The sequence below is a fragment of the Cryobacterium sp. M25 genome, assembly GCF_002929635.1.
Taxonomy (GTDB): Bacteria; Actinomycetota; Actinomycetes; order Actinomycetales; family Microbacteriaceae; genus Cryobacterium; species Cryobacterium sandaracinum.
Genome location: NZ_PJJU01000058.1, coordinates 168729 through 226399, shown reverse-complemented (window position 1 = coordinate 226399; position 57671 = coordinate 168729). Strand labels below are relative to the sequence as shown.

General features: G+C 69.3%; 50 protein-coding genes and 1 pseudogene (2 of these 51 cut by a window edge). 29 read left to right on the top strand and 22 right to left on the bottom strand.

Translation table 11 applies throughout. From position 1 onward, the window contains the following. Positions 1-671, bottom strand: the 5' portion of a protein-coding gene (gene dapD / locus CXY81_RS15455) for a 2,3,4,5-tetrahydropyridine-2,6-dicarboxylate N-succinyltransferase (protein ID WP_104170882.1). The gene continues 310 nt to the left of window position 1, outside the view; 671 of the gene's 981 nt are visible here — the first part of the coding sequence; the start codon lies at positions 669-671; the stop codon falls past the left edge of the window. 17 nt (positions 672-688) lie between these two features. Here dapD and dapE point away from each other — a divergent pair, with 17 nt between their 5' ends. The 5 genes from dapE to CXY81_RS17620 all read left to right on the top strand — a co-directional run bounded on the left by dapE (position 689) and on the right by CXY81_RS17620 (position 6002). After that, positions 689-1783 carry a succinyl-diaminopimelate desuccinylase gene (dapE, locus tag CXY81_RS15450; RefSeq protein ID WP_104195358.1) on the top strand — a complete coding sequence of 365 codons (1095 nt, stop codon included), beginning with the start codon at positions 689-691 and terminating at the stop codon, positions 1781-1783. Then, on the top strand, positions 1759-2976 hold the full coding sequence (locus tag CXY81_RS15445; protein WP_233194210.1) for a hypothetical protein: 1218 nt from the start codon (positions 1759-1761) through the stop codon (positions 2974-2976). The genes dapE and CXY81_RS15445 overlap by 25 nt, the downstream gene beginning before the upstream one ends. 63 nt (positions 2977-3039) lie before the next feature. Next, positions 3040-3216, top strand: a complete 177-nt coding sequence (locus tag CXY81_RS15440) for a DUF3117 domain-containing protein (RefSeq protein ID WP_104099180.1) — start codon at positions 3040-3042, stop codon at positions 3214-3216. Positions 3217-3826: 610 nt separating this feature from the next. Then, on the top strand, positions 3827-5509 hold the full coding sequence (locus CXY81_RS15435; protein ID WP_104195357.1) for an HNH endonuclease signature motif containing protein: 1683 nt from the start codon (positions 3827-3829) through the stop codon (positions 5507-5509). A gap of 46 nt (positions 5510-5555) precedes the next feature. Then, positions 5556-6002: an HNH endonuclease signature motif containing protein gene (locus tag CXY81_RS17620; RefSeq protein ID WP_369828408.1), complete on the top strand. Its 447-nt coding sequence runs from the start codon at positions 5556-5558 to the stop codon at positions 6000-6002. Positions 6003-6269: 267 nt separating this feature from the next. Here the strand turns inward: CXY81_RS17620 and CXY81_RS15425 are convergent, their stop codons facing one another. Then, a complete protein-coding gene (locus CXY81_RS15425; RefSeq protein ID WP_104101036.1) occupies positions 6270-6902 on the bottom strand; it encodes an O-methyltransferase in 633 nt (210 codons plus the stop codon). Between the two features lie 86 nt (positions 6903-6988). Between CXY81_RS15425 and CXY81_RS15420 the strand changes: the two genes are divergently transcribed. Both CXY81_RS15420 and ppk2 read left to right on the top strand, forming a co-directional pair. Continuing rightward, positions 6989-7369, top strand: a complete 381-nt coding sequence (locus CXY81_RS15420; RefSeq protein WP_104101037.1) for a Sec-independent protein translocase TatB — start codon at positions 6989-6991, stop codon at positions 7367-7369. A 655-nt stretch (positions 7370-8024) separates the two neighbouring features. Next, on the top strand, positions 8025-8894 hold the full coding sequence (gene ppk2 / locus CXY81_RS15415) for a polyphosphate kinase 2 (protein WP_369828412.1): 870 nt from the start codon (positions 8025-8027) through the stop codon (positions 8892-8894). A 41-nt stretch (positions 8895-8935) separates the two neighbouring features. On the opposite strand, the gene CXY81_RS15410 is transcribed toward ppk2, so the two are convergent. From CXY81_RS15410 to CXY81_RS15395, 4 genes are read right to left on the bottom strand one after another with little or no spacing between them, the layout of a single operon-like run. Further along, positions 8936-10486: a succinic semialdehyde dehydrogenase gene (locus CXY81_RS15410; RefSeq protein ID WP_104169981.1), complete on the bottom strand. Its 1551-nt coding sequence runs from the start codon at positions 10484-10486 to the stop codon at positions 8936-8938. Positions 10487-10544: 58 nt separating this feature from the next. After that, the gene (locus CXY81_RS15405; RefSeq protein ID WP_104169980.1) at positions 10545-11711 is read right to left on the bottom strand and encodes an Mrp/NBP35 family ATP-binding protein; all 1167 of its coding nucleotides are present in this window, start codon (positions 11709-11711) and stop codon (positions 10545-10547) included. Next, positions 11704-12300: a DUF1003 domain-containing protein gene (locus tag CXY81_RS15400; protein ID WP_104101041.1), complete on the bottom strand. Its 597-nt coding sequence runs from the start codon at positions 12298-12300 to the stop codon at positions 11704-11706. The genes CXY81_RS15405 and CXY81_RS15400 overlap by 8 nt, the downstream gene beginning before the upstream one ends. Further along, positions 12287-13618, bottom strand: coding sequence for a magnesium transporter MgtE N-terminal domain-containing protein (locus tag CXY81_RS15395; protein ID WP_104101042.1), 1332 nt, complete (start codon positions 13616-13618; stop codon positions 12287-12289). Before CXY81_RS15395 ends, CXY81_RS15400 begins: the two co-directional genes overlap by 14 nt. A 54-nt stretch (positions 13619-13672) precedes the next feature. Here CXY81_RS15395 and CXY81_RS15390 point away from each other — a divergent pair, with 54 nt between their 5' ends. Then, positions 13673-14254: a general stress protein gene (locus CXY81_RS15390; protein WP_104195355.1), complete on the top strand. Its 582-nt coding sequence runs from the start codon at positions 13673-13675 to the stop codon at positions 14252-14254. A gap of 16 nt (positions 14255-14270) precedes the next feature. Here the strand turns inward: CXY81_RS15390 and CXY81_RS15385 are convergent, their stop codons facing one another. Both CXY81_RS15385 and CXY81_RS15380 read right to left on the bottom strand, forming a co-directional pair. Beyond that, on the bottom strand, positions 14271-15812 hold the full coding sequence (locus tag CXY81_RS15385; protein WP_104195354.1) for an aminopeptidase P family protein: 1542 nt from the start codon (positions 15810-15812) through the stop codon (positions 14271-14273). A gap of 19 nt (positions 15813-15831) precedes the next feature. Next, entirely contained in the window at positions 15832-16314 is a 483-nt protein-coding gene (locus tag CXY81_RS15380) for an endonuclease/exonuclease/phosphatase family protein (protein WP_104195353.1), read from the bottom strand. 238 nt (positions 16315-16552) lie between these two features. On the opposite strand from CXY81_RS15380, the gene CXY81_RS15375 reads away from it, so the two are divergent. After that, positions 16553-17422 carry a PHP domain-containing protein gene (locus tag CXY81_RS15375; RefSeq protein ID WP_104195352.1) on the top strand — a complete coding sequence of 290 codons (870 nt, stop codon included), beginning with the start codon at positions 16553-16555 and terminating at the stop codon, positions 17420-17422. 165 nt (positions 17423-17587) lie between these two features. On the opposite strand, the gene CXY81_RS15370 is transcribed toward CXY81_RS15375, so the two are convergent. Next, positions 17588-19165, bottom strand: coding sequence for a DEAD/DEAH box helicase (locus CXY81_RS15370; RefSeq protein WP_104195351.1), 1578 nt, complete (start codon positions 19163-19165; stop codon positions 17588-17590). A 208-nt stretch (positions 19166-19373) separates the two neighbouring features. Here CXY81_RS15370 and CXY81_RS15365 point away from each other — a divergent pair, with 208 nt between their 5' ends. Further along, complete coding sequence (locus CXY81_RS15365) at positions 19374-20081, top strand: ferritin-like fold-containing protein (protein WP_233194223.1); 708 nt, start codon at positions 19374-19376, stop codon at positions 20079-20081. A gap of 26 nt (positions 20082-20107) precedes the next feature. Here CXY81_RS15365 and CXY81_RS15360 read toward each other — a convergent pair whose 3' ends face one another. Next, positions 20108-20416, bottom strand: coding sequence for a hypothetical protein (locus CXY81_RS15360; RefSeq protein WP_104195350.1), 309 nt, complete (start codon positions 20414-20416; stop codon positions 20108-20110). Positions 20417-20422: 6 nt separating this feature from the next. Further along, entirely contained in the window at positions 20423-20647 is a 225-nt protein-coding gene (locus CXY81_RS15355; RefSeq protein WP_104169971.1) for a DUF3107 domain-containing protein, read from the bottom strand. 98 nt (positions 20648-20745) lie between these two features. Here CXY81_RS15355 and CXY81_RS15350 point away from each other — a divergent pair, with 98 nt between their 5' ends. Together CXY81_RS15350 and CXY81_RS15345 are read left to right on the top strand one after the other, a co-directional pair. Beyond that, the gene (locus tag CXY81_RS15350) at positions 20746-24060 is read left to right on the top strand and encodes an ATP-dependent DNA helicase (RefSeq protein WP_104195349.1); all 3315 of its coding nucleotides are present in this window, start codon (positions 20746-20748) and stop codon (positions 24058-24060) included. Beyond that, on the top strand, positions 24057-27509 hold the full coding sequence (locus CXY81_RS15345) for an ATP-dependent DNA helicase (protein WP_104195348.1): 3453 nt from the start codon (positions 24057-24059) through the stop codon (positions 27507-27509). The genes CXY81_RS15350 and CXY81_RS15345 overlap by 4 nt, the downstream gene beginning before the upstream one ends. Positions 27510-27793: 284 nt before the next feature. Here CXY81_RS15345 and CXY81_RS17615 read toward each other — a convergent pair. Beyond that, a pseudogene (locus CXY81_RS17615) lies at positions 27794-28555 on the bottom strand (phosphotransferase); the annotation flags it as partial. 90 nt (positions 28556-28645) lie between these two features. Here CXY81_RS17615 and nudC point away from each other — a divergent pair. Genes nudC through CXY81_RS15325 form a run of 3 tightly spaced genes read left to right on the top strand, consistent with a single transcriptional unit; the run spans position 28646 to position 32086 of the window. After that, positions 28646-29614 carry an NAD(+) diphosphatase gene (gene nudC / locus CXY81_RS15335; protein ID WP_104195346.1) on the top strand — a complete coding sequence of 323 codons (969 nt, stop codon included), beginning with the start codon at positions 28646-28648 and terminating at the stop codon, positions 29612-29614. Then, positions 29605-31320, top strand: a complete 1716-nt coding sequence (locus CXY81_RS15330) for an ATP-dependent helicase (protein ID WP_104195345.1) — start codon at positions 29605-29607, stop codon at positions 31318-31320. The genes nudC and CXY81_RS15330 overlap by 10 nt, the downstream gene beginning before the upstream one ends. Before the next feature lie 25 nt (positions 31321-31345). Beyond that, a complete protein-coding gene (locus tag CXY81_RS15325) occupies positions 31346-32086 on the top strand; it encodes an SGNH/GDSL hydrolase family protein (protein ID WP_104195344.1) in 741 nt (246 codons plus the stop codon). 352 nt (positions 32087-32438) lie between these two features. On the opposite strand, the gene CXY81_RS15315 is transcribed toward CXY81_RS15325, so the two are convergent. Continuing rightward, a complete protein-coding gene (locus CXY81_RS15315) occupies positions 32439-33299 on the bottom strand; it encodes a TOMM precursor leader peptide-binding protein (RefSeq protein ID WP_104195343.1) in 861 nt (286 codons plus the stop codon). A 134-nt stretch (positions 33300-33433) separates the two neighbouring features. Here CXY81_RS15315 and CXY81_RS15310 point away from each other — a divergent pair, with 134 nt between their 5' ends. After that, positions 33434-34993: an SDR family oxidoreductase gene (locus tag CXY81_RS15310; RefSeq protein ID WP_104195342.1), complete on the top strand. Its 1560-nt coding sequence runs from the start codon at positions 33434-33436 to the stop codon at positions 34991-34993. A 656-nt stretch (positions 34994-35649) separates the two neighbouring features. On the opposite strand, the gene CXY81_RS16505 is transcribed toward CXY81_RS15310, so the two are convergent. Both CXY81_RS16505 and CXY81_RS15305 read right to left on the bottom strand, forming a co-directional pair. Continuing rightward, positions 35650-35817: a hypothetical protein gene (locus CXY81_RS16505; protein ID WP_158252085.1), complete on the bottom strand. Its 168-nt coding sequence runs from the start codon at positions 35815-35817 to the stop codon at positions 35650-35652. A gap of 105 nt (positions 35818-35922) precedes the next feature. Further along, complete coding sequence (locus CXY81_RS15305; RefSeq protein ID WP_104101060.1) at positions 35923-36201, bottom strand: metal-sensitive transcriptional regulator; 279 nt, start codon at positions 36199-36201, stop codon at positions 35923-35925. A gap of 89 nt (positions 36202-36290) precedes the next feature. On the opposite strand from CXY81_RS15305, the gene CXY81_RS15300 reads away from it, so the two are divergent. From CXY81_RS15300 to CXY81_RS15280, 5 genes are all read left to right on the top strand, one after another. Beyond that, on the top strand, positions 36291-36488 hold the full coding sequence (locus tag CXY81_RS15300) for a cation-translocating P-type ATPase (protein ID WP_199180885.1): 198 nt from the start codon (positions 36291-36293) through the stop codon (positions 36486-36488). Positions 36489-36524: 36 nt separating this feature from the next. Further along, positions 36525-38402 (top strand): DUF2207 domain-containing protein, encoded by a 1878-nt coding sequence (locus tag CXY81_RS15295; protein WP_104195341.1) that lies wholly within the window; start codon positions 36525-36527, stop codon positions 38400-38402. Further along, the gene (locus CXY81_RS15290; protein ID WP_104169961.1) at positions 38402-38737 is read left to right on the top strand and encodes a DUF6804 family protein; all 336 of its coding nucleotides are present in this window, start codon (positions 38402-38404) and stop codon (positions 38735-38737) included. The genes CXY81_RS15295 and CXY81_RS15290 overlap by 1 nt, the downstream gene beginning before the upstream one ends. Before the next feature lie 204 nt (positions 38738-38941). Next, a complete protein-coding gene (locus CXY81_RS15285) occupies positions 38942-41122 on the top strand; it encodes a DEAD/DEAH box helicase (RefSeq protein WP_104195340.1) in 2181 nt (726 codons plus the stop codon). Positions 41123-41234: 112 nt separating this feature from the next. Beyond that, complete coding sequence (locus CXY81_RS15280; protein ID WP_104101064.1) at positions 41235-42263, top strand: 6-phosphofructokinase; 1029 nt, start codon at positions 41235-41237, stop codon at positions 42261-42263. A gap of 89 nt (positions 42264-42352) precedes the next feature. Here the strand turns inward: CXY81_RS15280 and CXY81_RS15275 are convergent, their stop codons facing one another. Continuing rightward, positions 42353-42607, bottom strand: a complete 255-nt coding sequence (locus CXY81_RS15275) for a mycoredoxin (RefSeq protein WP_104101065.1) — start codon at positions 42605-42607, stop codon at positions 42353-42355. Between the two features lie 61 nt (positions 42608-42668). Between CXY81_RS15275 and CXY81_RS15270 the strand changes: the two genes are divergently transcribed. The 3 genes from CXY81_RS15270 (at position 42669) to CXY81_RS15260 (ending at position 44760) form a co-directional block, all read left to right on the top strand. After that, on the top strand, positions 42669-43142 hold the full coding sequence (locus tag CXY81_RS15270) for an 8-oxo-dGTP diphosphatase (protein ID WP_104195339.1): 474 nt from the start codon (positions 42669-42671) through the stop codon (positions 43140-43142). Positions 43143-43231: 89 nt separating this feature from the next. Further along, positions 43232-44434, top strand: coding sequence for an inorganic phosphate transporter (locus CXY81_RS15265; RefSeq protein WP_104169958.1), 1203 nt, complete (start codon positions 43232-43234; stop codon positions 44432-44434). Beyond that, entirely contained in the window at positions 44431-44760 is a 330-nt protein-coding gene (locus CXY81_RS15260; RefSeq protein ID WP_104169957.1) for a peptidase, read from the top strand. The genes CXY81_RS15265 and CXY81_RS15260 overlap by 4 nt, the downstream gene beginning before the upstream one ends. Positions 44761-45025: 265 nt before the next feature. Here the strand turns inward: CXY81_RS15260 and CXY81_RS15255 are convergent, their stop codons facing one another. After that, the gene (locus CXY81_RS15255) at positions 45026-46306 is read right to left on the bottom strand and encodes a uracil-xanthine permease family protein (protein ID WP_104195338.1); all 1281 of its coding nucleotides are present in this window, start codon (positions 46304-46306) and stop codon (positions 45026-45028) included. 102 nt (positions 46307-46408) lie between these two features. Here CXY81_RS15255 and CXY81_RS15250 point away from each other — a divergent pair, with 102 nt between their 5' ends. From CXY81_RS15250 to CXY81_RS15240, 3 genes are all read left to right on the top strand, one after another. Continuing rightward, entirely contained in the window at positions 46409-47938 is a 1530-nt protein-coding gene (locus tag CXY81_RS15250; RefSeq protein ID WP_233194208.1) for a carboxylesterase/lipase family protein, read from the top strand. 139 nt (positions 47939-48077) lie between these two features. Continuing rightward, positions 48078-49583: an NCS2 family permease gene (locus CXY81_RS15245; protein ID WP_104169954.1), complete on the top strand. Its 1506-nt coding sequence runs from the start codon at positions 48078-48080 to the stop codon at positions 49581-49583. Between the two features lie 118 nt (positions 49584-49701). Continuing rightward, positions 49702-50007 (top strand): hypothetical protein, encoded by a 306-nt coding sequence (locus tag CXY81_RS15240; RefSeq protein ID WP_233194207.1) that lies wholly within the window; start codon positions 49702-49704, stop codon positions 50005-50007. A gap of 28 nt (positions 50008-50035) precedes the next feature. On the opposite strand, the gene CXY81_RS15235 is transcribed toward CXY81_RS15240, so the two are convergent. From CXY81_RS15235 to CXY81_RS15215, 5 genes are all read right to left on the bottom strand, one after another. Beyond that, a complete protein-coding gene (locus CXY81_RS15235) occupies positions 50036-50785 on the bottom strand; it encodes an FCD domain-containing protein (protein ID WP_166786615.1) in 750 nt (249 codons plus the stop codon). A gap of 64 nt (positions 50786-50849) precedes the next feature. Then, complete coding sequence (locus tag CXY81_RS15230) at positions 50850-51641, bottom strand: 3-oxoacyl-ACP reductase (protein WP_199183076.1); 792 nt, start codon at positions 51639-51641, stop codon at positions 50850-50852. Positions 51642-51676: 35 nt separating this feature from the next. After that, positions 51677-53038: an aldehyde dehydrogenase gene (locus CXY81_RS15225; RefSeq protein ID WP_104195336.1), complete on the bottom strand. Its 1362-nt coding sequence runs from the start codon at positions 53036-53038 to the stop codon at positions 51677-51679. Then, positions 53035-53862 carry a gamma-glutamyl-gamma-aminobutyrate hydrolase family protein gene (locus CXY81_RS15220; RefSeq protein WP_199183075.1) on the bottom strand — a complete coding sequence of 276 codons (828 nt, stop codon included), beginning with the start codon at positions 53860-53862 and terminating at the stop codon, positions 53035-53037. The genes CXY81_RS15225 and CXY81_RS15220 overlap by 4 nt, the downstream gene beginning before the upstream one ends. Then, on the bottom strand, positions 53849-55216 hold the full coding sequence (locus tag CXY81_RS15215) for a glutamine synthetase family protein (protein ID WP_104169989.1): 1368 nt from the start codon (positions 55214-55216) through the stop codon (positions 53849-53851). Before CXY81_RS15215 ends, CXY81_RS15220 begins: the two co-directional genes overlap by 14 nt. 220 nt (positions 55217-55436) lie before the next feature. Between CXY81_RS15215 and CXY81_RS15210 the strand changes: the two genes are divergently transcribed. Both CXY81_RS15210 and CXY81_RS15205 read left to right on the top strand, forming a co-directional pair. Further along, positions 55437-56984: an amino acid permease gene (locus CXY81_RS15210; RefSeq protein WP_104101074.1), complete on the top strand. Its 1548-nt coding sequence runs from the start codon at positions 55437-55439 to the stop codon at positions 56982-56984. 221 nt (positions 56985-57205) lie between these two features. Next, on the top strand, positions 57206-57671 hold the 5' portion of the coding sequence (locus CXY81_RS15205; RefSeq protein WP_146067717.1) for an alpha/beta fold hydrolase. Its footprint extends 32 nt past the window's final position; only the first 466 of its 498 coding nucleotides appear in the window; it begins with the start codon at positions 57206-57208; its stop codon lies beyond the right edge, outside the window.

Genomic DNA, 57671 nt, shown 5'->3' with positions numbered 1-57671 from the left:
CCCATGATGGAGGCACCGCCGCCGATGTCGGCGCCGTCACCCACGACGACACCCTGAGAGATCCTGCCCTCGACCATCGAGGTGCCGAGGGTACCGGCGTTGAAGTTGACGAAACCCTCGTGCATCACCGTGGTGCCGGGGGAGAGGTACGCCCCGAGACGCACCCGGGACGCGTCCGCGATCCGCACCCGGTCGGGCGTGACGTAGTTCAGTAGCGGCGGGAACTTGTCGATTCCGGTCGTCTGGATGCCGTGGCGCTGCAGGGCAGGCCGCAGTCGGGTGAAGTCGGCGGGTAGCATCGGACCGGCATTCGTCCAGACCACGGCGGGCAGGTAGCCGAAGATGCCGTCGAGGTTGAGGGTGTTCGGGCGCACCAGCAGGTGCGACAGCAGGTGCAGGCGCAGGTAGGCATCCGACGTTCCGGCAGGCGCAGCGGTGAGGTCGATCTCGATCGTCACGGCCTCGATCCGCACCATTCGCCTCTGGTCCACCCCGGCGAATTCCTCGAGTTCAGACGGCACGATCCAGCGGTCGCGGCTGGCCGGCAGGGTTCCGAGCCGAGGTTCGGGGAACCAGGTGTCCAGCACCGTGCCGTCGCCGGCGACGGTGGCGAGGCCGTAGCCCCACGCGTTCGAGGGGGAAACGGATGTCGGGGGCACGGCGGAGGTCATGGCTCTAGGTTAGTAGAGTGCCCCAAAACACCGTGAACCTGGACCTGTCCGCGACCTCGATCGAGCTCACCCGGGCGCTCTGCGACCTCGAGTCGGTGTCCGGTAACGAGGCCGTCATCGCAGACGCGGTGGAACGCGCGCTGGCCGGGTACCCGCACCTCGACATCATCCGCGACGGCGACACCGTCGTCGCCCGCACCAACCTGGGTCGGGCCCAGCGCGTGATCATTGCCGGCCATCTCGACACGGTCCCGCTGAACGACAACCTGCCGACCCGGTTCGAGACCATCGATGGCGTCGACTATCTCTGGGGCCGCGGCACCGTCGACATGAAGGCCGGCGTGGCCGTGCAGCTGAAGCTGGCCGCCGAACTGACCGCGTCCAGCGTCGACGTAACGTGGATGTGGTACGACCACGAGGAGGTTTCCGACGACCTCAACGGCCTCGGCCGCCTCGCCCTCAACCGGCCCGACCTCTTCGCGGGCGACTTCGCCATCCTCGGTGAGCCCACAAACAGTCAGATCGAGGGTGGCTGCAACGGCAACGTGCGCGTGGAGATCCGCACCTTCGGGCTGCGCGCCCACTCCGCCCGCAGCTGGGTCGGAGACAATGCCATCCACAAGATCGGGCCCGTCATCGACATCCTGGCGGCCTACGAGCCGCGGCAGGTCGAGGTCGAAGGCCTCGTCTACCGCGAAGGCCTCAACGCCGTCGGCATCGGCGGCGGCATCGCCGGCAACGTCATCCCCGACGAGTGCATGGTGCACATCAATTATCGGTTCGCCCCCAGCCGTACCTCGGCGGAGGCCATCGTGCACCTGGAGGAGCTCTTCGCGGGCTACGAGATCACCGTCGTCGACCGGGCCGAGGGTGCCCGGCCGGGCCTGGACGCCCCGCTGGCCCTGCAGTTCCTGACCGCGGTCGGCGGCGAGGCCAAGCCCAAGTACGGCTGGACGGATGTCGCCCGCTTCTCCGCCCTGGGCATTCCCGCCGTCAACTACGGCCCCGGCGACCCGCTGAAGGCCCACGCCGACGACGAACGCGTCGCCCTGGCGCAGATCACGGACTGCGAGGACGGCCTTCGCGCGTGGCTGACCACAAGCGTCGGGTAGCCGTGGCGTCGTCCGGCTGGAAGGCCGGCTACCGGCTCACGCCGTGGTGGGCCCTGGTCGCCCTGATCTGGGCCGCGTCCCGGCTCGTCACGACCACCCTGGTGCTACTGCTCGCGAATGTGCAGGGCGCCAACCCGTGGACGGGCGCGTCACCCGGCTACGCGGAGTTCGCGAACATGTGGGACGCCCGCTGGTACAACATCGTCGCCGTCGCGGGCTACCCGTCGACACTGCCGCTCACCGCCGGCGGGGAGATCGCGGAGAACGCCTGGGCCTTCATGCCCGGCTACCCGGTGGTCGTGCGCCTGCTGATGGTGCTCCTCGGGCAGCCGTGGGCACCTGTGGCCGTATTCGTGTCCCTGGCCGCCAGCCTCGGCGCCGCCCTGCTGTTCTACCGGCTAATGCGCACTGTACAGGCCTCCGGGACGGCGTTGTTCGCGGTGGTGCTGTTCTGTGTGGCCCCGATGTCGCCCGTGCTGCAGTTCGGTTATGCCGAGTCGCTGTACCTCTTCCTGCTCACGTTGGCTCTTCTCCTGCTGCTCGAGCGGCGGTATGTGCTGCTGTTCCCGGTGATCGCCGTGATGGCGCTGACCCGGCCCAGCGGCCTGGCCTTCGCGCTCGCCCTGGGGCTGCACGTCGTGCACCGCTGGCTTGCCCGGAAACAAGACCCGTTTTCGGTGCGCGAACGGTTGCTGGCGTCTTCCGTTGCCGTGTTCAGCGGCATTTCCGGCCTGGCCTGGCCGGCCATCGCCTGGGTCGCCACGGGGTCGATCACGGCCTACACCGACACCGAGCTGGCCTGGCGGTCGGCCTACATCGGCTACCAGGAGCTCGTTCCGTTCACCGCCTGGTTCCAGGGCGGTGTCTGGTGGCTCGGGATGCCGCTGGGCATCATCGTTGTCTCGGGGCTCATCCTGGCGTTCGGCCTGACCCTGTTGCTGCCGGCGGTGCGCCGACTGGGCACGGACCTGCGGTTCTGGCTCGCCAGCTACGGCCTCTACCTGCTGGCGGTGTTTTTCCCGCAGTCGAGCACCTTCCGCCTGCTGATGCCGATGTTTCCGTTGTTGGGTGCCGTGGCGCAGCCGCGGAGCGCCGTGTACCGGGTGGGCATCGTGCTGCTGTTCATCGCCGGACAGTGGGGCTGGCTCCTGCTGTGCTGGGGGGTCGACGGAGCGGACTGGACACCTCCCTAATTACAGTCTCAGCCCGTAATGGCAGATAATGGAAGTTCAGACGAATGAATGGAAGGGGAGTTCATGGCGGCCATGAAGCCAAGGACCGGAGACGGGCCAATGGAGGCTGTAAAAGAGGGGCGCCTTATCATCGTGCGTGTTCCGCTCGAAGGTGGAGGCCGACTTGTCGTCTCTGTGAACGACGCTGAAGCCAAAGAGCTTCACGATGCCCTCGCCGGTGTAGTCCAGCCGACCGTATAGTTCCAGGATCGGCCGCGCAGCTCAGGCTGTGCGGCCGATCTTTTTTGCCGACCTGGAGCGGATGAGTTTCCCGCGGACAGCCGTCGCACCGCCCGTAGGAGGTACCCGTCACCAGGCCCGCCACTCGCATCCGTCGGCACGTAAATGCGGAGAATTTTAGGAAACGCCGGTTTGGGCGCCATCAGTCCCGGCGTGTCGCGTATTTCTCCGAGTTAACGTCACAACGGATGCCCCGGGCTGGCTGCGCCCGCCGCCGGTGGTTGAGCGTGCCGAAACCCGGCGGTCCAGCCTGCAAACCCGCGCCGCACCATCCGTGCCCCGCGTCGCCACCCCCCTGTCACCGAATTGATTAGAACAGGAAGACTAAACTCAACAGTTATCTTTCCTCATCTATTGACTCCAACTTAGAACGTGTCTACGATGTAGGCATGGCTGGAGCCCCCACTCCGCACCACCCCACCGCCTCACCGCAGGCGGTGCCTTCCCTCGCGCAGGCACCCCTCGCGCAGGCACCCCGTGCACACCTCGTGCAGCAGCTCCAGCAGGCCCGTGACCTGGCCGCGGCCGTGCTGGACTCGGTGTCCTTCTCCCTCCTGGGCGAGGCGNCTCGGTGTCCTTCTCCCTCCTGGGCGAGGCGGACGCGATGATGGTGCTCGGCACGGTCGAAGACCTCGGCCGCCGGGTCGATGCCGCCAGGGTGGCCTCTGCCGCTGACATTGCGGTGCGGTGCCGCCGTATCCTGGGCCATGAGTCCCTGGCGGATAAGAACGGGGCCAGTAGCGGCATCGACCTGATCACTCGTCTGACTCGCGTCTCTTCTCGTGAGGCGAACCGGCGGGTGCGCCTGGGCGAGAACGTCACCGCCCGCCGGGCGGGCACCAGCATGTTGCCGCCCTACTACCCGGCCGTGGCCGATGCCCTCACCGCCGGGGACCTCGGCGTCGACGCGGCCGAGAACATCGTCACGGCCCTCGACCAGGTTNCCGCTGACATTTCGGTGCGGTGCCGGCGCATCCTGGGCCATGAGTCCCTGGCGGATAAGAACGGGGCCAGTAGCGGCATCGATCTGATCACTCGTCTGACCCTCGTCTCTTCTCGTGAGGCGAACCGGCGGGTGCGCCTGGGCGAGAACGTGACCGCCCGCCGGGCGGGCACCAGCATGCTGCCGCCCTACTACCCGGCCGTGGCCGATGCCCTCACCGCCGGGGACCTCGGCGTCGACGCGGCCGAGAACATCGTCACCGCCCTCGACCAGGTCGCGGCCCGGGTCGCGCCCGACGACCTCGGCACCGCCGAGCGCGCCCTGGTCGCCAGCGCGACCGGCGCCGTCACCGAGGAAACGGTCGGCCTCCCGGGTGAGGGGTTCGCGTTTCCTGCGGACCTGGTGCGGGGTATGGCGGGGCAGTGGCAGGCTCGCCTCGATCCCGACGGCACCGCCCCGAACGAGCCCGTCGCCGAAGCCCGCAGCACTGTGGGCTTCGGGCTCTTCCGCGACGGCCTCTACCCGCTTCGCGGCGGCGTCACGTCGGAGCTCCGCGGCATCATGAACGCCATCTTCGACACGTATCTCTCCGCTCACGCGGCGCCGGCATTCCCCACGGCCGAGGAACAGGCGCGCATGGCGGCCGGGCAGCTGATCCCGGGCGCCGAGGCCGCGGCCCTCAGTGACGACCGTAACGGTGGTCAGAAGCGCGCCGACATCCTCCGCGGTGTGTTCGAGGCCGCCACCCGTGACGCGGGAACCCCGACCATGGGCGGCGCCGCCCCCACCGTCATGATCCACGTCAACCAGGCCGACCTGGCCGCCGACCGCGGGGTGGGCTGGATCGACGGCGTCGAAGCCCCGATCTCGCTGACAAGTGTGAAGCAGGCGCTCTGCGCCGGCGGATTTCAGGAGATCGTGTTCGGCCTGAGGAACGAGGTCCTCAGCCTCAGCACCGAGAATCGTTTCTTCAACCGGGCCCAGCGCCGCGCCATCGCCGCCCGCGACGGCGGCTGCACCATCCCCGGCTGCACCGTGCCCGCAGCCTGGTGCGAAGTACACCACGTGATCCCCTGGCACCGCGGCGGCAAAACCGAGATCACCAACGGGGTACTCCTCTGCTGGTACCACCACCACAGCATCGACACCTCGGGCTGGAACATCCGCATGATCCGGGGCACACCCCAAGTCCGGGCACCCTACTGCTACGACCCCACCCGCACCTGGCGGCCCGCCGGGGAACACCGGGCAGGGGCTCCGGCAGGGCCTGGATCTCGGGCCGGATCTCGGGCAGGCTCTCGGGCACGCTGACCAACGTCAACGACAGCCACTATGGCCGAGTAACCACCAGCAGTCGGTGGTTGACGTGGTGCAATGCGGCGGGCCCCGTACCGGGATCTCGACAGGCTCGACCAGCGTCAACGCGCGTCACCGGCACGATGGAATCGCTCCACCGGCCTTCCCACAGCGGCTCGACCACAGCGGCTCGACCACGGTGGNCGCCGCCCGCGACGGCGGCTGCACCATCCCCGGCTGCACCGTGCCCGCCGCCTGGTGCGAAGTACACCACGTGATCCCCTGGCACCGCGGCGGCAAAACCGAGATCACCAACGGGGTACTCCTCTGCTGGTACCACCACCACAGCATCGACACGTCGGGCTGGAACATCCGCATGATCCGGGGCACACCCCAAGTCCGGGCACCCTACTGCTACGACCCCACCCGCACCTGGCGGCCTGGGGGAGGGAACCCGGCCAACCGGGCACGGCCTCGGCCTTGGCAGGCTCGACCAACGTCAGGGTAAGTCCCCCGGATCGGGTCACCGGTCTCGGCAGGCACGACCGACGTCAGCTTAAGTCCCCGGCCGCGAGCGACCTGAGCCCGGTGGTCGAGGTCGTCGAAACCAGGCGGGCCATCTTCCGAACCCGGCCCGGGCATCCGTTAGCGCGGGTGGCGACAACGGATGCCGGTGTGGGGGCCTCCGAGGCCGGCGCACCGGGTCTCGACAGGCTCGACCACCGACAGGCTCGACCACCGATCGGCTCGACCACCGGAGGGTGTGCTCGACCGTCTAGGCGCGGAGCTTGGTGATCTGCAGCAGGCCGTCGCCCACAGGGGAGAGGGCACTGATGACTGCGGTGGACGAGGCGATGACGGTCAACAGGGTGCGGAAGCCGGTCGCCACATCGTCGCGCTGGGCCGGGTTGGCCACGCGGCCGCGCCAGAGCGCGTGGGCCACGAGCACGGTTCCGCCCGGGCGGGCCAGGCGCAGGGCATGCTCGACGTACTCGATCACGCACTGCGGATCGGCGTCGACGAACACAATGTCGTAGGAGTTCTCGTTCATGCGCGGCAGTACGTCCGCTGCCCGGCCCGTGATCAGGCGTACCCGGTTCGCGGGGATGCCGGCTTCGGCGAAGTTGGCTTTGGCGTGCTGCTGGTGGTCGACCTCGGTGTCGATCGAGGTGAGGGTGGCGCCGGGGGCGCCGGTGAGCAGCCAGATGCCGGAGACGCCGGCACCGGTGCCGACCTCGAGAATGCTCCGGGCCCCGGTGGCGGCCGCGATCACGGCCGATTGAGCGCCGACCGCCGGAGAAATCGCGTCGATTCCGAGTTCGAGGGACTGCTGTCTGGCCCGCGCCACAGCGTCGGACTCCACGACTGAGTCGTCGGAGAATTTCCAGTTCAGATCTTTGTCAGACACAGCGCAACTCCAGTAGGTGAATGGGTCAAGCCTAAGGGGGGCCGGGCATGGTCCGGGGAGGCCTCGCCGGGGGTTATTCTGGGGGAATGTTCGGTTTGACCTTCGAGAAGATATTACTGATCGGGATTGTCGCCGTCTTCCTGCTCGGACCCGAACGGCTTCCCCACTATGCCGCCCAGCTCGCCCGCCTCGTGAAGCAGCTCCGGAACCTGGCCAACGGAGCCAAAGACCGGATGCGGGACGAGATGGGCCCGGATTTCGACGACGTCGACTGGAAGAAACTCGACCCGCGTCAGTATGACCCGCGCCGCATCATCCGTGAAGCTCTCACCGACGAAGACGAGCTGAAAGGCCAATCGGCGACCGTGTCGCGGGCGGTGCCGAATCCCGACGGCGCCTATCTGCAACGCAAGCGCGCCAGGGAGGCCGCCACGCTGCCGGCGCCCTTCGACTCCGAAGCCACGTAGCCACGTAGCCACGCAGCCACGTGGCCAAACGAACTAGGTGACGAGCACACCGGACGCGGCGTATTCGAGCTGGCGGACGTCGGGAACGGGTACGTTGGGCAGGTTGGGCAGGTTGGGCAGGTCGGGCACGTAGACCCGCGACACGGGCTGAGTGCGCTCGGATCGTGTTCCCGACCGCTGCGATGACCTCGCCGGACAGCCCGAATCACGAGAAGTCGTCGTCGACTACGATCAGGCGCCCGGCCGGAAAGAGCGATGCGCGGAAGGTCCCCTGGTTGGCCGCACCCTCGCCGGTGTCCGCCACGGCCACTCGGTCGTTGCCCAGCCGGGAAGGGGCGACGGCCTGTCCGACGGCGGGCGATAGATCGTCGGCGATGATTCTCGAGCAGGAGAAATGCGTGCCGGGGTCGAACAGGTGTATGTGCCACCCGAGGCTGAGGCCGAGGGCCGGGCGGTGAGCGGGCGGTGAGCGGCGCAGTGCGCACCAGAATATGCAGGCCGGGCCATACGGGCGATGCGTGCACGCTACGCTGAACCCACGTATCTGAGGAGTGTGACCGTGTCGAAGCCGTCGAACACCCACGCGAAGCCCAAGCGGGTGCCGCTGCCCGTCTACTCCGCCGAGTTGCGCAATCTGCAGACCGAGTTGGTCGCCATGCAGGAATGGGTCAAGGAGTCCGGGGCCCGCATCGTCGTGATCTTCGAGGGCCGGGACGCGGCCGGCAAGGGGTCCGCGATCAAGCGGGTCAGCGAGTTCCTCAATCCCCGCGTCGCCCGGATCGTCGCCCTGCCGGTGCCGACCGAGCGCGAGCGCGGCCAGTGGTACTTCCAGCGGTACATCGAACACCTGCCCTCCACGGGTGAGATCGTGCTGATGGACCGCTCCTGGTACAATCGCGCCGGCGTCGAACACGTGATGGGGTACTGCACCCCCGACGAGTACCGCCGGTTCCTGCACCAGGCGCCCCTCTTCGAACGGATGCTGGTCGAAGACGGCATTCTGCTCGTCAAGTACTGGTTCTCGGTGTCCGACACCGAGCAGGAGAGGCGGTTCCGGTCACGGCTGAACGACCCGATGCGCCGCTGGAAGCTGTCTGGGACCGACCTTTTCTCGATCACGAAGTGGGTCGATTATTCCCGCGCCAAAGACGAGATGTTCGTGCACACCGATCTGCCGGAGGCCCCATGGTGGGTCGTCGAGAGCGAGGACAAGCGGGCCGCGCGCCTCAACATGATCAGCCACCTGCTGTCGATCGTCCCCTACACTCATCGCGAGCCGCCCCAGGTGACCATTCCGACTCGCCCCGCCGGCTCGGAGTACGAGCGCCCGCCGCGCGAGCTGAACCGGCCAGTGCCGGACATCACGACCACGCTGGGAAAGCCCACGGCGAAGCCGAAGGGCAAGGCCAAGATCAAGAAGAACGCGAAGAAGGCGACCAAGGCGGAGGCGGCGAAGCTGGCGCCGGAGAAGGCGGCCCAGCAGGCGGCCCAGCAGGCGGCGGCGTCGGCCAAGCTGACCGTCTGAGCCGGGTTCGCGGAGCCGGGTCACGGCTCTGCTGCCCGGGGTCAGCGGCGGCGGATGCCCTTCAGCACGGCCGCCAGCAGCAGCATCGGCCCGGCCAGCCGCTCGAAGTCGTGGCCGGTGCGCGGCAGCTGCACGAGACCCGTCGGGCGCGCGATGGTGACGGCGTCCACGAACCTGAGCAGTCCCTCCGGGCCGTTGCGTCGGCCGAGACCGGACTGCTTCAGGCCGCCCATCGGGGCCGCCACCGAGGAGAACGAGCCGCGATAGCCCTCGTTGATGTTCACGCTGCCTGCCTCGAGGGCCCCGCCCACGCGCAGAGCCCGCCGCACGGAACCGGAGAACACCGACGCGTTCAGCCCGTAGTCGCTGTCGTTGGCGGCCAGGATGGCGTCCTGCTCCGAGTCGATCACGGTGACCGCAACCACAGGGCCGAACGTCTCGCCGGCGAAGCACTCCATCGCCGGGGTGACCCCGGTCAGCACGGTGGGTTCATAGAAGAACGGTCCCAGGTCGGGGCGGGCACGGCCCCCGACCTCGACCGTGGCGCCGTGGGCGACCGCGTCGGCCACCTGCGCGCTCACCCGGTCCAGCTGGGCCTGCGAGGTGAGGGAACCGACGTCCGTCGTGTAGTCGTAGTCGGCGCCGAGCCGGAGCGACCGGGTGACGGCCACGAATTCGTGCAGGAACGCGTCGGCCACACCTCGCTGCACGAAGATGCGCTCAATCGACACGCAGAGCTGGCCCATCGCCGTGAAGCAGGCCGGGGCCGCGTCGGCGGCCGCGCGGGCCGGGTCGGCGTCGTCAAGCACGATCAGCGGGTTCTTGCCGCCCAGCTCGAGCGAGACGCCGGTGAGGTTGCCGGCCGCCTGCGCCGCCACCCGCTTGCCCGTCGCGGTCGACCCGGTGAAGCAGACGTAGTCGGCCTCCGCGGTGACCGCCCCGCCGATCTCCGCGCCGTCGCCGACGACCACGGCCCAGAGCTGCTCGGGCACGCCGGCGTCGATGAATGCCTGACGCAACGACAGGATGCTCAGCGCACCCTGGTCGTCGGCCTTCTGCACCACACCGCAGCCGGCGGCGAGGGCCGGCACGACATCCATGGCGGCGAGGCTGAGCGGGTAGTTCCACGGGGTGATCACGCCCGCGATGCCCTTGGGCCGGTAGCGCACAGTGGCCGTGATGACGAGCGGGATCGCGGAGTGGCGGCGCCCGCCGCGCAGCACGCGCGGCGCGGCGAGGGCATTGAAGCGGGTGACGCCGGCGGCCTGGAAGACCTCCTCGAAGGCCTGGCCGCGGGTCTTGCCGGTCTCCGCCTGCACGGTGTCCTGCAGCAGCCCGCGGCGCTCGAGGATCAGGTCGTGCGCGCGCAACAGGATCGCCCGGCGCCGTGCGAACCCGGCCCGCGCCCAGGCCAGCTGGGCCAGGCGTGCCTGCGCGTAGGCCGCCTGCACGTCGGGCAGCCCGCTGACGGGCAGCTCGTGCAGCACCTCCCCGGTGAAGGGCGCGATCACGGTGACCGTGGCCCCCGTCGTGGAACGTATGGAGCGGGTGAGAGTCGTGATCCCGGCAGGGTCGAGGGGGGAGGCAGGCATGCCGAAAGTCTAGGTGGGGGCGGCGCATGCGCTCCGCCGCGGCGCCGGTGCGGCGACGCTACTTTGGGGTGATGCCGAGGCTCAATCCGGAGAGGCCGCGCGCCCGGGTGGCGAGGCGGTCGGCAACCAAACGGATAGCCACGGCCGCGGGGTCGGTCGGGTCGCCGTGCACCACGGGCACCCCGGTGTCTCCGCCGCTGCGGAGCGGCACGCTGAGGGGAACCTGGGCGAGCAACGGTACGGGGAACTCGTGCCCGGCGCCGAGCCGGCGCGCGACCTCGGCGCCGCCCCCGGAACCGAACAGCTCCAGCACCGTGCCGTCGGGCTGCACGATCCCGGCCATGTTCTCGATCACGCCGTAGATGGTCTGGCCGGTCTGCCGGGCCACGACACCGCTGCGTTCGGCGATGTCGGCGGCGGCCGGTTGCGGGGTGGTGACGACGATGACCTCGGCCTGGGGCAGCAGCTGCCCGACCGAGATGGCCACGTCGCCGGTGCCCGGAGGCAGGTCCAGCAGCAGGATGTCCAGGTCGCCGAAGTAGACGTCGGTGAGGAACTGGGTGATCGTGCGGTGCAGCATCGGCCCGCGCCAGGCGACCGCGACGGAGCCGTCCTCCACGAACATGCCGATCGAGATGACCTTCACGTCGAAGGCGATCGGCGGCAGGATCATCTCGCCAACCTGGGTCGGCTTGACCGCGGCGGACTTGCCTGTCTCGGGGGAAGGCGGGGTGACCAGGCCGAGGAGTCCGGGGATGGAGAACCCGTAGACATCCGCGTCGACGATGCCGACCCGCAGGCCGCGCTCGGCCAGGGCCACGGCCAGGTTCGCGGTGATTGTGGACTTGCCGACCCCGCCCTTGCCGCTGGTGATGGCGTAGACCCGGGTGAGCGAGTCCGGGCCGAATTGGTTGCTGCGGGCTTCCTTGCCGCCGCGCAGCTTCTCCGTCATCGCACGGCGCTGCTCGCGCGTCATCACGCTCACATCCACGGTCACGTTGCCGGGGCCGGCCACGGACTCCACGGCGCGCAACACATCGCGCTCGATCTGCCGGGCCGCCGGGCAGCCGGCGATGGTGAGACGGATCCCCACGAGGGCGCGGCCGTCGACGATCCGCACCCCGGCGACCATGTCGAGGTCGGTGATCGGCTTGCGGATCTCCGGGTCGATCACCCGGGCCAGGGCGGTGAGCACCTGGTCGGCGGAAAAGAGGGGCTCAGGCACTGGGCGATCGCTCCTCGCGGTCGCGGTCTCGCTCGCGGTCGCCCTTGCGGAGGCGTTTCCGGGTCTGTTTGTCCGGGTCTTCGCGCTCTTCCAGGTTGTCGAGAAGGGCGCGCAGCTCGGAGCGGAGGAAATCGCGGGAGGCGAGGTCCTTCATGCCGAGGCGCAGCGCCACCACCTCCCGGGCGAGGTATTCGGTGTCGGCCAGGTTGCGTTCGGCGCGCTGCCGGTCCTGTTCGAACTGCACCCGGTCTCGGTCGTCCTGGCGGTTCTGCGCCAGCAGGATCATCGGGGCCGCGTAGGAGGCCTGCATCGACAAGACCAGGGTCAGTGCGATGAAGCCGAGCGACACGGAGTCGAAGCGCCACTGCACCGGTGCGAGCGTGTTCCAGGCGATCCAGCTGACGGCGAAGAACGTCAGCCCGAGCAGGAACCACGGCGTGCCCATGCCGCGGGCGATGGCCTCGGTGAACCGGCCGAAGCGGTCGCGGCTGGGGCGGTCGCGGCTACGCCGGCGCTTGCGGCCGAGGGCGGGCGTGCGCACACCCTTGGGGGAGTCGAGGCGGAGATCCGCTCGGTTAGCTCGGGCCATTGCCGGTCCTCCGTCCGTGGTGCAGCGGGATGCTTCCCGTGGTCAGTTCGGTGCGGGCCTCGGCCCGGCGGCGCACGTCGTCGTTGCCATCGTGGCTGCGCCAGTCGTCGGGCAGCAGATAGTCGAGGACGTCGTCAATCGTCACCACCCCGACGAGTCGGTGGTTCTCGTCGACCACGGGCACGGAGACGAGGTCATAGCTGGCGAGGATGCGGGTGACCTCTGCGGCCGAGGTGTCGGCGGTGACGGGATCGAGACCCTGGTCGAGCAGTGTGCCGAGGCGTTCGTGGGGCGGGTAGCGCAGCATCCGTTGGAAATGCACCATGCCGAGGAAGCGGCCGGTGGGCGGCTCGTAGGGCGGGAGGGTGACGCAGATGGCCGCGCCGAGGGCCGGCGCCAGGTCGTGGCGACGGATGAGCGCGAGCCCCTCAGCGACCGTGGCATCGGCCGAGACGATGATCGGTTCGGTCGTCATCAGGCCGCCGGCGGTGTCGGGGGCGTAGGTGAGCAGGAAACGCACGTCGTCCGCTTCCTCCGGCTCCATCAGGTCGAGCAGCTGTTCGCCGAGCTCTTCCGGCAGCTGCGCGATCAGGTCGGCGGCGTCGTCGGGCTGCATGTGGTCGAGCACGTCGGCGGCGCGGGCGTCGCCGAGCCGGGTCAGGATGCTGACCTGCTCACTTTCCGGCATCTCCTCGAGGGCGTCGGCGAGGCGGCCGTCCGGCAGCTCGCCGGCAACCTCGTGCATGCGCTCCGGTGGGAGGTCGAGCAGGGTATTCGCGAGGTCGGCGGGCTTGAGGTCGGAGTAGGTGGCGATGAGCTGCTCGGCCGACTGGGCCTGGCCCTCGGTGGTCTGCTCGCGCACCTCGGCCCAGTCCGTGAAGGTCGTGGCGCCCTTCGCGAAGAGGGACAGGCTGGTCTTGGGGCGGCGCACGAAGAGCTGGCTGATCGCCCAACCGCCCTGGGGGAGCTCCTCGATCGAGACGTCTTCGATGGTCGCCTCACCGGAACCGTCGTTGAAGACCACCGTGCGCCCAAGCATCTCGGCAATGACGCGCACCTCTCCGCCGCGCTGCTCGAAGCGGCGCACGTTGATCAGGCCGGTGGTGATGATCTGACCCGAACCGATGCTGGTGACGCGCCCGATGGACACGAAAACGCGGCGTTTGCCCGGGATCTCCACGATCAGGCCGACGACGAGGGGCGGGTCGTTTTTTCGGTAGACCACCAGCACGTCCCTGACCTTGCCCACACGGTCTCCCGCGGGGTCGAAAACGGTACACCCGGCCAAACGGGCAACGAAGACTCTGGTGGCAGACACAGATCAAATCTAGGCCACCTTCAGGGCAGATCGGTCCTGTGAAAGAATGGACTCATGAGCAATCAGAACCCCTTCGGCGGGCGCAGGGCCGCATTGTTCCCCGTTTTACCCAAGGGGGAGGTGCTCGCGACATACGCCACCTATGGCGAGGCTCAGGAAGCTGTGGACACTCTGGCGAAGTCCGACTTCCCGGTGAAGCAGGTCTCCATCCTCGGCAGCGACCTCAAAACCGTCGAGCGGGTCACCGGCAAACTCACCTGGGGGCGCGTCGCTCTCGCCGGTGCGGCCTCCGGCGCCTGGCTGGGCGTGTTCTTCGGGCTGCTGTTCTTCATTTTCTCGCCGGATGGCGCGGGCCTGCCGTTCGTATTCGCCGCGGTGATGATCGGCGCCGGGTTCGGCATGCTGTTCGGGGTCGTCAGTGCCGCGCTCAATCGCCGTCGCCGCGACTTCACATCGACCATGCAGGTGATTGCCAGCACCTATCAGGTGATCGTCGACGGCGCCCTGGTCAATCGGGCCCGGAACCTGCTCGCCGGGCACGCTGAGGCCGAGCAGGCGGTGCCGGCCCCGCCGCATCCGTCGGAGCCCCCTCGCGTCGAAGAGCCGCCCGCGGCTCCGCAGCATCCGCTGCCCTGACAGTCCGCGGCCAGGTTTAGGTGGTGAGGGCGGCGATCCAGGCCTCGACCTCCTCGACGGTGCGGGGGATGCCGGCCGACAGGTTCTCCGGGCCGTCCGCGGTGACCAGGATGTCGTCTTCGATCCGCACGCCGATGCCGCGGTACTCCGCAGGCACCGTCAGGTCGTCGGGCTGAAAGTAGAGGCCGGGTTCGATCGTGAACACCATTCCGGGCTCGATCACGCCGTCCATGTACATCTCGCGGCGCGCCTGCGCGCAGTCGTGCACGTCGAGGCCGAGGTGGTGGCTGGTGCCGTGCACCATATAGCGGCGGTGGTGGCCGTTGTCGGGCAGCAGGGCCTCCTCGGCGGTGACCGGCAGCATGCCCCATTCGGCCGTGCGACGCGCGATGACCGCCATCGCCGCGGCGTGCACGTCGCGGAACACGGCGCCGGGACGCGCCATGGCGAACGCGGCATCCGCTGCCTCGCGCACGGCGTCGTAGACGCGGCGCTGCACGTCGGTGAAGGTGCCGTTCACCGGGAGGGTGCGGGTGATGTCGGCGGTGTAGTAGCTGTCGACCTCGACGCCGGCGTCGATCAGGATCAGGTCGCCGGGCACGACGGCGCCATCGTTGCGGGTCCAGTGCAGGATGCAGGCGTGAGGGCCGGACGCGGCGATCGTATCGTAGCCGACCGCGTTGCCGTCGGACCGGGCCCGGGTGTTGAACACGCCCTCAACGAGCCGTTCGCCGCGGTGGTGGGTGCTCGAGCGGGGCAGGTCCCGGATAACGTCCTCGAAGCCGCGGGCCGTGGCGGCGACGGCGAGGCGCATCTGGGCGATCTCGTAGGAGTCCTTGACCAGGCGCAGCTCCGACAGGCCCCGGGCGAACTGCTCGTCGGCGGCGTGGTCGCCGTTGATCTCGAGGCTGAACGGCGAGTCGGAGGCGTCGGTCGTGAGCACCTTCTCCGCCGCGAATCGGAGGCGGGCCTCGTCGATCTCGGTGGTGAAGAGCGGGTCGGCCTCCCGCAGCACGAGGCTCTCGGTGTCGATCGTGTTCATGACCAGGGCCAGGTCGGCGATGCCGCGCACCGGCACGCCGAGGTCGGCGGCAACCTGGGCGACCCCGGGGCGTGGGCCGATCCAGAATTCGCCGATATCGGGGTTCGCGTAGAACTCGTCCGAGTCGCGGCCGGCCCGCTCTCGGAAGTAGAGGGTGGCGTCGTGGCCGGTCGCTGTGGGTTCGAGCACCAGCACGGCGCCGGGCTCGGCGTCGCTGCCCCAGCCGGTGAGGTGCGCAAAGGCCGAGTGCGCGCGGAACGCGTAGTCGGTGTCGTTGGAGCGTTGCTTGAGACGGCCGGCGGGGATGATCAGACGCTGTCCGGGGTGCATTGCGGAAAGGAGTTCGCGGCGGGCGGCCGCGAAGCGCGCCTGCTCGCGGGCGAGCGGTAGCTCTTCGGTGCGCTCGGCCCAGTCGCTGGAGATGTACGCCTTGAACCCGGCCGAACCGGGGGTGGTGGAGCGGTTCTCGTTCGATCGGGGAGCAGGGGTGATCGCGGTTTCGCTGGAAGTGGCCATGGCCCATTGTCCCATTGAGCTAGGAGGTCGGGGCGAGGGTGGCCACGATCGGGCGGTGGTCGCTGCCAGCGCCGTCTTCCGCCTCGATCACGCGCAGGCCCTGCACCTGCCAGTTTGCGGTGGCCAACACGTGGTCGATCGGCAAGCCGAGCAGGGCCGGCGCGAAAGTTGGCCAGGTGCCGACGGCGCCCGCACCGGTCGCCGGTCCGGCGTCCCGGCAGTCGCCGAGGACGGCGCCGGCCGATGTCTCGTGGCCGCTCAGGTGGTCGACCGTCGCGTTGAAATCACCGGCCATGATCACGTTCGGTTCAACGCACTGTTCGGCGAGCCAGTCCAGGTCGGAACGCCGGTTCGACATCTCGAATCGAATGGGTGCGACGGCGTGCACCGCGATGATGGTGGGCCCGACGTCGTCGGCGGGCGTGGCGACGACGGTCGGCAGCACGTTGGTGTTGCCGGGAGGCCCGGAGCCGGCCTCGTTGCTGACCGTGTAGTCGCCCAAGTCGGGGTGATCAGCAGGGTCGTGGAGCGGGCCTTGGAGATCTGGTCGAAGGCGATGGTGTGCACCCACATCGGACGTCCGCCCTCGCGCATGGCTTCGGCGACGGCCTCACCGGTGGCCTCGGTGGTTTCCGGCAGGGTGACGATGTCGGCGTTCTGGCCGAGGGCGAGTCGGGCGATGGCGGCGGCTGGGAACCCCGCGGGACGGTCCGGGTCCGCCGCACAACTAGCATGGGGGAATGCTTGGTGCTCGACGATTCCGTGGTCCGATCGATCTGCACACGCATTCGAGCGTGTCGGATGGCACGGAGACCCCGTCGCAGCTCGTGCGGGCCGCCGCCGCGGCCGGCCTGGGCACGGTCGCACTGACCGACCACGATTCGACCGCCGGCTGGGCCGAGGCCGGTGTTGCCGCCCGCACCGCCGGACTCACACTCATCCCCGGCATGGAATTCAGCACCCGGGTGGGCTTTTCCAGCGTGCACCTGCTCGCGTACCTGTTCGACCCGTCCAACGCCGGCATCGTGGCCGAAACCGCCCGGGTGCGGCAGGCCCGGCTGGTGCGCGCCGAGCAGATGGTGGAGCGCATCGGCGTCGACTACGCCCTGACCTGGCAAGACGTGCTCGCACAGACCACGCCGGATGCGACGGTCGGCCGCCCGCATATCGCCGACGCACTGGTGGCCCGCGGGTTCGCGCTCACCCGGAGCGAGGCCTTCGCGGGAATCTTGCACTGGGAGGCCGGCTACTACCAGCCCCACTACGCGCCGGACCCGCTGCGGGCCATCACCCTCGTGCGCGCGGCCGGTGGGGTGCCGGTCATCGCACACCCGGCGACGCGCGGGGCGGTCGACGTCATCCCTGAAGCGAAACTGGCCCGGTTGGCCGAGGCCGGCCTTTTCGGGCTCGAACTCGAGCACCGTGAGAACAGGCCCGAGGCGAAGGCCCACCTCTACGCGCTCGCCGAGAAGTACGGACTCTTCGTCACCGGGTCCAGCGATTACCACGGCGAGGGCAAGCCGAACCGCCTGGGCGAGAACACGACGGCGCCCGAGGTGCTCGAGCGCATCATCGGACAGGGAACGGGCTCGCCGCCCGTCTACGGCTGACGCCGCCCACCCTAGGGAACAGGGCGCGCGGTCTACCATGCGCCGCGAGCCCTCACGTGAGCCGCCGCGGAGGCAAACGAAAAGCGCCCCCGCCGAAGCGGAGGCGCTTACGGCCGGAACTGCCGTGCCGGAACTGCCGTGCAGGAACTGCCGTGCAGGGGGTGCCTAGCTGGGGGTGCCGGCCTGCGGTGCGTGGCGACGCGAGCGGCTCCGACGCCGCGGGGCGCTGTTGCCGTCGTGGTGCTCGGCGCCGCCGCCGTCGTGAGTGCCGGCGGCCGGGGTGATGACCGGGGCATCCGGGTTGGTGGTCGCGCTGACCCGGGTGCGCGAGCGCGGCGGGCGGCTGCCGGCCAGTTCGCCGGAGTGGCTCGCGCCCGAGCGTGCGGCGTCGGTATGACCGGCGCCGGAGCGACCGGCGCCGGAGCGACCGGCGCCCGAGCGCGAGGAGTCGCCACCGGTGCGGCCCCCGCTGGAACGGCCCGAGTCGGAGCGGCCGGCGCCGCCGGTGCGGCCTGCGCCACCCGTGCGTGCAGCCGAGGCGGCGGTCTCTCGGTTGGGCGAGGCGCGGAGGCGCCCCTTCGACCCGGCCGGGATGTTCAGGTCGGCGTAGAGGTGCGGCGACGACGAGTAGGTCTCCATCGGAACCGGCGTGCCGAAGTCGAGCGCGTTGTTGATCAGCGTCCACTTGTGCATGTCGTCCCAGTCGACGAACGTGACCGCAATGCCGGTCTTGCCCGCACGGCCGGTGCGTCCCACGCGGTGCAGGTAGGCCTTCTCGTCCTCGGGGATGGTGTGGTTGATCACGTGAGTGACGTCGTCCACGTCGATGCCGCGCGCGGCGACATCCGTGGCGATCAGGATGTCCTTCTTGCCGGCCTTGAAGGAGGCCATGGCGCGTTCACGCTGTTCCTGGTTGAGGTCACCGTGCACGGCCGTGGCGTTGAAGCCGCGATCGCCGAGCTCCTCGACCAGCTTGGCGGCGGCGCGCTTGGTGCGGGTGAAGATCACGGTCTTGCCGCGGCCTTCGGCCATCAGGATGCGGCCGATCACCTCGTCCTTGTCCATGTTGTGTGCGCGGTAGACAAGGTGCTCGATGTTGGCCTGCATCAGGCCCTCGTCGGGGTCGGACGCACGGATGTGGATCGGTCGGTTCATGAACCGGCGCGCCAGGGCGACGATCGGGCCCGGCATCGTGGCCGAGAACAGCATCGTGTGGCGGGTGGACGGCGTCTGCGAGAACAGCTTCTCGATGTCGGCGAGAAAGCCGAGGTCGAGCATCTTGTCGGCCTCGTCGAGCACCATCTCGCTCACGTTGGCGAGGCTGAGCAGGCGCTGGCTGGCAAGATCGAGGAGCCGGCCGGGGGTGCCGACGACGATCTGCGCGCCGGCCTTGAGCGCCTCGATCTGACCTTCGTACGCCTTGCCGCCGTAGATGGAGACAACCTTGGTGTTGCGGTTGCTGGACGCCATCTCGAGGTCTTCGGAGACCTGCACGCACAGCTCGCGGGTCGGGACGACGACGAGTACCTGCACGCCGGGTGCGGGGTCGAGCCCGAGTCGCTGAATGATCGGAAGGCCGAAGCCGAGGGTCTTGCCGGTGCCGGTCTTGGCCTGACCGATGATGTCCTGGCCGCTCAGGGCGAGGGGGATGGTCTGCACCTGGATGGGGAAGGGCTCGATGATGCCTTGATCAGCGAGAGCCTGAACCATGTCCTGGTCGATGTTGAGTTCGGAGAAAGTCACGAATTATTGCCTTGTCATTAGCTGGAAGCGGGATGCGCCCGTCTTTTGCTTCGGGCACCTGGCCATCGATCCATGCCGATGGCGTGGTCCCAGCCTATCGGGCGGCCCTGTGAAGTCTCTTATACCGGACCTGGACGCATCGATTCGCCCAGCGTGGGCCGGAACCCGCGGTGGCGGCACGACACTGTCCTAAGCTGGGCCTGTGATCATGTGGACCGATGGGCGCAAGAAGCGCGTGGAGGCACCCCGGCAACCGGCGCGGCGGGCACGTCAGTCGACCACGAAAATGGACATCGCCGGTTTCACGCCGGAGTTGCTGCCCTACCTCGGCCAGGCGGCGTACTTCCAACTCGGCATGTTCGAGAACCTCGCCCTGGCCATCGCGATCGCTCCGGACCTCACCGCGAAGGAGGCGCTGAGCGTCGCCGCCGGCCGGGCCCTCGCCAAGCACCAGGGGCTCGTGGCCGAGATCCGTCGCCGCGGCGGTGAGCCGTCCGAGGTGATGGCCCCGTTCGCGCCCCACCTCGACGCGTTCCGCGAGCAGACGGCCGGCGCCGACTGGAACGAACTGCTGCTCAGCTGCTATCTCGCCGGGGGACTGCTCGACGACTTCTTCATCCGGCTGTCCGACGGGCTGCCCGGCGATGTGGGCCCGCGGGTGGCGCACCTGCTCGGCCAGGACGCCGGCACGGAGGTTCTCGTCACCCACCTGAAGGCCGCCATCGGCGCCGCCCCGGCGCTCGGGTCGCACCTGGCCCTGTGGGGACGACGCCTGGTCGGGGACACCCTGCTGGTCGCCCGCTCGGCTCTGCCGATGGAGGGCATCACCGCAGCCGAGTCCCGGATCGAACCCGTGTTCACCGAGCTCATCGCCACGCACACGCGGCGCATGGACGGGCTCGGCCTGACCGCCTGACCGCCGGCCGCACGGGGGAGCCTTCGTCACGCGCCGGCCGGGTGCCCGTCGCGCATCAGGGTGTGCAGCATCCGCTCGTCGCCGGCGGTGCGCGTGCGCACCAGGGCCAGGTCGGCTGCGACGGATGCCAGTGCGGTCACCCCGAGAGTGACCCACCAGATCCAGCCACCGTCCCAGGGCGCGCCGAGCCAGCTCAGCGCCACCCAGACGACGGACGCGACCATGGTGCCGATCGCCGGGACGAGGACAGCGCCGTGTGCGCGGCGCCCCGGAATGGCATACCGTGCGGCAATCCCCAGAACCGCACCGCCGAGGACGATGAAAAGCAGTTCCACGGTTGTTCAGGCGACGAAGCCGACGCGGCGGGACGCCTCGGAGCCCAGCTCAACGTACGCGAGCCCGACGGTCGGAACGATGTAGACCTTGCCCTTGCTGTCGGAGAGCTTCAGGTACCCGGTCTGCCCGGCGAGGGCGGCAGCGACCGTTTCCTCGACCTCGTTCGCGGGCTGTGAGGTCTCGAAGCCAATCTCACGGGGAGAATTGAAGATGCCAATGCGGATATCCACCAGATGCGCCTTTCGTTGCCTAAGCGCCCAGATTACGACAGAACCGCGCACCGGGCCGACATCGTTCACTGTCGGCGCAACCCGTTACGTTTGAAAACGTGACAACCCTGGGACTCCCGCTCCGTACCGAGCAAGAAACGGTCGTTCTCGACGACTCGCAACGCGCCGTTCTGGCGCTGGTAGCGCAGCCTGCCCTGCCCGTTGGTCGACGCCACATCCCGGGAGTCAGCGCCGCCGTGATCGGCGCACCCGGCACCGGCAAGACCACCACGCTGGTCGAACTCGTGGCCGAGTGCGTGCGGGGCCACGGGTATTCGCCCAGCGAGGTGCTTGTGCTGGTGCCCACTCGCACGGGGGCGACGGCCCTGCGTGACCGGCTTGCGCTGCGCCTCGGCGTGCCCACCAACGGCCCGCTGGCCCGCACCGCGAACTCGGTCGCGTTCCAGATCGTGCGGGATGCCGTGGCCCGGGCGGGAGGCGCGGCTCCCACCCTGCTCACCGGCGGCGAACAAGACCAGATCATCGCCGAGCTGCTTGAGGGGCACCGGCAGGACCACGCCGAAGCGCAGCAGGCCGAAGCGCAGGGCGGGTCGCAGCACATCGAGTCACACCCTGAGTCGCGGCACGCCGCACCGGACTGGCCCGACACCCTCGGCGCCGACGTGCGCAGCCTGCGCGGGTTCCGCACGCAGCTGCGCGACCTGATGATGCGCGCCGTCGAATACGGCGTCACCCCGGAGGCGCTCGCGGCTCTCGGCCGCAGCGAGCAGCGCCCGGAGTGGGTGGCCGCGGCCGAGTTCATCCGCGGCTACGACGACGTGAAAGACCAGTCCCGCCCTGGCCAGTACGACTCCACCGAACTGGCCCAGTTCGCCGCGGCCATCGTGGCCCGGGCCCCGGCCGGTTCCGCGGCGCTCGGCTCGCTCGGCAGCCTGCGCCTGATCCTGCTCGACGATGCGCAAGAACTTACCCAGGCCAACCTGACCCTCCTCGCCCAGTTCGCGGCGCGCGGCGTGGGCGTCATTGCGTTCGGCGACCCCGATATCAGCACCGGCTCCTTCCACGGCGCCCACCCGGATGCCCTCGGCCGGCTGGGCGCGTACCTGTCCGGCGCCGTGCTGCCGACCCTGGTTCTCAGCACGGTGTACCGGCACGACGCGGCCATCCGCGGGGTGGTGCGGGGTCTCACGCACCGCATCGGCGCAGCCTCGGCCGGCACTCAACGGTTCGCCGTCGGCGTGGCTGACCCGGCCGCGCAGGCAGTCCAGTCCGGAGGGCAGGCGGACCAGGCCGAGCCTGCCGGGGAGCCGAACCCCGTGCAGACCATGCTCGCGGACAGCCCCGCCGACCAGCTCGCCGTGATCGCCCGCCGGCTGCGGGAGCGGCACGTGCTCGGCGGCATTCCGTGGGGTCAGATGGCGGTCGTCGTGCGCAGCGGCTCGCTCGTGCCCGCCCTGTCCAAGGGGCTCGCCGCGCTCGAGGTGCCCACCCAGGTGTCGTCGGCGCAGACCGCGCTCCGCGACGATTACGCCGTGCGGGCCTTCATCCTCGCGCTCGAGGTGACCCTGGGCCGCACACCCCTGGGGCCCGAGGAGGCGACCCTGCTGCTCCGCGGCCCGCTCGGCGGCCTCGACCCGATCACCCTGCGGCGCCTGCGTGCCGCGCTGCGCCAACAGGAACTCAGCAGTGACCGGAACCGCTCCGCCGACGAGCTCCTGGTGGAGGCCCTCGGCGACCCCGGCCTGTTCGCCGCCATCGACAACCGCACGGCCCGCCGGGCCGCCAGCTGCGGGGAGAGCCTCCGGGCGGCCGCCGTGGAATACGCTGCCGGCGCCACGATCGAGGAACTGCTCTGGGGTCTCTGGCAACGAAGCGGCCTCGCCCGGGAGTGGAAGGACCAGTCCACCGGCACGGGCATCGTCGCCGACGAGGCCAACCACAACCTCGACGCCGTGGTGGAGCTCTTCTCCGCCGCGCAGCGCTACGTGGAGCGCACCCCGACCGCCCCGCCGGTTTTGTTCCTCGAACACCTTGTCGACACCGACGTGCCCGAAGACACCCTCGCCCCGCGCGCGCTGGGCGACGCGGTCATCGTGTCCACCCCGAGCGGCCTGATCGGCCGCGAATTCGACGTCGTCGTCATCGCCGGGGTGCAGGAGAACGTCTGGCCCGACCTGCGCATCCGTGGTTCGCTGCTCGGAGCCGGCGACCTGGCCACGCTCGCCGCCGGCCGGCGCCCGGAGGAGGCCGGCGCCCGCACCACCGTGCTGCACGACGAGCTGCGCATGTTCGCCCAGGCGGCCAGCCGCGCCCGCAGCGAACTGCTGGTGACTGCCATCGACAACGAGGAGAACCAGCCGTCGGTCTTTTTACGGCTGCTGCCGAAGCCCGCACCGCGCACGGCTCCGGAGCCCGGCGACATCAGCCGCTACCCGCTCTCCCTGCGCGGCCTGGTGGGCCGGCTCCGCCGGGATTTGACCCGGGGCACCGCGGCCCACGGCGACGAGGCCGCGAGCCGGGCCACGGATGCCGCAGCGACCCTGGCCCGGCTGGCCCGGGAGAACGTGGTCGGTGCCGCCCCCGACCAGTGGTACGGCCTGAACGAGCCCAGCACCGTGCGCCCGCTCAACGACCCGGAGGCCGGCGACGCCCCGGTGCGCGTCTCGCCGTCGCGGATGGCGGCCTTCGAGACCTGCCCGCTGCACTGGGTGATCGGGCAGGTCGGCGGCGGCACGTCCAACACCGCCGCGAACCTCGGCACGATCATCCACAAGGTGATGGAGGACTCCACCACTCATAGCCCCGACGCGCTCTGGAAGGGCGTCGAGGCGCGCTGGGGTGAGCTTCAGTTCGACGCCGACTGGCAGTCCCGGGTGCAGAAGGTAGAGGCGCGTGCGCTGACCGACCGGCTCGCCTCCTACCTGCTCGACTTCGAACACGGCGGTGGCAGCCTGCTCAGCGCGGAGGGCACCTTCCAGCTCGATGTCGACGGCGCCGTGCTGTCCGGCACGGTCGACCGGGTCGAGCGGCTCGGCGACGGGCGGGCGGTCATCGTCGACCTGAAGACGGGCCGCGGCGACCCGATCAGCGACGCCGGGGTGGCCCTGCATCCGCAGCTCGGCGCCTACCAGCTCGCGTTCAGCGAGGGTGCCATCGAGGGCATCCCCGCCGGAATGCCGCTCGCCGGCGCTCGCCTCCTGATCGTGTCCAGCGGCACAGTCAAGCAGAATTACCGCAATCCCACCCAGCCCACCTTCACCCCTGAGGAGCTTGCGGCCTTCCGCAGCCGGGTCGGTTGGGACGCCGCCGGCATGGGCGGCGCCACCTTCCTCGCCGAAATCAGTTCCCACTGCCTCGACCCGCGCTCGCACGGGTCCTGCCGAATCCACGTCATCAAGCAGGTCAGCTCATGAACCAGTCCGTCACCCCGCCGCCCATCTCGGCCCGCCAGATCGCTGCGACGCTGGGCATGTTCCCCCCCACGGATGAACAGCAGGCCGTGATCGAGGCGCCGTTGGCGCCCACCCTCGTGGTGGCCGGGGCCGGCAGCGGCAAGACCGAGACCATGGCCAACCGGGTGCTCTGGCTGCTCGCCAACGGGCACGCCCGGCCCGACCAGATCCTCGGCCTCACCTTCACCCGCAAGGCCGCCGGCGAACTGTCCGAGCGCATCCGCGACCGCATCGACCAGCTCGACGCGCAGGGGCTGCTGCCGAAGCCGCCGGCGCCCGCGGCGGGGGTGGTCACGATCGATTCCTCCGACATGTTCAACATGCCCACGGTGTCGACGTACAACTCGTTCGCCAGCCGCCTGTTCACCGACAACGCCCTGCTCCTCGGGCGCGAACCCGAGTCGGTGCTGCTCAGCGAGACCAGCGCCTGGCTGCTGGCCCGCCGGGTGGTGATCGAGCACGGCGACAGCCGGCTCGTACCCTTCGGCAAGAAGCTCGACGCGGTGACGGATGCCGTGCTCGCCTTCAGCCGTTCCCTCGCCGAGAACCCCCCGCCCGTTGTCCCGGGCGTTCCGGCCGCGCCGCACGACCTGACCGGCCTCTCCGCCGGCTTCGGCTATCTGCGAGACCTGCCCTACGGCAACCCGCGCAAGAAGATCCCGTATGCCTCGGTCGCCGAGTCGCTCGCGGCGGTGGAGCCGCTGCCGGTTCTGTTCGAGCTCGCCGAACGCTTCGCAGTGGAGAAGCGCCGGCTCGGGCTGATCGAGTTCTCCGACCAGGTGGCTCTCGCCCTGCAGGTCTGCCAGAAGGCCCTGCAGGTCGTCGCTCGCTACCGCGACCAGTACCGGGTGGTGCTGCTCGACGAATACCAGGACACCTCGGTGCTGCAGACCGAGCTGCTGCACACCCTCTTCAGCCGGCATCCGGTGATGGCCGTCGGTGACCCGCACCAGTCCATTTACGGCTGGCGCGGGGCCAGCTCGGCGAACCTGCTGGGTTTCTCGCAGAGCTTCGCCGGACTCTCCAACCGCCAGTCGCCGTCGATGAGCCTCTCCGTCACCTGGCGCAACCCGGTCACGGTGCTCGACACCGCGAACGCGCTGGTGGCGCCGCTGAGCGAGGCGCTCCGGGCCCGGCCCGACGGCATCCAGGTCGACACCCTCGCGGTGCCGGCCGGCAAGGCGAACGGGCGGGTCGAGGCGTCGATGCTGGAGACCATCGCCGACGAGGCCCGGGTCGTTGCGGACTGGTTCGCCACGCGCCTCTCCAGCGGCACCGACAAGTCCGGCGCGATGCTCTTCCGGGCCCGGCGCGAGATGGAGTTCTTCGCCGAGGTGCTACGGGAGCAAGGCGTCCGCGCCCACGTGCTCGGCCTCGGCGGCCTGCTCTCCACCCCGGAGGTCACCGACGTCATCTGCGTGCTGCGGGTCGTTCACGATCCCGCCGCCGGCAGCGAACTGGTGCGACTGCTCGCCAGCGGTCGCTACCGGGTCGGCCCCCGCGACCTGCAGCACCTCGCGGCCGTGGCGCGCTGGCTGGCGGCACACGACTGGGCCCAGCAGGCGGTGACGCAGGAACTCAAAGACAAGATGCGGGCATCCGTCGCCGTCGACGAGGGTGCGTCGCTCGTCGACGCCCTCGACTTCGTGGCTGCCGCCCCCGAGACCCACGGGCAGCTCGCGGGCTTCAGCGACACCGGCCGGGCCCGGGTGCGGGCCGCCGGCCGCCAGCTGGCCTGGCTGCGCGCGCGGGCCGGCCTGCCGCTGCTGGACTTCGTGCGGCTGATCGAGCAGGAGCTCCTGCTCGACGTGGAACTCGTCGCCAACGAGGCCAACGGCCTGGGCCTCGCGAACCTCTACGCTTTCCACGACACGGTCTCCGCCTTCCTTGCCAGCGACGAGGTCGGCAGCCTCGCCGGTTTCCTGCGCTGGCTGGGCAGGGCCGCCGCCTACGACGACCTGGGCCCGCGGATCGAGCCGGGCGAGAGCGGCACCGTGCAACTGCTCACCATCCACGGGGCCAAGGGGCTCGAGTGGGACTATGTGGCCATCCCCAACCTGACCGAGAAGAGCCTGCCGGCTCAGACCCGGGACGGGGCCGGCTGGCTGAAGTTCGGCGAGCTGCCCTACCCGTTCCGCGGCGACCGGGCCGAGCTGCCCGAGCTCGCCTGGCAGGAGCATGAGACCCAGCTGTCGTTCGACACGGAATTTCAAGCCTACAAAGAGCAGCTCGCCGCCCGCCACGACGACGAGGAGCGGCGCCTGATCTATGTGGCCACGACCCGCGCCCAGGAGGAGCTGCTGCTCACCGGATCGTACTGGGGCGGCGGCAGCACCGTGCGCGCCCCCAGTCGGTACCTCGAAGAGCTCGCCGAGGCCGGGCTGATCGCCGCGCTGCCGGAGGGCAGCGAGCACGACGAGAAACCCGACACCGGGGAGGGCGTCGACGAGCACTGGCCCTTCGACCCGCTCGGCACGCGGCGGCCCCTCGTCGAGGCCGCGGCCGCCCGGGTGCGCGCCGAAGCGCAGAGCGAACGCGACACCCGGTGGTCCCACGCGGTCACCCTGCTGCTCGAGGAACGGATGCTGCGCCTCGCCGGCGCGGGCGCCGTCCCGCTGCCCACGCGCATTCCGGCTTCCCGGTTCAAGGACTACATCGACGACCCGGTGGGGGTGGCCGCCGCCCTGCGCCGCCCCATGCCCGAGCGACCGTACCGGGCCACCCGGCTGGGCACCCTGTTCCACTCCTGGGTGGAACAGCGCGCCGGCGGGGCGTCGGGCGGCGACCTGATCGACGCGGACGAGAGCGAACTGGACCTCGGTGACCAGGGCCCCGACGCCTTCGACCTCGACCTCGATCAGAACCAGCCGCTGGAGCAGGCCCAGCTCGAACGGCTGCAGCGCACCTTCGAGCACTCGCCGTGGGCGTCGGTGCAGCCCGAAGAGGTCGAGATCGAGATCCACCACGTGCTGGCCGGGCAGGTCTTCGTGTGCAAGCTCGACGCGGTCTACCGCACCGAGACGGGCTACCAGGTCGTCGACTGGAAGACCGGCCGGTCGCCTTCGAGCGCCGCGGACCTCGAGCTCAAGCAGACCCAGCTGGCCCTGTACCGGCTCGCCTATGCGCGCTGGAAGGGCATCGACCCGGAGATCGTCGACGCGGTGTTCTACTTCGTCGCGGACGACACGATCGTCGCCCCGGACCGGCTCTACTCCGAGGAGGACCTGGTGCGGGCCTGGTCGTCCGTTCGACTGAAGGCGGTGTCGCCCACGGTGTCGATCGCGCCGGTGGTGGCATCGTCGGCCGATGACGATGACGATGACGATGACGATGACGACGAGCCTGGACCCGAACCGGAGCCGGTCTCATCGTCGTCCTCGAACTCGCCGCCGAACTCCGACAGGTTGTAGGCGTCGGTGTGCATGGAACCACCCAGGTCGCGGCGGGGGATGCCGCGCGGTGTGGACTTGAGCATGCTCTCCACCCCGGCAACATCGAGGATCGGGCCGGTGGCCGGTGACAACGGATGCGACGTAGCCTGGTGCACGTTGTCCACCAGACCGTCGAGCATGGCCACGGCGTCGTCGACGATCCCCTGGCTGCGCGTGTCCGTGCCGTGCAGCAGCCAGCGGGCCAGCTCCAGCTCGGCGTAGAGCATCGCGCGCTGCGTGATTCTCGGGTCGTTGCCCTGGCGGGCCGACGCGTACGACGCGACGGCTGTCTCGCCGGCCGCCCCGCGGGAGGCAAGCAGCCAGTGCAGGTCGCGGGCCGGGTCGCCCACGCTCAGGGCGGACCAGCCGAGAACCCCGGAGACGGAGTCGTCGGTGATCAGGAACGAGTCGGCCGACAACGACCCGTGCACCACGCAGGGCGCGAACTGCCAGAGCCCGTCGTCGTCGGTGGCCTGTTCCCAGCGGCGCAGGATCGCGGCGGGCAGGTAGCCGGTGGTGGCCGCCCGGTCGATCAAGGCGATGGTTCCGGTACGGCATTCCTGAGCGCTCTGCTGAGGCAACCCGGCGGTGCCGACGAAGGCCGTCGGCAGTGAGTGCACCGCGGCGATGGCGCGGCCGATCGAACCGGACACGCCCGCGTGGCCGGTGAGGGCATCCGCGTCGAAGGAATCGCCCTCCAAAAACTCGTAGACGACGGCCCGGGTGCCGCTGAGCGGCGCCTGGCCCACGAACTGCGGCACGTCGAAGGGGAGCCGGCTCCGGTTGCCGACGGTGAGCGCGCGCAGGGCTACCAGATCGGCGGACTGCTCGGTTTCGGCAGCCTGCGAGGCGGGGACCCGGATGATGAGGGCACGGTCGTCGCGGTCGATCAGCAGTGCGGATTCGAACGCGCCGCTGGCTCCTCGAGAACGCGCGACGGAGCCGTGCAGACGCACCTGGACGACGTCGAGACCGGGGACGGCGGCAGTGGCCAGCGCGGCTAGAGTGAGAGGGGATCTGACCATACCTTCTAGGTTAGGTCGACTTCCCCTCGGCGCGGTTGTTCGCCACGCCTCGACACAACTTCGGCAGTCTGTCCGAGACCGAGGAGCACCATGTCGTTTGCGTTCACCTCCCGTCTGCCGCTATCCCGTCACGCGGTCGACCGTGACGGCGAGGCGCGCGCCACCCCCGGTTTGCTCAACACGCTGCAGACGGATTCCGGCACGCGCCTGCTCGTGCTGTGGCGAGGCTCCGCGCTGATGGAGGCCGCCGCCCCCGCCCGACTGCGCCTGCTGGCTCCCGACCGAGTTCCCGCCGGCGAGTTCCGGCTCTACCTCGGCCGTTCCCTGGCCGAAGATGCGCCGGAGCCCGTGGGCACCCCGCTGGTCGCGGCCGTGCTGACCGACGAGGAGGCCCTGGCGCTCGAACCCGACGAGTCCCTCTGGGTGTCCCTGCGCCCTGTGGCGACCACCCTGTCCGACCGCGACGCGGGACTGTTCACCGAGACGCTCGGCGTCGTGAACTGGCACGACTCCCACGCCCACTGCCCGCGCTGCGGCACGGCCACCCTGGTCGAGAACGCCGGTTGGACGAGGCGCTGCCCCGACTGCGGCGGCCAGGTGTTCCCTCGCACCGACCCGGCCGTGATCGTGCTGATCACCGACGCCGACGACCGCATCCTGCTCGGCTCGAACGCCCTCTGGGAGGGCAACCGCTACTCGCTCCTGGCCGGTTTCGTCGAACCGGGCGAGTCGCTCGAGGCGGCCGTCATCCGGGAGATGTTCGAGGAATCCGGCCTGCGCGTGGCCGACCCGGTCTACCTCGGCTCCCAGCCGTGGCCGTTCCCGGCCTCGATCATGTTCGGCTTCACGGCCCGGCTCGCCGACGGCCAGGCTCCGGCGGCCCTGCTCCCCGACGGGGAGGAGATCCTCGACCTGCGCTGGTTCAGCCGCGACGAGCTACGGGCCTCCGGCGACGTCATCATCCTGCCCGGCCGTTCCTCGATCGCCCGGGCGATCATCGAGCACTGGCTCGGTGAACCCCTCGAATTCGGCCCCGACAAGGTGCACGGATGGCGCTGACCGCCGGTTCCCTGCTGGCCGGCCTCGACGACCAGCAGCGGGTGGCGGCCGAGGCGCTCGTGGGTCCGGTGTGCATGCTCGCCGGCGCCGGCACCGGCAAGACCCGGGCCATCACCCACCGCATCGCCTACGGCGTGATGACCGGCGCGTACTCGCCGAACCGGGTGATGGCCCTCACCTTCACGGCGCGCGCCGCCGCGGAGCTGCGCGGCCGGCTGCGCCAACTCGGCGCCGGGGGCGTCGCCGCCCGCACGTTCCACTCGGCGGCCCTGTCGCAGCTGAACTATTTCTGGCCGCACGTCGTCGGCGGCCAGGCGCCCCGCATCCTCGACGGCAAGGGCCGTCTGCTCGGGCACGCCGCCGAAACCCTGAAGCTCAAGCTGGACACGGCCACCCTGCGCGACCTGGCCGCGGAGATCGAGTGGCGAAAGACCTCCGGAATCGGCATTGAGGCGTATGGGGCCGGCATCGCCAAGCGCGGCCTGCCCGGCCGGCTCGACGTGGACCAGGTGCTGGCCATGATGGAGTCCTACGAGCGCCTCAAGGACGACCGCAAGCAGATCGACTTCGAGGATGTGCTCCTGGCGATGGCCGGGATGATCGAGGCCGAGCCATCCGTCGCCCTACAGGTGCGCGAGCAGTACCGTTTCTTCGTCGTCGACGAATACCAGGACGTCTCCCCGCTTCAGCACGACCTGCTCTCGCTCTGGCTGGGCCAGCGCCGCGACCTCTGCGTCGTCGGGGACGCCAGCCAGACCATCTACTCCTTCGCGGGCGCCCGCAGCGACTACCTGCTTGACTTCCCCAAGCGGTGGGAGGACGCCACCGTCGTGCGCCTCGAGCAGAACTACCGGTCGACGGGGTCGATCGTCGCCACCGCCAACCAGCTCATGCGCGGGCGGACCGGCGCCCTCACCCTGCGCGCCCACGCCAGCGAAATCGGCACCGAGCCGGGCGTGCGCGAGTACCCGAACGACATGGCCGAGGCCCGCGGCGTCGCCCAGAACATCGTCGAGCTGATCGAGGGCGGCACCCGCCCGGAGGACATCGCCGTGCTGTTCCGGGTGAACGTGCAGGCCGCCTTCCTCGAAACGGCCCTCGGCGACGTCGGGGTGAGCTATCAGATCCGGGGGTCGAAGCGCTTCTTCGACCTGGCCGAGGTCAAGCAGGCGGTGATGCAGCTGCGCGCGGCATCCGTCTCGATCATCGGCGAACCGCTGTTCAAATCCGTCAGCGACGTGCTGCGCTCCCTCGGCTGGAGCCAGAGTGCGCCGGAGGCCCAGGGCGCGGTGCGCGACCGGTGGGAGTCGCTGAACGCGATCATGGGCCTCGTCGACCAGGCAGCCCCGGAGACCACATTCCGCCAGTTCACCGACGAGCTGATGGAGCGCCAGGCCGGCCAGCACGAACCCACGGTGTCCGCGGTGACCCTGGCGACGCTGCACTCGGCGAAGGGCCTCGAATGGGACGCCGTCTTCCTGATCGGTCTGTCCGAGGGACTCGTGCCGATCAGCTACGCAGGCACCTTCGAGCAGATCGACGAGGAACGCCGGCTGCTCTACGTGGGCATCACCCGGGCACGCAAACGGCTGTCCCTGAGCTGGTCTGCTGCGGGCCACCAGCAGCGCGGCCCCAGAGAGCGTTCCCGGTTCCTGTCCGAGATCGGCGCCCGAGGCGTGCGTGCGCCCGCCGCCCGCGGCTCCTGAGACCGGCGCGGGGTAGCCTCGGGGCGTGCCCACTTTTCCGTTCACCCGCCTGGCTGCGGTGCCCTACGCGCCGTTGCTGGTGACGCAGGCACGCCGGCTGCGCCGCGACACGCCCCGGCTGCCCGACGCCGCCCTCCCGTGGACCGGTTCCCGGCCCGGCCCCGACCCGCTGCGCATCCTCGTGCTCGGCGACTCGACCGCCGCCGGCGTGGGCGCCGAGACCCAAAGCGAGGCCCTGCCGGGCTGGATCGCCCACGAGGTGGCCGAGCGCTGGGGCCGCGGCAGCACCTGGCGGGCGATCGGTGAGAACGGCGCCACGGCCCGGGACGTGCGCGAGCGCTTCCTGACGGACGCCGCCGCCGTGCCCTTCGACCTGGCCCTGCTGACCATCGGCGCGAACGATGCGCTGGGGCTGCGCTCCCGAAACGCCTTCACGAACGATGTGCGCCGAATCGTGCTCGCCCTGCGGGCCGCGGCGCCGCAGGCGGCCGTGCTCGTGTCGCTGATGCCGCGCTTCGACCGCTTCGCGCTGCTGCCCGAACCCCTGCGCGCCACCCTCGCGCGGCACGCCGCGAGCCTCGACACCGGCGCCCGCCTGGCCGTCGAGGGTCTCGACGGGGTCGCCGCGATCCCGACCCCGCCGCCCTACGTCGAGGGCTTCTTCGCCAGCGACGAGTTCCACCCGAGCGCGCTCGGCTACCGCCTCTGGGCCCGGTTCGTTTTCGACTCCGCGCCCGGCCTCCGACTCGACCGCCCGGTCGGCTGAGAGCACCTGATGGCCCTGCTCCGTACACTCGACGAGGTTGTCGCGGTCGTCCGGGCGGTCGAACTCGAACGCACCCGGCAGGCGACTGATGCCGGCTCGCGCACCCTCGTCGGCCTGGCCGGCGCCCCGGGATCGGGAAAGTCGACCGTGGGGGAGGCGCTGGTCGCCCGGCTGAACGCCGGCGCCTCGTGGTGGTGGAGGGCAACTACCTGCTGCACGGCGAGGGCGGCTGGGCCGAAGCCCGGCCGCTGCTCGACCTGACCCTGTTCGTGGGGCTGGAGCGGGGCATCCGGCTCGCCCGAGCCTGATCTGGGCCCCGGTCTGCGAGCGGGTCTGACCTGGACCTGTCCCGTCAGTCCCGGGCGGGGCGCCCGGCCCCGGGCAGCGCGGTCACGTTCCCGGGAACGGTGCGGCAGCCGCACGACTCATGCGGCCGGTAGCCACGACGTTTGAGCGTGCCGGACGCCACGTCGAAGACGAGCGCGGTCTCCGTGAGGGTGGACCGCCCGAGGACCAGCCGGTCGTGGCCGATCCCGGCGACGAGGGCGGCCACATCGATGCCGGCCCGCGGGGTCTCCGTGGGTGCCCGGCGGCTGAGCAGCTGGCAGGCCAGGGCGGCCCACGACGGGTCGGAATCCATGTGCGCCAGCTCCAGGCAGTACAGGCAGGGGCCGACCCCCGGCTCGACCAGGGGTCCGATCCGCACCTCGCTGTCGCTGAAGACCACGGGCAGGTGCGGGATGTCCCGGCGCAGCCAGCGCCCGTGCCGCTCCGGTTCCAGGGCGTAGTGACCCAGGACCACGGCCAGCCCGGTGCCGGGGTCGTCGGTCTTGGCCAGGGTCAGACCCAGGGTGCCGATCAGGGTGCGGATCAGGTCCGCCGTGAGCCCGCACCCGTCGACGCAGATTCTTGGCGGCGGTGCCACGGCGACCGGTTCGGGCATCCGGGCCGGGCCCGGAACATTCTCGGCGGTGACCAGAAGAGCCGGCCGCAGGGCGCGGAGCAGCGCCAGGATGGCCTCGTCGGAGGCCCCGCCCTCCCGCCCGATCATCAGGGCTCCGGAGCGGGGCACCCCCACGAACAGGGCCGCGAGCACCCGCTCGAGTCCCGGGCTCAGGGCGGTGATCACGACCAACGGGCGGTCGACGCCGACCTGGATGATGTCGGGCGAGCGCCAGACGACCGGATACCGGGGATCGAGTCGGAGTGTCATTCAGCGATGATGCCGCACTGGGCGCGCGCCCGCGCGAGTCATCCACAGCCCTGGCCCACAGCCACAGCTCCGCACGGCGCGGCCGTTTGCCCGATCCTCGGCGTCAGTCCAGCATCCGCCCCTAGGCTTTCACTATGACGACGCAACGACGTGTACTTGTGACCGGCGCTACCGGGTATATCGGCGGCCGACTCGTTCCCCTGCTGCTGGAAGCCGGCTACGACGTGCGCGTGCTCGTGCGCACACCCCAGAAGCTGAAGGATGTCCCGTGGGTCGAACAGGTGGAGGTCGCCGAGGGCGACCTCGGGGACCTGGCCAGTGTGCGATCCGCCGTCGCCGGGGTCGATGTGCTCTACTACCTGGTGCACTCGATGGGCACCCGCGGCGACTTCGAGAGCACGGAACGCCTCGCGGCCACGAATGTGGCTACGGCCGCCGCCGCGGCCGGCGTCTCCCGCATCGTCTACCTGGGCGGGCTGCACCCGGACACCGAGGAGCTGTCCCAGCACCTGCGCTCCCGGGCAGAGGTCGGCCGCATCCTGGTGGAGTCCGGTGTGCCGACAGCAGCCCTCCAGGCCGGGGTGGTCATCGGGTCCGGCTCCACGTCGTTCGAGATGATCCGGCACCTGACCGACGTTTTGCCGTACATGCCGGCGCCGCAGTGGGTGCGCAACAAGATCCAGCCGATCGCCGTGCGTGACGTGCTCTACTACCTCGTCGCGTCGGCGGAGCTTCCCGCCGACGTCAACCGCACCTTCGATATCGGCGGCCCCGACGTGCTGCGTTACGGCCAGATGATGAACGGGTACGCCCTCGAGGCCGGCCTTCGCCAGCGCCCCATCGCGTCCCTGCCCGTGTTCACGCCCTGGCTCGCATCGCAGTGGGTCAATTTGGTCACGCCCATCCCGCGCAGCCTGGCCGTGCCGATCATCGCAAGTCTGCAGAACGACTGTGTGGTGCACGAGCGCGACATCGACCAGTACATTCCCCAGCCGAAAGAGGGCCTCACCGGGTATCGCACCGCCGTGCGCCTGGCCCTCGGCCGCATGCGCGACGGCGACGTCGAGACCAGCTGGCGAAACGCGTCGATCGCGGGCGCGTCGAGCAACCCACTGCCCAGCGACCCCGAATGGGCCGGGCACCTCGTCTACACCGACCTCAAGGAAAAGCACACCGCCGCGAAGCCGGAAGACCTGTGGCGCGTGATCGAGAGCATCGGCGGTGACAACGGCTGGTACTCATTCCCGCTGGCCTGGGCCATCCGCGGCTGGATGGACAAGCTCGTCGGCGGGGTCGGCCTGCGCCGCGGCCGTCGTAACCCCGACCACCTGCATACGGGCGATGTGCTGGACTTCTGGCGGGTCGAACGCATCGACACCGGCCGGTTCCTGCGTCTCCGTGCCGAGATGCGCGTTCCCGGCCGGGCGTGGCTGGAGATGACGGCGGTTCCGGCGCCGGGCGGCGGCTCCGTGTACCGTCAGCGCGCCGTCTTCTTCCCGCGGGGACTGGGCGGTCGGCTGTACTGGTTCGCGATCCTGCCCTTCCACGGCGTCATCTTCACCGGCATGGCCAACCGGATCACGGCGGCCGCCGTAGGGGAGGCTGCCGTGGAGGTGGCCGTGACGAACGCGAACGCCACGACTGCCCCGAATGCCCCCGGATCGGGCCGGCCGGTCGCCGAGCGCGCCGCCTGAGCGGTGAGTTCACCGAGGTTGACCTGACCGGGCCCTGACCTGACCGGGCCCTGACCTGACCGGGCCCTGACCGCGCCCTGACCGGGCCCTGACCTGACCGGGCCCTGACCTGACCGGTGAAGACCGGGACCGCGACGCGGTATGAATCCGCGTTCCAACCGCCCGGGTTTCCGAGTCCGAGGCCCTGCAGCCACTCAGCCCGGAACGGAGTCGACGGCGATTCCGTCGCCCCGGACGCTTTCGTCGGTCAGGCCCGGCTGAGCCCGCGCGTGTGGCCAACTCAGGACATCCGCCGCCTGGGTCCGCCAGCCTCCGCAGACTAGTGCGGAACCAGCGCGGATGCCCGGCATGCCCCGAGCGGATCTCCTGAGTTGGCCACACCATCTGCCGGAGACCAAACGGTGATCGCCGGAGGCGCCGCATGACTCGTGCGGCTCGGGCCTTGACCGGGGCACTCGCCGCCTCGCCGGTGATGACCCGCGTGCACGCGGTGCCGTCGGACCCGATCGTGTGCGCGCGACGCCGCGAAGCGATGAGGACTCACTCAGGGGCCGGTGCGGTCACGGCGAGGCACTATTGAAGACTTGCGAGCAACGCGATGCCGATCCAGCAGATCTGATGTGGGGCGAGTCTGCGCAGTGACTCGTGCGCAGTGGCTAGTGCGTGGGAAGGTGCGCAGAGATCTGCTCGTCGGGCTCGAGTTCCAGCTGGCGCTCACGGAAGAGATTGAGCTGGCGCTGGCGGTATTCGCCGACCAGATTCGTGATGTCGTGGTGTTCGGTGTGGCCGGGAAGGTTCGGCAGGGATGCAGATTCTGAAGTCAATGGGAAAACCAATTCGTCTCGGGGGAACGACCGATGCCCGGATTTGGAGCATTCAGAGACGCTAATTGATTCCACCGGTGATGTCAACGCGGCGGTGCCGCGGCGTCAGCCTCGGTTGTTGTTGAGTTCGAAGACCTTGAGCAGCTCCGCGATGGCGGTCCCCCGAGCCTCGCCCCCGGCCTCGAACATCTCGGTCACGTGGGTTTGCAGGTGATTGTCCACCAGGAGCTTGTTGAGCGAGCCGAGCGACTTCTGGATTGACAGGGACTGCGTGAGGATGTCGATGCAGTAATCCTCGTTCTCGATCATCTTCTCCAAACCACGCATCTGACCCTCGAGGATGCGGGCACGGTGCAGGGCACGCCGTTTGATGTCGTCAATCATGGGTCTACAGTACCGCGATTCCAAATACCCCGGAGGGGTATTCTGTCGTCTGCCAGCGACGTCACCATCGTGTGCGACCACCTGGCACCATGCCCGACGTCATCCGGCTGTCCCGACGCACCCTGCGCGTGATCAGGGGTACCCTGTTCTGCACCTTCTGCTACGGCCGGGCGGCGCTGCCGCTGGCCGTGTTCAACCTGATCAACCCGTTGATCTCCGCCGCAGCGATGGCGTTCTCCAGCCTGTTCGTGGTGCTCAATAGCCTGCGCTCGAACACCGTCCGGTAGCCGCGCCGGCGGTTCGGCTCTCCGTGGAGTGAAGGCATGCGTCGTGCGCTCATCCTCTTGCTCACAGCCACACACGGAGCATGCGCGCTGCTCGGCCTGTCCGCCCCCGGCCTCGCGGTAGCCGGCCCGGTGCGGGGGCCGTCCGCAGTGTCGGCGGGCGTCGAGGACTTCACCTTCGACTCGTGGCACTCGGACTTCCGGCTGTTGCTCACCGGCGACGGGCACTCGCGCCTCACCACCACCGAGACGATCGTGGCCCGGTTTCCGGAGACCGACCAGAACCGGGGCATCCTGCGTGCCATCCCCACCCACTACGACGGACATCCGACCGACCTGGAACTGGTCAGCGTCACCGACGAGAACGGGCGGCAGCGCGACGTCGAGACCGAAACCACCAGCGAAGACGGCGGAGACCAGTTCCTGGCGGTGACGATTGCCACCGATGTCTTCGTGCATGGCGCGCAGACCTATGTCATCACCTGCGAACAGGTCGACGTCACGCTCGACCCGGAGGATGCCTCGATCCAGGAGTTCTACCGTGAGGTCAACGGCACCGGCTGGGCCCAGCCGTTCGGCGATGTGTCCGCCACCCTCACCGTCGACCCGGTGGTTGCGCCCCGGCTCACCGGGGATGCCGCCTGCTATCAGGGCACCGGCGATTCGTCGGAACCCTGCGCCTCGCTGACGACGGATGCCGCGGGCGAGGCCGTCACGATCGACGTCACCGCCGGGGCACTCGGCCCGGCCGAGGGGCTCACTCTGTCCGTCGGGTTCGAGCCCGGCACCTTCGTGCCCCGCGACCAGTCGTTCACGGCGAACCCGTTCCCGGGTATCGGCCTCGCAGCGGCCCTGATCGGCCTGCTCGGCGCCGGTCTCGCCGTCGCCTCCCGGGCCACCCGCTGGCGGAACGCACCGGGTCGGCCGACCGTCGTCGCCGAGTACCTGCGGCCGCAGGGCGTCAACCTGCTCGTGGCGGGAAACGTGATGCGCACGAGCGCCAAGGCCATGACCGCCCAGTTGCTCAGCTTCGCTGTGCGTGGCAATGTGCGGGTCCTGGAGGGGGAGGGCACAAAGCACTACCTGCTCGAGCTGCTGCACACCAGAGACCTCGACCCGGCCGAGCAGGCGGTGCTCCGGCTGCTGTTCCCGGGGCTGCACGCGGGCACGAGCCGCGACCTCAAGACGAAGGACACCAAGCTGGGCGCCGGGCTGGCCAAGCAGCTCCAGGCGGTCACCGAGCAGGTGCTGGCCGACGGGCTGCGGGAGAGGAAGGGTGGCCGGCTGCGCCGTTGGCTGCTCGTCGGCGCTGTGCTCACCGGCATTCTGACTCTGGCCGGCTGCGTCGGGGCGTTCGTCACGGAGGTCGGCGGGGGCTGGCCGGTGCTCGTACTGGTGCTCGGCATCGCCACCTCGGTCACGACCCTCGTCGTGTCCGCGAGTGTGCGCCCACTCACCGCTGCCGGCGCCGAGCTGTGCGATTACCTGGCCGGCGTGAAGCTATACATCGATATAGCCGAGGCCGACCGGCTGCGAGTGCTGCAGAGCCCCGAGGGAGCGCTGAGGTCGCCCTACCGGCCGGACCCGGCATCCGTTCTCGGCCTGCCCGATCCGGGGCAGCCGGGGCAGGTGCTGAAACTCTATGAGCACCTGCTGCCGTTCGCGGTGCTGTTCGGTCAGGAGAAGGAGTGGGCCCAGGTTCTCGGTGACTACTACGCCCGGAGTGACGCGCAGCCGGACTGGTACGCTGAGTCCGCTCCGTTCAACCCGGTCTGGTTCGCCGCCGGGTTGAGCTCGTTCACGAGCTCCACCTCGGCCTCCTGGTCGGGAAGCGCGTCGAGTTCCTCCAGTTCCGGTTCGGGTGGAGGTGGCTCGGTCGGCGGCGGTGGAGGCGGCGGCGGAGGAGGAGGCGTCTGATGGGCACCCCGGTCGAACCCACAGTCACACGTTCCGCTCTGGCCCCCGGTCTGCTCGGGGCGGTCATCCTGCTCGGCGGGCTAGCGCTGCTGGACTCCGAAAGCTTCATCATCATCCGGTACGCGGTCAGCATCCTTGCGATGATCCTCTGCGTCTTCGCCATCCAGGCGAAGGCCTGGCTGTGGCTGATCGGTCTCGTTCCGATCGCGGTGCTCTGGAACCCGATCGTGGTCATCGACCTGTCCGGCCGGGGCTGGGTGTCCGCCCAGTTCATCGCCGCGCTGGTCTTCATCCTCGTCGGGGTCGTCACCAAGGTGCCGGTGCATCGGGATTGACCAGCGGGCGTAGACTGAATTCACGTCGAAAAAGCCCGATTACCGTCTTGACCGTGCCGCTGCATCCCAAATGCCGGTGGCGCAAATAGGGTTGGCACGTTGCTCGATTCAGGCTTCGACGTATCGATCGCACCGGTGTCCACGGATGCCGCACCACGTCGAGCACGGCCTTTGTCTGCTGTGCTGCTGTGAAGTTGGAGAAGAATGGCTTACACCCGCCACCAGGCCGCCGGTTCGAACAACCGTGTTGCCGCCGGAGGTCGCGCTCGGCAGCGACCTCGTTCCCGCGACGATGACGCCCCCATCATTCCCATCCTCGCCCGCAAGGTGCGCGAGGTGGAGGCGAAGGCGCAGATCGGCGCCAAGCTGGGCCCGACCAACCGCACCAAGTACCAGGTCATCGCGCTGCTCATGCGCGAGGAACGCGCCCGGGTCAAGGGCGACAAGGACCTCACCGACGCGAACCGCGCGGAACTGCTGAAACGCCTTGACGGCATCGCCCAGATCCTGGCGAAGACCGCGGCCCGCGACACCAGCCTGATCACCCTGCTGGAACCGGATGCCGGCGTGTCCACGGTCGCGCAGCGGTTCCGCCGCGACTGGCTGCTTGAGTCCGGTGCCGAACTCACCCCCGACGAACTGATCATCACCCGCGAGGCCGAGGCCAAGCCGGAAATTCCGGTCAACCAGGTCATCCCTCAGTCGGTCAAGGCCCGCCAGCTCGCCAACCCGTTCCTCGCGCCCGATTTCAGCGCCGCGACGGCCCAGCCGGTCGTCTCCGGCCGTCGCCTGGCCAACTGGGAACTCATCGGCCCGCTGTTCAAATCCTTCGAGTATGGTTCCGGCGGTCAGGCCGCCAGCATGGACCTGCCCGAGGCACCCCGCGTCGACCGGCTCTCGCCTCGCGGCATGGAGCTGATGCGCCACCAGGCCCGGTTCGTCGAAAGCGCGCGCCTGGGCCACCGCAGCTACCTGCTCGCCGACGAGCCGGGGCTCGGGAAGACGGCGCAGAGCCTGCTCGCGGCATCCGTCAGTGGGGCCTACCCGCTGTTGGCCATCGTTCCCAACGTCGTCAAGATGAACTGGGTGCGCGAGGTCGAACTGTGGACGCCGAACCGCCGGGCCACCGTCATCCACGGCGACGGCGACACGCTCGACGCCTTCGCCGATGTGGTCATCGTCAACTACGACGTGCTCGACCGGCACCGCACCTGGCTGGGCACCCTGGGCTTCAAGGGCATGGTCGTCGACGAGGCGCACTTCATCAAGAACCTGCAGTCGCAGCGCTCCAAGCACGTGCTGGCCCTGGCTGAGCAGATCCGGCGCCGCACGCCCGGCGGCAACCCGCTGCTGATGGCTCTGACCGGAACCCCGCTGATCAACGACGTCGACGACTTCCGGGCGATCTGGCAGTTCCTCGGTTGGCTCGACGGCGACAAGCCGGCCCCCAGACTCATGCAGAAGCTCGAAGCGATCGGGCTGACCCCGGCCGACTCCGGGTTCTACAGCGCCGCGCGTGCCGCGGTGATCGACCTCGGCATCGTGCGCCGCCGCAAGGTCGACGTCGCCGCCGACCTGCCGGCCAAGCGCATCGCCGACATCCCGGTCGAGCTGGACGACGACCTCGGCCGCTCCATCCGCCAGGCCGAGCGGGAGCTCGCCGCCCGCCTGGTCACCCGGTACCACTCCCTCGTCGCCGCCCGCCATCCGGGCCAGACGCCGCCCGTCCTCGACGGCGAGCAGCGGGCCGCCTTCATCCGCGCGGTTGCCCACGCCGAACTCGAGGAGTCGAAGGGGCAGACGACCGGTGAGAACGTCTTCACCATGGTGCGCAAGATCGGTCAGGCCAAGGCCGCCCTCGCGGCGGACTACGCCGTGCAGCTGGCGCACTCGGTGGGCAAGGTCGTGTTCTTCGCCAAGCACATCGACGTGATGGATGCCGCCGAAGACATCTTCGCCAAGCGCGGCCTGCGCACGGTTTCCCTGCGCGGCGACCAAAGCGCACTGGCCCGCCAGGCCGCCATCGACTCCTTCAACGATGACCAGGGGGTGGCCGTGGTGGTCTGTTCCCTCTCTGCCGCCGGAGTCGGCGTCAACCTTCAGGCCGCCTCCAACGTCGTGCTCGCCGAGCTCAGCTGGACTGCCGCCGAGCAGACACAGGCCATCGACCGGGTGCACCGCATCGGCCAGGACGAGCCGGTCACCGCGTGGCGGATCATCGCCGCCCACACCATTGACGCGCGCATCGCCGAACTCATCGGCAGCAAGCAGGGCCTCGCGGCCCGCGCCCTGGACGGCGCCGTCGACGAGATCTCGTCCGCCGATTCCGTGCAGGCCAGCGCCCTGATCTACCTGCTGACCCTGGCTCTCGACGGGGAGTTGTAGAACGCGCCCCTCACCGGCGTGGATTTGAACCGGGCCTCGTTTGGGGTCCATCATTGAGTGGCGGCGGTGTGGGCGCCAATCTGATCACTTGTGCAACAAGGAGCAACGACAAATGAAAATTGGTATCCTCACCAGCGGCGGAGACTGCCCCGGCCTGAACGCGGTTATTCGCGGTTCCGTCCTTAAAGGCATCCGCGTCCTCGATGCCGAATTCGTCGGCATTCGCAACGGCTGGAAAGGCCTGGTCGAGGGCGACTTTATGACTCTGGACCGGCACAGCGTGCGCGGTCTCTCCCGTCAGGGTGGCACCATCCTCGGCAGCTCCCGCACGAACCCGTTCGAGGGTGAAAACGGCGGTCCCATTAACATTCAGAAGACGATGGACGCGGAAGGAATCGACGCGATCATCGCCATCGGCGGCGAGGGCACCCTCACCGCGGCACGCCGACTGACGGATGCCGGACTCCAGATCGTCGGCGTTCCCAAGACCATCGACAACGACCTCGAAGCCACCGATTACTCATTCGGCTTCAACACCGCCGTCGAGATCGCCACCGAGGCCATCGACCGACTGCGCACCACGGCCGAATCCCACGGCCGCTGCATGATCGTCGAGGTCATGGGCCGCCACGTGGGCTGGATCGCCCTGCACTCCGGCATGGCCGGCGGCGCCCACGCCATCCTGATCCCGGAGCAGCCCCAGACCATCGAGCAGATCTGCGACTGGGTCATGCACGTGCGCGACCGCGGCCGCGCACCCGTGCTCGTCGTCTCCGAGGGCTTCAAGCTCGCCGGCATGGAGGAGGCGCTCTCGACCAAGGGCCTCGACGCGTTCAACCGCCCCCGCCTCGGCGGCATCAGCGAGATGATCGCCCCGATGATCGAGGAGCGCACGGGCATCGAATCCCGCGCCACCGTCCTCGGCCACACCCAGCGCGGCGGCGCTCCGTCGGCCTATGACCGGGTGCTCGCCACCCGCCTCGGCATGGCGGCCGTCGACGCCGTCTACGCCGGCCAGTGGGGCTCCATGGTTTCCCTGCGTGGCACCGACATGGAAATCGTCAGCATCGCGGAAGCGACCATCGGTCTGAAGACCGTGCCGCAGGCGCGCTACGACGAGGCCGCGGTGCTGTTCGGCTAAACCCGCACCAGGCGCTGAGGGGATCCGGATCGATTTCCGTCGATTGGCGGAGGTTCAACCGGGACCCCTTCGTTCGTTCCGGGACCGACTCAGGCGAGTTTGGCCTGAACCTGCGCCAGCGACGGGTTCGTCGCGCTGGAGCCGTCCGGAAAGAGGACTGTCGGAACCGTGCGGTTGCCGTTGTTCAGGCTCATCACCAGCTCGGACGTGCCGTCGACCTCCTCCACGTTGATCTCGGTGTAGGCGATGCCGGCCTTGACCAGCTGGGTCTTCAGGCGGGTGCAATAGCCGCACCAGGTCGTCGTGAACATGGTTATGGTTCCGGATTCCGGCACGAAGTTCATAACTGGACCCTAACAAACCGGCCTGAACGGGAGCCGGACCGTACCTCGTTACCATTGGTTCATGTCTCTTCCTCAGGTCTGCGTGGGCTACCTCACCCGGCGTTCTCCATCGGGGGGCCTGCAGGTGCTGCTCGGCCGCAAGAAGAAAGGACTGGGCCGGGGCAACATCGTCGGCCTGGGCGGCAAGCTCGAGCCGGGGGAGTCGGCCGTGGAGGCGATGGTGCGGGAGATCGAGGAGGAGTCCGGCCTGGTCGTGGCGGCATCCGCCCTGACCCCGTTGGGTCTGCTGACCTACCTGTTTCCGCACCGGGAGATCTGGAGCCAGGAATCGAGCGTGTTCGTCTGCACGCAGTGGAGCGGCACCCCGCGCGAGTCCGACGAGCTGAACCCGGTCTGGTTCGACGTGGCCGCGCTACCGGTGGACGAGATGTGGGACGACGCCCGGCACTGGCTGCCGGGGGTGCTCGCCGGCATTCCGGTGCGGGCCACCTACACCTTCGGCCCCGACTTGGCCACGGTGGTCGACCCGGTTTGAATTGACCTGCTTCCCCGGGAGTGTCAGGCTTATCACCGCGGTGCAGCTTGAGATAACCCCGGCTGTCGTACACCCAGAGGAAGACGCCGGTGGATTTCACCCTGATCGTTGCGCTTGTGATTGCGCTCGCACTGATTTTCGACTTCACCAACGGCTTCCACGACACCGCGAACGCGATGGCAACCCCCATCGCGACCGGCGCCATGCGCCCGAAGGTCGCGGTGGGACTCGCCGCCATTCTGAACCTGGTCGGGGCTTTCCTCTCCACCGAGGTCGCCAGGACCATTTCCGGCGGCATCATCAACAAGGATGACGCCGGAGTTCAGATCACTCCCGAGATCATCTTCGCGGGGCTGATCGGCGCCATCGTCTGGAACCTCATCACCTGGCTGCGTGGCCTGCCGTCCAGCTCGAGCCACGCCCTGTTCGGCGGACTCATCGGCGCGACGATCATCGGCGTCGGCTCGCAGGCGGTCGCCTACGACGTCGTGCTGGCCAAGGTCATCCTGCCGGCACTGATCGCCCCGCTCACGGTGGGCATCGTCGCCTACCTCGCCACCAGGCTCGCCTACTTCATCACCCGGCGGGATTCCGGCAAGGCGGATGGCCGGGGCGGCTTCCGCTACGCGCAGATCATCTCCTCGTCGCTCGTTGCCCTCGCACACGGCACCAATGACGCCCAGAAGACCATGGGCGTCATCACCCTCACCCTGATCGCCGGCGGGATGCAAAACGTGGGCACCGGCCCGCAGCTGTGGGTCATCACCACCTGCGCGATCGCGATCGCGATCGGCACGTACACCGGCGGCTGGCGAATCATCCGGACCATGGGTCGCGGCCTCACCGACATCAAGCCGGCCCAGGGCTTCGCTGCGGAGACCAGCACCGCGGCCACCATCCTCGCGTCCAGCCAACTCGGCTTCGCGCTCTCCACCACGCAGGTCGCGTCCGGGTCGGTGATCGGCTCGGGCCTGGGCCGCCGCGGCTCGACCGTGCGCTGGGGCATGGCCGGCCAGATCGCGCTCGGCTGGGTGCTCACCCTGCCGGCGGCGGCCATCATGGGTGCCTTCGCGGCCGGACTCGCCCTGATCGGACCGATGGGCATCGTGCTCGACCTGGTGATCGGTTCCCTCGTTGTCGCCGTGCTGTTTCGCCGGTCCCGCCAGAGCCGGGTCACGCACGACAACCTGCACGACATCGACGACGCCGGGCGGGTCGTGAAGATCCGGAAGACCCCCCGCAAGGCCTCCCGCACGGCCTCTCGCAAGGATCGGAAGCAGGTCGCGCTGTGATCGATTGGTCTGCGTTCCTCGTCGTCGCGGTCGCTTCGCTCCTCTCGTCCGTGGTCGTGGTGAGCCTGTATTCGCTCGGGCTGCGGCTGCTCACCACCGCCGGCCGCGTTCCCGTGGTCGAACCGGCCGAATTCACGGGAGCCATCACCGTGCTCACCCCCAAGCGTGCGGCCAAGGAGGCCAAGCGCGCGCGCAAGGCCGCCGCCGGCCCACTGAGCCCCCTGCAGAAGCAGGTCGCCCTGATGGGCGCCTACGCCTGTTTCGTGCTCTGCAGCGCGGCCGTGCTCTACGGTGTCTACCTGATTGTGCCGGCCCTGCACCGCTGACCCGCAGCGTCCCTGTTGCGCTTCCCTCGCAGCGTTCCGTGCCGTAACGTGCGTTCTCGGTCGCCGCGCGGTAGCCGCGCCGCTGCGCTGGTGGCACGCCACGAGCGGCACGGCGCTGCACGCGCGCAACGCCGGATGCCTGCGAGACCTGGTCCGTCAGGCTGGCGGCGCACCCTGTGGAGCTGGGCGCACGGTAGAACGTGCGCCGCGAGCCAGAACGTGCGCCGCGAGCCACTACCTGCGACGCTGCGGAGGGCCGCGGATGCTACCGTGCGGTGCCGCGCACCCGGGCCACCCACGTCATCAGGTGGTAGATCACGATGGCGGCGACCGTGCCGAGCGCGATGCCGTTGAAGCTGAGGGTGCCGGCCGAGAAGGTGTAGTCGGCGATGCCGATGATCAGCGCGGTGGCCGCGGTGAACTGGTTGACCGGCTTGCTGAAGTCGACCTTGTTGTCGAGCCAGATCTTCACGCCGATGATGCCGATCAGGCCGTAGAGGGCCGTGGTGACGCCGCCGAGCACCCCCGCCGGGATCGTGTTGATGACCGCACCGATCTTGGGGGAGAGTCCGAGCAGCACCGCGGTGATGCCCGCGACCCAGTAGGCGGCCGTGGAGTAGATGCGGGTGGCCGCCATGACGCCGATGTTCTCGCCATAGGTGGTGGTGCCCGATCCGCCGCTGAAGCCGGCGAGCATCGTGGCCAGGCCGTCGGCCATCAGGGCGCGACCCGTGAAGCGGTTCACCTTCACATTCGTCATCTGGGCAACGCCCTTGATGTGGCCAACGTTCTCGGCCACCAGCACGAGCACGACCGGCAGGAACGCCGGCAGCACGCCGAGGGCGGCGGACGGATCCGCGAACGGGTTCATCGCCGCGGTGAACTGGGGCAGGCCGATCCAGGCAGCCTCGCCCACCCCGCTGAAGTCGACCTCGCCGGCCACCACGGCGGCCACATAGCCCACGATCACGCCGATGAAGATGGACAGCCGGCCCAGGATGCCGCGGAACACCACGGTCGAGAGGATCACGGCGAGCAGGGTGATCAGCGCGGTGAGCGGGGCCAGCTCGAAGTTCGACTTGGCGACGGGCGCCAGGTTGAGGCCGATCAGGGCGACGATGGCCCCGGAGACGACGGGCGGCATCAATGCGTCGATCCAGCCGGTGCCGGTGAGCTGCACGATCACGCCGATCAGGGCTAGGAGTAGGCCGACGACGATGATGCCGAACAGGGCGCTGCCCATGCCCGCGCTCGCGGTCGCGGCGGTGATCGGCGCGATGAAGGCGAACGAGGAGCCGAGGTAGCTGGGCAGCTTGTTGCGCGTGATGACCAGGAAAAGCAGGGTGCCGATACCCGAGAAGAGCAGCGTCGTGCTGGGTGGGAAGCCCGTGAGCAGCGGTACCAGGAACGTGGCACCGAACATGGCGATGACGTGCTGGGTGCCGATCCCGATGGTCAGCGGCCAGTTCAGGCGCTCGCCGGGGCCGACGACATCCGTGGCTCCGACCGTTTTTCCGTCACCGTGCAGGGTCCAGGGCAGAGCCATGTGTTTCTCGTTTCCGTGTCGTGCGTAATCCCGATGGTAGTGAACAATTAAGATCGGACGGTGAGACCATCCGTTCAGCCTGCCCAAGCAGAGCCACTCTCGGTGCGGATTGAGACCGGCTTGCTGCACGGAATCCGGGTGCGCGGGGTGCGCCAGTGGCGCGGGATTCCCTACGCGGCCGCCCCCGTGGACGAGCTCCGATTCCGCGCCCCGCAGCCGGTCGCGCCTTGGCAGGGCGAACGGGATGCAAGCTCCTTCGGCCCGGTCGCCACGCAGAGCCACCGCGGCCAGTTCATCGGCGCGAAACCGACGATCCCGCAAAGCGAGGACTGCCTCAACCTCAACGTGACCGCTCCCGACGAACCGGTCGACCCGCGGATGCTGCGGCCCGTCATGGTCTTCATCCACGGCGGCGCCTACAGCGTCGGGTCCTCGCGGGAGGTGCCCCGGCAGGGTGAGGGGCTCGTGCGGCGCGGCGGCATCGTCTATGTCAGCCTCAACTACCGGTTGGGGGCGCTCGGCTACATCGACTTCAGCCGTTACTCGACCGCGGAGCATGCGTTCGAGAGCAACCTCGGGCTGCGCGACCAGGTGGCTGCGCTCGGCTGGGTGCGGCGCAACATTCGCGCGTTCGGCGGCAACCCGGATGCCGTCACCCTCTTCGGCGAATCGGCCGGAGCCAACGCCGTGACCACCCTGATGACCGTCCCGGCCGCCGCCGGACTCTTCCAGCGCGCGATCGCGCAGAGCGCCCCGCCGAACGCCGTCTATGCCCCCGATGTCACCGCCGAGTGGGCAGCGGACTTTGTGCGGCTCCTGGCCCGGCGCACCGGGCAGGCCGACCCGACGAACTCGACCAACACGGCGACGGATGCCGCTGCCCTGCTTCTGCAGGCCGACCCGGCACATCTGGCCGAGGCCACGAGCGACCTGACCCGGCGCGCCCCGGACCGGTACCCCGGGACGATCCCGCTCTCGCCCGTGATCGACGGCGACTTCCTGCCCGAACGACCTCTCGACGCCTTCCGCGACGGCCGTGCCCACCGGATTCCGCTGATCATCGGCACCAACTCGCGAGAAGGTTCGCTGTTCAGTGGGCGCATCGACATCCTCGCCACGACGCCCGGGCGCATCCGCGCCGTGTTCGCGAACACCAAGAAGAAAGCTCGCACGCGCCTGCGGGCGCAGTACCCCGGGATACCCGCGCTGCGGCCCGCCCTCGATTTCGGTGGTGATTTTTCGTTCTGGTACCCGAGCGTGCGCGTGGGCGAACGGCACTCCCGGTATGCCCCGGTGCGCTTCTACCGCTTCGATGCCGCGCCGCGCCTGGTGCGTTTGATGGGGCTCGACGCCACGCACGGCCTCGAGCTGTTCCCGCTGTTCGACCGGCTCGACGGCTGGTTCGGCCGCGGCATGACCGCGCTCGGCGGTCGCCGCGACTTCCAGCGGATCGGTGCCCGGATGCAGCGTTGGTGGCTCAGTTTCGCCGCCTCCGGGGTGCCGGATGCGGCCTGGCCGCTCTACGACGAGGCCGAGCGCCTGACCCTGGTCATCGACGCCGTCGACCGTGTCGAGTCCGACCCGCGCGGGGACCGCCGCCGGGCCTGGGACGCCTTCGTGCCGCACATCTGAGCCCGGCGTGCCACAGCCCGGCAGCCCGGCCGGTTGCCTCCGCGGGCCGTCCTCGCGCAGCCCCGCGGAATCGGCCCGCACTCCGGGGCCGTAAACTGGGCAACTGAGAATCAGCTGAGTCGGACACCAGGAGCACCCCATTTCTGAAACAGAGACCCACACGTCATCCACGCCTGCCCCAAAGCCGGACACTCCGGCGGGCACGAACCCGGGGGTCAAGGCCCGCATCGATCGGTACTTCGAAATCACCCGGCGCGGTTCCACCTACGGCCGGGAAATCCGCGGCGGTCTGGTGACGTTCGTCACGATGGCCTACATCGTGATCCTCAACCCGCTCATCCTCGGCGGCTTCAGCGCCGACCAGGCCGCGGTCGACGTGGCCGGCGGATGGCTGCCCAACGGCCAGGTTGCCGCGGTCACCGCCCTCACCGCCGGCGTCATGACCATCTTGTTCGGCGCCGTCGCCCGGCTTCCATTCGGTTTCGCCGCGGGCCTCGGCATCAACTCCTTCCTGGCCGTGAGCGTCGTCGGCCAGGTGACCTGGCCGGAGGCCATGGGCCTCGTGGTCATCAACGGGCTCATCATCGTGCTGCTCGCCTCCACCGGCCTACGCGAGCTCATTTTCAACGCCGTGCCGCGCCAGCTGAAGATCGCCATCACGGTCGGCATCGGCCTGTTCATCGCCTTCATCGGCCTGGTCGACTCCGGCTTCGTGCGCGCGAGCGGCGCCGCGTCGCCGCCCGTGCAGCTCGGCGACAACGGCTCCGTCGTGAGCCTGCCGACCGCCGTGTTCGTGCTCGGCCTGATCATTCTCGGCATCCTGGTCGCCCGCAAGGTGAAGGCGGCCCTCCTAATCGGAATCGTCGCCACCACGCTGATCGCGGTGGTCCTCGAGGCGATTTTCAAGGTCGGGCCGTCGTTCGGGCAGAACCCCGACGGTTGGAACCTGAACGCGCCGGTACTGCCGACCTCCATCGTTTCGCTGCCCGACCTGAGCCTCGTCGGACAGGTCAGCTTCGGCGCCTTCGACCGGATCGGCATGCTGGCCGCGTCGATGCTCGTTTTCACGCTCGTCTTCACGAACTTCTTCGACGCCATGGGCACCATGACCGGCCTGGCCAGCGAGGCCGATGTGGCCGACGAGAAGGGCAACTTCCCGCGCCTGAAATCCGCCCTGATCGTCGAGGGCGTCGGCGCCGTCGTCGGCGGGGCCACCTCTGCCTCGTCGAACACGGTGTTCATCGAGTCCGGTGCCGGCATCGGCGAGGGTGCTCGCACGGGACTGGCCAACATCGTCACGGGACTGCTGTTCCTCGCGGCCATGTTCTTCACCCCGCTCACCCAGATCGTGCCGCTCGAGGTGGCCGCGGCCGCCCTCGTGATCGTCGGCGCGATGATGGTGTCACAGATCCGGTTCATCGACTTCACGGAATTCTCCATCGTGCTACCGGTGTTCCTCACGATCATCGTGATGCCGCTGACCTACTCGATCGCCAACGGAATCGGGGCCGGCTTCATCACCTGGGTGCTGGTGCGTTCGTTCTCGGGGAAGGCGCGCGAGATCAGCCCGTTGCTCTGGGTGGTCGCGGCCGGCTTCCTGGTCTTCTTCGTGCGCGGCCCGATCGAGGTTCTGTTCGGCGCGTGACCGCGTGGCCGCCCCCGGCCCGATTCGGGGGCTAACCCCATGGGTGCCAGAACGGATGCTCCGTAGTGTCGTTGGGAGAGCGGCATCCGTCGCTCCCCATCGAAACGGAGAACCACCCATGTCAACCATCGCTCCCGACCAGGCCACGGTCTACACTGCCGAGCCCGTACCCCCGCGGAGCAGCACCCTGGCCGTGTCGAGCCTCGTGCTCGGCCTCGTGTCGATCGTCGCCGGCTGGACCTTCCTCGTGCCCATTGCTGGCCTGGTCGTCGGCATCCTCGCCCTCGGCCGGGAACCGCAGGCGCGCACCCTGGCGATCTGGGGCATCGTGCTCAACGCGGTGCTGCTGGCCGGCTCGCTCCTGCTCGTGCTGCTGGCGCTGGCCCTCGGCCTGCTGGCCCTACCGTTCGCGTTCTTGATCTGACCTCGATCTGGCCCGGCGCGGCCTCGCGCTACTCCAGGAAGCCGCGCAGTAGCAGGGCGGTGCCGGCCAGGTGCTCGGCCATCGCATGCGCGGCGGCGTCGGGCCGACCGGTCAGGATCGCGGTCACGATCTGCTCGTGCTGCCGGTCCGAGTGTGCGATGTTCGGGCCGAGTGACGGGATGTTGTCGAGCAGTTCGTTGATCCGCATCCGCACTTCGGCCAGCAGCGGCACGAGCGACGGTGAGCCGGCCAGCTCGCCGATGGTGAGGTGCAGCCTGGAGTCGAGCCGGCGGTAGTCCTCGCCGGTGGCGCCGATCGAGTCGGCCAGGCTGTTCCACAGCACTTCCCGTTCGCCGGGCGACAGGGTGCGCGCGGCGGCATGCCGGGCGGCGCCCTCCTCCAAGATTTCCCGGAGCGCGAGCGCGTCCTCGATCTCGGCCACGGAGATGTCCCGGCGCGCCGGCAGTCCACGCTCGTGGCCTCGGCCGGGCGTCTGCTGGGGCAACGAATCGTTGACGAAGGTGCCGCCGTAGCGGCCGCGTCGGGAGACCAGATAGCCGGCCTCGGCCAGGGATGCGATCGCATCCCGCAGCGTGCCCCGACTCACGGCGAGCATGGCGGAGAGTTCGCGTTCGGCCGGCAGTCGTTCGCCGGGCGCGACGAGTCCCAGCCGCACGGTCTGCAGCAGCCGCTGCACGGTCTCCTCGAAGGCGTTGCCACTGTGCACGGGGCGCAGCAGCAGGCCACTGTCGAGCCCGGGCTGTTCGTCGTCGATCACTGTTCTGGTCCTGGCTCCTGGTCGAACTTCCAGTCCATCACGGTTTCCGCACCCTCCCGCACCGCTACATCGGCGTCACGTAGGCCGAGCTGATGCCGCCGTCGACCAGGAACGTGGAGCCCGTGATGAACGAGGAGTCATCGCTGGCCAGGAACGCGACCGCGGCCGCGAGCTCCTCGGGTTCCGCGAACCGGCCGACTGGGATGTGCACCAGCCGCCGGGCCGCGCGCTCCGGGTCCTTCGCGAATAGCTCTTGCAGTAGCGGGGTGTTCACCGGGCCGGGGCAAAGGGCGTTGACCCGGATGCCCTGGCGCGCGAACTGCACGCCCAGCTCGCGGCTGAGCGCGAGCACGCCGCCCTTCGAGGCGGTGTAGGAGATCTGACTGGTCGCGGAGCCGAGCACGGCCACGAACGAGGCCGTGTTGATGATCGACCCGCGGCCCTGCTTCACCATGTAGCGCAGGGCGGACCGGCAGCACAGGTACACCGACTTCAGGTTGACGTCCTGCACCCGTTGCCAGGCCGGCAGCTCGGTCGTCTCGATCGAGTCGTCGTCGGGCGGGGAGATCCCGGCATTGTTGAACGCGATGTCGACGGAGCCGTAGGTGAGATAGGCGGTGTCGAAGAGGTTGTTGACCTCGTCCTCGTCGGTGACATCCACCTTGACGAAGAGGCAGTCGAGCTGGTCGGCCGCCGCGAGCCCCGCCGCCTCGTCGAGGTCGCCGATCACGACCGTTGCTCCTTCCGCGGCGATCCGTTTCGCCGTGGCCAGGCCGATGCCGCTGGCGCCGCCTGTGATCACGGCGACCCGGCCCGCGAGCCGCTGGGTGAGGTCGATGGGGGTGAGGGTGCTCATGCTGGCTCCTTGGGGTTCGTCTGGGGGTGTGGCGTCTAGTCGACGGCGATGAAGACGTTCTTGGTCTCGGTGAACGACAACGGGGCGTCCGGGCCCAGTTCCCGGCCGAGGCCCGACTGCTTGAAGCCGCCGAACGGAGTCGAGTAGCGCACGGAGGAGTGCGAGTTGACAGACAGATTGCCGGATTCCACGGCCCGCGCCACTCGGATCGCCCGGCCCACGTCGCGGGTCCAGATCGATCCGGAGAGGCCGTAGTCGGTGTCATTGGCGAGGTTCACGGCGTCGTCCTCACCGTCGAACGGCAGCACGGTGACGACGGGTCCGAAGATCTCGTCGGTGACGCAACGGTCCGTGCGGGAGTCCGGGGTGAGCACGGTCGGCGGGAACCAGAAACCCGGTCCGGTCGGGGCGCTGCCCCGGAAGGCCACGGTGGAGCCCTCCGGCACATAGGCCGAGACCGCGGCGTGGTGCGCGGCCGAGACGAGCGGGCCCATCTCGGTGCTCTCGTCGGCGGGATCACCCACCCGCACACCGGCGACGGCCGGCTCGAGCAGCTCGAGAAACCGGTCGTAGACGCTCCGCTCCACCAGGATGCGGCTGCGGGCGCAGCAGTCCTGGCCGGCGTTCTCGAACACCCCGGAGGGTGCGGTGGCGGCGGCCTTCTCCAGGTTGGAGTCGGCGAACACGATGTTGGCGCTCTTGCCGCCGAGTTCCAGGGTGACCCGTTTGACCTGGGCGGCGCAGCCGGCCATGATCCGCTTGCCGACATCCGTCGACCCGGTGAAGACGACCTTCCGCACTTGGGGGTGCGTCACGAACCGTTCGCCGACCACCGATCCGCGGCCCGGCAGCACCTGGAACAGCCCCTCGGGCAGGCCGGCCTCCCGGGCGAGTACGCCCAGATGGATGCTGGAGAGCGGCGTCCACTCCGCCGGCTTCAACAACACCGCGTTGCCAGCCGCGAGGGCGGGAGCGAAACCCCAGGCCGCGATCGTCATCGGGAAGTTCCACGGGGTGATGATGCCGACCACACCCAGCGGTTCCTGGAAGGTCACGTCGAGACCGCCGGACACCGGGATCTGCCGCCCGAAGAGTCGCTCGGGGGCGGCCGAGTAGTAGGTCAGCACGTCGCGCACATGGCCGGCCTCCCAGCGCGCCTGCATGATCGGATGCCCCGAGTTGGCCATCTCGATGCGGGCCAGGTTCTCCCGGTCCCCGTCCACGGCCTCAGCGAAGCGGCGCAGAACGGCAGCCTTGTCGGCCGGCGCCACCCGGGACCAGAGCCGCTGCGCGGCCACCGCCCGGGAGACGGCCTCATCGGTCGCATCCGTGTCGAGGTGTTCGATTACGGATACTGTGGTCTCGTCGGCCGGGTTGATCACGGTGTAGCTGCTCACAGGGTGTCCCTTTCCTGGTCGTGGTCGTGGTCGTGCTCGTGCTCGTGCTCGTGCTCATGGGTCGCCCGGTAGCGGGCGGCCGCGTCGACGAGGCCCGCGAAGAGGCGTAGGTCGTCGTGCTGTTCCGGATGCCACTGCACGGCCAGCCCGAACGGGACGTCGGTGAGTTCCACGGCCTGCACGACCCCGTCGTGAGTGCGTGCGGACACGGTGAGGCCGGCGCCGATCCGGTCGATGGACTGGTGGTGGTAGACGGGAACGGGAAGCGGCACGTCCAGGGCGTCGAGCAGCCCGTGCAGCCGCGACTCGGGTTCCACGTGCACGTCCACGATGTTGAAGACGCCACCGCCGGCCTGGTAGCCGCCGTGGCCCACGACGTCGGGCAGGTGCTGGTGCAGGGTGCCGCCCTGTGCGATGTTGAGCATCTGGGCGCCGCGGCAGATGCCGAGCAGCGGCAGCTCCCGGTCGATGGCCCGGTGGATCAGCTCATGCTCCCAGGCGTCACGGTCCCGCCGCGGCTCGTCGGTTTTCGTGTGGGCGGCCTGACCGTAACGCGCCGGATCGACGTCCTTGCCGCCGGTGATGACCAGGCCGTCGAGGCCGTCGAGCACCCGGTCGGCAATGGCCGCGTCCACGGGCTGCGGCGGCAGCAGCACGGCGATGCCGCCCGCGCGGATGACCGAGTCGAAATAGGCCTGGGGCAGGAAGGCGGCCGGCACGTCCCAGACACCGGTCTGGGACTGCTCGAGATAGGTGGTCAGGCCGATCACGGGGCGCGGGTCGGCTCCGGGGCGCGGCGAGGTGCCGGGGTCAGAGGCGCTCAAAGCCGCGCACCCGCTCCCAGTCGGTCACCGCCGCGTCATAGGCTTCCAGCTCGATCCGCGCGTTGTTGAGGTAGTGATCGACGACCTCGTCGCCGAACGCCTCCCGGGCGACCGTGGATGTCGCGAACAGCGCGGTGGCCTCCCGCAGCGAGGCCGGCACCCGCTCGGCGACGCTCTCGTAGGCGTTGCCGACGAAGACATCGTCCAGTTCGAGTTCGTTCTCGATGCCGTAGAGGCCGGCCGCGATCAGCGCGGCCACGGCCAGGTACTGGTTCACGTCGCCGCCGGGCACTCGGTTCTCCACCCGCAGGCCGTGGCCGGCCCCCACCACGCGCAGGGCGCACGTGCGGTTATCGAGCCCCCACGCGATCGCTGTCGGCGCGAAGCTGCCGCTGACATAGCGCTTGTAGGAGTTGATGTTCGGCGCCGAGAACAGGGTCAGCTCGCGCATCACCGCGAGCTGGCCGGCGAGGAAGTGACGGAACAGCGTCGACATGCCGTGATCGGCATCCTTGTCGGCGAAGACCGCGGATCCGTCGGTGCCGCGCAGGCTGATGTGGATGTGGCAGCTGTTGCCCTCCCGCTCGTTGAACTTGGCCATGAAGGTCAGGCTCTTGCCGTGGGCATCCGCGATCTCCTTGGCGCCGTTCTTGTAGATGGAGTGGTTGTCGCAGGTGGCCAGGGCGTCGGTGTAGCGGAACGCGATCTCCTGCTGGCCCAGGTTGCACTCGCCCTTGACGCCCTCGCAGTACATGCCGGCGCCGTCCATGGCGTTACGGATGTCCCGCAGTAACGGTTCCATCCGGGTGGATGCGAGCAACGCATAGTCGATGTTGTAATCGCTGGCGGGGGTCAGGTCGCGGTAGCCCTTCTTCCACGCCTCCCGGTAGCCGTCGTCGAAGACGATGAACTCCAGCTCGGTGCCGACATAGGGCACCAGCCCGCGGTCGGCCAGCCGGGCCAGCTGGGTTTTCAGGATCTGGCGGGGCGACGCCACGACGGGTGACTTGTCGAGCCACCGCAGGTCCGCGGTGACGAGGGCGGCCCCGGGCAGCCAGGGCGCGCGTCGCAGCGTGGCGAGGTCGGGGATCATGGCCATGTCGCCGTAGCCGCGTCGCCAGCTCGACATCTCATAGCCGTCCACCGTGTTCATCTCCACGTCGACGGCCAGCAGATAGTTGCAGCACTCCGCGCCGTGGCCGGCCACGTCTTCCAGGAAGAGCCGCGCGGAAACCCGCTTGCCCACCAGCCGCCCCTGCATATCGGTGAATGCGACGACGACCGTGTCGATGTCGCCGCCGCGAACCAGGGAGGTGAGGTCTTCAAGCGAGAGATTTCCGGAGCGGGGTGTCATCAACTTCTCCTCATCGAGCCGGTCAAAGGGTGAACATTCGACCATTAGACCACAGATCGAGCGCGGCGTAACGGCCAATTTTTGTTCCGCTCGACTCAGGGATCGGGCACCTAAAGGTATGTACAAGCCACCATTGGAGCCCTATAGTCATGCCAACGTAAACTCCCGGAGTTGCCGCTCGATCGCTGAGGTGCGCAACCAGAGCGCAAAGGAATCCAGGATGTCCAAAGACACCTTGAACGTCTCGGGCGTGACCTACACGACGGCAGAGGCAGGGTACTTCGAGAAACGCAAGCTCCGCCGCAGCGCCGGGATCTGGGGGCTGTGGGGACTCGCCGTCGCCGCGGTCATCTCCGGCGATTTCTCGGGCTGGAACTTCGGCATCGATTTCGCCGGATTCGGCGGAATGCTGATCGCCTTCGCCCTCTTGATCGTCATGTACTACGGCATGATCTTCGCGATCGGGGAGATGGCGTCGGCCATGCCGCACACGGGCGGCGCCTATTCCTTCGCCCGGGCGGCGCTCGGGCCCTGGGGCGGTTTCGTCACCGGCCTGGCCGAGACCATCGAGTATGTCGCGACCACTGCGGTGATCGTGTACTTCTCGGCGTCCTACGCCGACGGCATCACGAGTGAGCTGCTCGGAGTCTCACTGCCCGCCTGGGCGTGGTGGGCCATCCTCTACGCCGTATTCATCGGCCTGAACTCGGCCGGCGCCGCGATCTCGTTCAAATTCGCGATCGTGGTCTCGATCATCTCCATCGGCATCCTGCTGGTGTTCTCGGCAATGGCGGCCTTCTCCGGGCTCTTCAGTGTGGACAACCTCTTCGATATCGCCCCGGAGGCCGGCCAGTCCGAGTTCCTGCCCTTCGGCGTGGTGCCGATCCTGTTCGCCCTGCCCTACGCCATGTGGTTCTTCCTCGGAATTGAGGAGCTGCCGCTGGCCGCGGAGGAATCCCACGACCCGGTGCGGGACATCCCGCGAGCCGGTCTGATCGCCCGCACGACCCTGATCGTGACCGGGCTCCTGGTGCTGGTGCTCAACACCGGGATAGTCGGGGCCTCGAACATCGCCACCGCCGGGGAGCCTCTGCTCGACGGCTTTCGGGCGATGGTCGGCGACGAGGCGGCCGCTGTGCTGGCCCTGTTCGCCCTGGTCGGGCTGCTGGCCTCCCTGCAGGGCATCATGTTCGCGTACGGGCGCAACATGTACTCCCTGTCGCGGGCCGGCTATTACCCGAAATTCCTCTCCCTGACCGGCCGCCGCCAGACTCCGGCAGTGGCGCTGCTCGTGGGGGCCCTGATCGGCTTCGTGGCCCTGATCCTCGTCGACTCGCTCGGCGGCGCCGGCGGCGTGGCCGGGGCGATCGTGCTCAACATCGCCGTTTGGGGAGCCGTAATCGCCTACATCCTGCAGATGATCTCGTTCGTCGTGTTGCGCCGAAAGTACCCGAATGCGAACCGGCCCTACCGCAGCCCGTGGGGCGTACCCGGGGCGGTGATCGCGGGCATCCTCTCGCTGGCGATCTTCTTCGGGTTCTTCATCAACGAGCCGGCCCGCCCGGCCATCGCGGCCATCGCCGTGGTCTACGTGGTCATGCTGCTGATCTTCGCGCTCTACGGGCGCAAGCGCCTCGTGCTCTCCCCGGAGGAAGAATACGCGGTGTCCGGCGGCCTGCACGGCGACCCGCAGAAGGAAGGCTACGGCGGCGCCGTGGAGGAGCAACTGCTCGCTCTCGACGGCCGGGACGACCAGCGCGCGCCGTAGCCGAACGAGTTTCGATCGATTGGTTGGGTCGCCCTCCGCGGGTCAGAGCTGACGCACCCGCGTGGACGCTGTTCAGCACAGGCGGAGCGACCTGCCGGTGTTGAACCAATTCGACGGAGATTCTCGAGGAAAACGGCCATTTCGACGTGGTGAGGTCCGTTTTCGGCAAAATCTCCGTCGAATTCGTTCGGGCTGCGGGGCGGGAGCGCTACTGTGACGCCATGTGCGTCTGGGAGCGGCGTTCCCGCGGCCGACCGGGTTCCCTGCCGGCCGCTCGGCCGGCAGGGAACCCGGCCGATGTGATGGTGCTGCGCGACCACACCCTCCCCGACCGGGACTGGACGGTGCTGCCCGCAGGCAGCCGCGCCTTCTGGTTCCCGGCGCTGAGCGGGAACCTCGCCGCCTTCGAGCTGGGCGACCCGGCCGCTCCGAGAATCGTGCTGCTGCCCGGCGCGACCGGCTCCAAGGAAGACTTCGTGCTGTTGGCCCCGCTGCTGGCCGACGCCGGCTACTTCGTGCAGAGCCACGACCTGGCCGGGCACTACCAGGCGTGCGCGGCCGGGCCCGGCGGCACCGAGCCCTGGGACTACGCCCTGTTCGTGGCCGACCTGATCGCGTTCCCCGACGCAGGGTCCACCCCGGTGCACGTGCTCGGTTACTCGATCGCCGGGATCGTCGCCGAGCTGG

Coding starts and splice junctions, on each gene's coding strand:
- CXY81_RS15255 (WP_104195338.1), bottom strand. CDS start 46,306: ATGGCTCTGCCCTGGACCCTGCACGGTGACGGAAAAACGGTCGGAGCC.
- CXY81_RS15375 (WP_104195352.1), top strand. CDS start 16,553: ATGCTTGGTGCTCGACGATTCCGTGGTCCGATCGATCTGCACACGCAT.
- CXY81_RS15390 (WP_104195355.1), top strand. CDS start 13,673: ATGAGCAATCAGAACCCCTTCGGCGGGCGCAGGGCCGCATTGTTCCCC.
- CXY81_RS15310 (WP_104195342.1), top strand. CDS start 33,434: ATGACGACGCAACGACGTGTACTTGTGACCGGCGCTACCGGGTATATC.
- CXY81_RS15270 (WP_104195339.1), top strand. CDS start 42,669: ATGTCTCTTCCTCAGGTCTGCGTGGGCTACCTCACCCGGCGTTCTCCA.
- CXY81_RS15305 (WP_104101060.1), bottom strand. CDS start 36,201: ATGATTGACGACATCAAACGGCGTGCCCTGCACCGTGCCCGCATCCTC.
- ppk2 (WP_369828412.1), top strand. CDS start 8,025: ATGCAGGAATGGGTCAAGGAGTCCGGGGCCCGCATCGTCGTGATCTTC.
- CXY81_RS15290 (WP_104169961.1), top strand. CDS start 38,402: ATGGGCACCCCGGTCGAACCCACAGTCACACGTTCCGCTCTGGCCCCC.
- CXY81_RS15365 (WP_233194223.1), top strand. CDS start 19,374: ATGTGGACCGATGGGCGCAAGAAGCGCGTGGAGGCACCCCGGCAACCG.
- CXY81_RS15215 (WP_104169989.1), bottom strand. CDS start 55,216: ATGACACCCCGCTCCGGAAATCTCTCGCTTGAAGACCTCACCTCCCTG.
- CXY81_RS15330 (WP_104195345.1), top strand. CDS start 29,605: ATGGCGCTGACCGCCGGTTCCCTGCTGGCCGGCCTCGACGACCAGCAG.
- CXY81_RS15230 (WP_199183076.1), bottom strand. CDS start 51,641: ATGAGCACCCTCACCCCCATCGACCTCACCCAGCGGCTCGCGGGCCGG.
- CXY81_RS15440 (WP_104099180.1), top strand. CDS start 3,040: ATGGCGGCCATGAAGCCAAGGACCGGAGACGGGCCAATGGAGGCTGTA.
- CXY81_RS15210 (WP_104101074.1), top strand. CDS start 55,437: ATGTCCAAAGACACCTTGAACGTCTCGGGCGTGACCTACACGACGGCA.
- CXY81_RS15285 (WP_104195340.1), top strand. CDS start 38,942: ATGGCTTACACCCGCCACCAGGCCGCCGGTTCGAACAACCGTGTTGCC.
- CXY81_RS15300 (WP_199180885.1), top strand. CDS start 36,291: ATGCCCGACGTCATCCGGCTGTCCCGACGCACCCTGCGCGTGATCAGG.
- CXY81_RS15420 (WP_104101037.1), top strand. CDS start 6,989: ATGTTCGGTTTGACCTTCGAGAAGATATTACTGATCGGGATTGTCGCC.
- CXY81_RS15345 (WP_104195348.1), top strand. CDS start 24,057: ATGAACCAGTCCGTCACCCCGCCGCCCATCTCGGCCCGCCAGATCGCT.
- CXY81_RS15275 (WP_104101065.1), bottom strand. CDS start 42,607: ATGAACTTCGTGCCGGAATCCGGAACCATAACCATGTTCACGACGACC.
- CXY81_RS15400 (WP_104101041.1), bottom strand. CDS start 12,300: ATGGCCCGAGCTAACCGAGCGGATCTCCGCCTCGACTCCCCCAAGGGT.
- nudC (WP_104195346.1), top strand. CDS start 28,646: ATGTCGTTTGCGTTCACCTCCCGTCTGCCGCTATCCCGTCACGCGGTC.
- CXY81_RS15315 (WP_104195343.1), bottom strand. CDS start 33,299: ATGACACTCCGACTCGATCCCCGGTATCCGGTCGTCTGGCGCTCGCCC.
- CXY81_RS15410 (WP_104169981.1), bottom strand. CDS start 10,486: ATGCCTGCCTCCCCCCTCGACCCTGCCGGGATCACGACTCTCACCCGC.
- CXY81_RS15240 (WP_233194207.1), top strand. CDS start 49,702: ATGTCAACCATCGCTCCCGACCAGGCCACGGTCTACACTGCCGAGCCC.
- CXY81_RS15280 (WP_104101064.1), top strand. CDS start 41,235: ATGAAAATTGGTATCCTCACCAGCGGCGGAGACTGCCCCGGCCTGAAC.
- CXY81_RS15295 (WP_104195341.1), top strand. CDS start 36,525: ATGCGTCGTGCGCTCATCCTCTTGCTCACAGCCACACACGGAGCATGC.
- CXY81_RS15385 (WP_104195354.1), bottom strand. CDS start 15,812: ATGGCCACTTCCAGCGAAACCGCGATCACCCCTGCTCCCCGATCGAAC.